Annotated in this window: 37 protein-coding genes; 6 read left to right on the top strand and 31 right to left on the bottom strand. The window is 38.0% G+C overall.

The annotated features are described in order from the left end of the window. A partial coding sequence (locus CJ191_RS07415; RefSeq protein WP_102199417.1) for a LysM peptidoglycan-binding domain-containing protein occupies positions 1 to 1,681 on the bottom strand: 1,681 nt, incomplete at its 3' end. Positions 1,682 to 1,877: 196 nt separating this feature from the next. Between CJ191_RS07415 and CJ191_RS07410 the strand changes: the two genes are divergently transcribed. Continuing rightward, positions 1,878 to 2,444, top strand: a complete 567-nt coding sequence (locus tag CJ191_RS07410; RefSeq protein ID WP_102199416.1) for a class I SAM-dependent methyltransferase — start codon at positions 1,878 to 1,880, stop codon at positions 2,442 to 2,444. Next, positions 2,444 to 3,172: a hypothetical protein gene (locus CJ191_RS07405; protein WP_102199415.1), complete on the top strand. Its 729-nt coding sequence runs from the start codon at positions 2,444 to 2,446 to the stop codon at positions 3,170 to 3,172. Before CJ191_RS07410 ends, CJ191_RS07405 begins: the two co-directional genes overlap by 1 nt. A 212-nt stretch (positions 3,173 to 3,384) precedes the next feature. Here CJ191_RS07405 and cspD read toward each other — a convergent pair whose 3' ends face one another. The 12 genes from cspD to CJ191_RS07345 all read right to left on the bottom strand — a co-directional run bounded on the left by cspD (position 3,385) and on the right by CJ191_RS07345 (position 17,402). Then, on the bottom strand, positions 3,385 to 3,585 hold the full coding sequence (gene cspD, locus CJ191_RS07400) for a cold-shock protein CspD (RefSeq protein ID WP_070467808.1): 201 nt from the start codon (positions 3,583 to 3,585) through the stop codon (positions 3,385 to 3,387). 187 nt (positions 3,586 to 3,772) lie between these two features. Beyond that, on the bottom strand, positions 3,773 to 4,477 hold the full coding sequence (radC, locus tag CJ191_RS07395; protein ID WP_070467809.1) for a RadC family protein: 705 nt from the start codon (positions 4,475 to 4,477) through the stop codon (positions 3,773 to 3,775). A gap of 59 nt (positions 4,478 to 4,536) precedes the next feature. Beyond that, entirely contained in the window at positions 4,537 to 6,213 is a 1,677-nt protein-coding gene (locus CJ191_RS07390) for a formate--tetrahydrofolate ligase (protein ID WP_102199413.1), read from the bottom strand. A gap of 189 nt (positions 6,214 to 6,402) precedes the next feature. Continuing rightward, positions 6,403 to 7,047, bottom strand: a complete 645-nt coding sequence (locus CJ191_RS07385) for an HAD family hydrolase (protein ID WP_070467811.1) — start codon at positions 7,045 to 7,047, stop codon at positions 6,403 to 6,405. Then, positions 7,025 to 8,263: a bifunctional folylpolyglutamate synthase/dihydrofolate synthase gene (locus tag CJ191_RS07380; protein ID WP_246819041.1), complete on the bottom strand. Its 1,239-nt coding sequence runs from the start codon at positions 8,261 to 8,263 to the stop codon at positions 7,025 to 7,027. The genes CJ191_RS07385 and CJ191_RS07380 overlap by 23 nt, the downstream gene beginning before the upstream one ends. A gap of 165 nt (positions 8,264 to 8,428) precedes the next feature. Beyond that, positions 8,429 to 11,065, bottom strand: coding sequence for a valine--tRNA ligase (locus tag CJ191_RS07375; protein WP_102199412.1), 2,637 nt, complete (start codon positions 11,063 to 11,065; stop codon positions 8,429 to 8,431). Positions 11,066 to 11,925: 860 nt separating this feature from the next. Beyond that, on the bottom strand, positions 11,926 to 12,324 hold the full coding sequence (locus CJ191_RS07370; RefSeq protein ID WP_102199411.1) for a rhodanese-like domain-containing protein: 399 nt from the start codon (positions 12,322 to 12,324) through the stop codon (positions 11,926 to 11,928). A gap of 31 nt (positions 12,325 to 12,355) precedes the next feature. Then, entirely contained in the window at positions 12,356 to 13,324 is a 969-nt protein-coding gene (locus CJ191_RS07365; RefSeq protein WP_102199410.1) for an ROK family glucokinase, read from the bottom strand. A 103-nt stretch (positions 13,325 to 13,427) separates the two neighbouring features. Continuing rightward, positions 13,428 to 14,003, bottom strand: coding sequence for a 5-formyltetrahydrofolate cyclo-ligase (locus CJ191_RS07360; RefSeq protein ID WP_246819023.1), 576 nt, complete (start codon positions 14,001 to 14,003; stop codon positions 13,428 to 13,430). A 7-nt stretch (positions 14,004 to 14,010) separates the two neighbouring features. Continuing rightward, a complete protein-coding gene (locus tag CJ191_RS07355) occupies positions 14,011 to 14,682 on the bottom strand; it encodes a rhomboid family intramembrane serine protease (protein ID WP_069286401.1) in 672 nt (223 codons plus the stop codon). Positions 14,683 to 14,910: 228 nt separating this feature from the next. Continuing rightward, positions 14,911 to 15,063 (bottom strand): 50S ribosomal protein L33, encoded by a 153-nt coding sequence (gene rpmG / locus CJ191_RS07350; protein WP_003141750.1) that lies wholly within the window; start codon positions 15,061 to 15,063, stop codon positions 14,911 to 14,913. Positions 15,064 to 15,239: 176 nt separating this feature from the next. Continuing rightward, positions 15,240 to 17,402 (bottom strand): peptidoglycan D,D-transpeptidase FtsI family protein, encoded by a 2,163-nt coding sequence (locus CJ191_RS07345; protein WP_257994153.1) that lies wholly within the window; start codon positions 17,400 to 17,402, stop codon positions 15,240 to 15,242. Between the two features lie 242 nt (positions 17,403 to 17,644). Between CJ191_RS07345 and CJ191_RS07340 the strand changes: the two genes are divergently transcribed. Further along, on the top strand, positions 17,645 to 20,404 hold the full coding sequence (locus CJ191_RS07340) for a YfhO family protein (RefSeq protein WP_102199408.1): 2,760 nt from the start codon (positions 17,645 to 17,647) through the stop codon (positions 20,402 to 20,404). A gap of 119 nt (positions 20,405 to 20,523) precedes the next feature. Here the strand turns inward: CJ191_RS07340 and CJ191_RS07335 are convergent, their stop codons facing one another. Continuing rightward, positions 20,524 to 21,129, bottom strand: a complete 606-nt coding sequence (locus CJ191_RS07335) for a superoxide dismutase (protein ID WP_070467505.1) — start codon at positions 21,127 to 21,129, stop codon at positions 20,524 to 20,526. Between the two features lie 249 nt (positions 21,130 to 21,378). On the opposite strand from CJ191_RS07335, the gene CJ191_RS07330 reads away from it, so the two are divergent. Next, a complete protein-coding gene (locus tag CJ191_RS07330) occupies positions 21,379 to 22,167 on the top strand; it encodes a DUF1189 family protein (RefSeq protein WP_070467508.1) in 789 nt (262 codons plus the stop codon). Between the two features lie 213 nt (positions 22,168 to 22,380). Here CJ191_RS07330 and CJ191_RS07325 read toward each other — a convergent pair whose 3' ends face one another. Beyond that, positions 22,381 to 23,733 (bottom strand): DEAD/DEAH box helicase, encoded by a 1,353-nt coding sequence (locus CJ191_RS07325; protein WP_070467509.1) that lies wholly within the window; start codon positions 23,731 to 23,733, stop codon positions 22,381 to 22,383. 197 nt (positions 23,734 to 23,930) lie between these two features. Between CJ191_RS07325 and zwf the strand changes: the two genes are divergently transcribed. Beyond that, positions 23,931 to 25,397, top strand: coding sequence for a glucose-6-phosphate dehydrogenase (zwf, locus tag CJ191_RS07320; protein ID WP_070467511.1), 1,467 nt, complete (start codon positions 23,931 to 23,933; stop codon positions 25,395 to 25,397). Positions 25,398 to 25,467: 70 nt separating this feature from the next. Here the strand turns inward: zwf and CJ191_RS07315 are convergent, their stop codons facing one another. From CJ191_RS07315 to CJ191_RS09290, 16 genes are all read right to left on the bottom strand, one after another. Next, the gene (locus CJ191_RS07315; RefSeq protein ID WP_070467513.1) at positions 25,468 to 26,541 is read right to left on the bottom strand and encodes a BMP family lipoprotein; all 1,074 of its coding nucleotides are present in this window, start codon (positions 26,539 to 26,541) and stop codon (positions 25,468 to 25,470) included. 263 nt (positions 26,542 to 26,804) lie between these two features. Beyond that, positions 26,805 to 27,767 (bottom strand): DHH family phosphoesterase, encoded by a 963-nt coding sequence (locus CJ191_RS07310; RefSeq protein ID WP_070467514.1) that lies wholly within the window; start codon positions 27,765 to 27,767, stop codon positions 26,805 to 26,807. A gap of 69 nt (positions 27,768 to 27,836) precedes the next feature. Beyond that, on the bottom strand, positions 27,837 to 29,156 hold the full coding sequence (locus CJ191_RS07305) for a DRTGG domain-containing protein (protein ID WP_102199407.1): 1,320 nt from the start codon (positions 29,154 to 29,156) through the stop codon (positions 27,837 to 27,839). 33 nt (positions 29,157 to 29,189) lie between these two features. Further along, the gene (gene dinB, locus CJ191_RS07300; protein WP_070467520.1) at positions 29,190 to 30,452 is read right to left on the bottom strand and encodes a DNA polymerase IV; all 1,263 of its coding nucleotides are present in this window, start codon (positions 30,450 to 30,452) and stop codon (positions 29,190 to 29,192) included. A gap of 40 nt (positions 30,453 to 30,492) precedes the next feature. Further along, on the bottom strand, positions 30,493 to 31,140 hold the full coding sequence (locus CJ191_RS07295) for a metal-dependent transcriptional regulator (protein ID WP_070467522.1): 648 nt from the start codon (positions 31,138 to 31,140) through the stop codon (positions 30,493 to 30,495). Between the two features lie 430 nt (positions 31,141 to 31,570). Continuing rightward, entirely contained in the window at positions 31,571 to 31,852 is a 282-nt protein-coding gene (locus tag CJ191_RS07290; protein WP_246819025.1) for a post-transcriptional regulator, read from the bottom strand. Between the two features lie 53 nt (positions 31,853 to 31,905). Next, positions 31,906 to 32,292, bottom strand: coding sequence for a preprotein translocase subunit YajC (yajC, locus tag CJ191_RS07285; RefSeq protein WP_070467528.1), 387 nt, complete (start codon positions 32,290 to 32,292; stop codon positions 31,906 to 31,908). 167 nt (positions 32,293 to 32,459) lie between these two features. Then, entirely contained in the window at positions 32,460 to 33,602 is a 1,143-nt protein-coding gene (gene tgt / locus CJ191_RS07280) for a tRNA guanosine(34) transglycosylase Tgt (RefSeq protein WP_070467531.1), read from the bottom strand. A gap of 159 nt (positions 33,603 to 33,761) precedes the next feature. After that, entirely contained in the window at positions 33,762 to 34,517 is a 756-nt protein-coding gene (locus CJ191_RS07275; RefSeq protein WP_102199406.1) for a sugar phosphate isomerase/epimerase family protein, read from the bottom strand. 50 nt (positions 34,518 to 34,567) lie between these two features. Next, a complete protein-coding gene (locus tag CJ191_RS07270; protein ID WP_102199405.1) occupies positions 34,568 to 35,446 on the bottom strand; it encodes a hypothetical protein in 879 nt (292 codons plus the stop codon). Next, the gene (floA, locus tag CJ191_RS07265) at positions 35,446 to 36,453 is read right to left on the bottom strand and encodes a flotillin-like protein FloA (protein ID WP_070467538.1); all 1,008 of its coding nucleotides are present in this window, start codon (positions 36,451 to 36,453) and stop codon (positions 35,446 to 35,448) included. The genes CJ191_RS07270 and floA overlap by 1 nt, the downstream gene beginning before the upstream one ends. Then, on the bottom strand, positions 36,446 to 37,057 hold the full coding sequence (locus tag CJ191_RS07260) for an NfeD family protein (RefSeq protein ID WP_070467542.1): 612 nt from the start codon (positions 37,055 to 37,057) through the stop codon (positions 36,446 to 36,448). The genes floA and CJ191_RS07260 overlap by 8 nt, the downstream gene beginning before the upstream one ends. Before the next feature lie 183 nt (positions 37,058 to 37,240). Then, positions 37,241 to 39,862: an ATP-dependent chaperone ClpB gene (gene clpB / locus CJ191_RS07255; RefSeq protein WP_102199404.1), complete on the bottom strand. Its 2,622-nt coding sequence runs from the start codon at positions 39,860 to 39,862 to the stop codon at positions 37,241 to 37,243. 148 nt (positions 39,863 to 40,010) lie between these two features. Next, entirely contained in the window at positions 40,011 to 40,490 is a 480-nt protein-coding gene (locus CJ191_RS07250) for a hypothetical protein (RefSeq protein WP_070467547.1), read from the bottom strand. Next, complete coding sequence (locus CJ191_RS07245; RefSeq protein WP_070467550.1) at positions 40,483 to 41,844, bottom strand: Y-family DNA polymerase; 1,362 nt, start codon at positions 41,842 to 41,844, stop codon at positions 40,483 to 40,485. Before CJ191_RS07245 ends, CJ191_RS07250 begins: the two co-directional genes overlap by 8 nt. 186 nt (positions 41,845 to 42,030) lie before the next feature. Continuing rightward, positions 42,031 to 42,273 carry a hypothetical protein gene (locus CJ191_RS09290; RefSeq protein WP_246819026.1) on the bottom strand — a complete coding sequence of 81 codons (243 nt, stop codon included), beginning with the start codon at positions 42,271 to 42,273 and terminating at the stop codon, positions 42,031 to 42,033. A gap of 215 nt (positions 42,274 to 42,488) precedes the next feature. Between CJ191_RS09290 and CJ191_RS07235 the strand changes: the two genes are divergently transcribed. Beyond that, the coding region (locus CJ191_RS07235; protein WP_102199403.1) for an RNA-guided endonuclease TnpB family protein at positions 42,489 to 43,685 on the top strand (1,197 nt) is incomplete at its 3' end.

Genomic DNA, 43,685 nt, shown 5'->3' with positions numbered 1-43,685 from the left:
CTGTAAACACTTTACCTGGGTGGATTAAGTCAGAACCACCATTTAGCGCACGAGCTTCTGATAATGAAATACCTAAAGCACGAGCTACAGTATATAAGCCATCACCTGCTTGTACTGTGTATGATTTACCTGTTGTAGAGCTTGAGCTAGTATTTGTATTCGTTGAAGTAGATGCACTTGATCCACTTGTCGCCTTACCAACTGTAAACACCTTACCTGGGTGGATTAAGTCAGAGCCGCCGTTTAGCGCACGAGCTTCTGATAATGAAATACCTAAAGCACGAGCTACAGTATATAAGCCATCGCCTGATTTTACAGTATATGATTTACCTGTTGCAGAAGATCCAGTATTAGTGCTAGTTGAAGTAGACGCACTTGATGAAGTTGTCGCCTTACCAGCTGTAAATACTTTGCCTGGATGGATTAAATCAGATCCGCCATTTAAGCTACGTGCTTCTGTTAGTGTAATCCCTAGTTCACGAGCCACAGTGTATAAACCATCGCCTGATTTTACAGTGTATGACTTACTTGATGCTGATGATGAAGAACCTGTATTTGCTGATTGATCAGTTTCACTTGTTTTGGCGTCTGATGAAGCTTTTGCTGTGAACACATCACCTGCAAAGATTAAATCAGAACCACCATTTTGTGCGCGAGCTTCCGCTAGCGTAATCCCTAATTCACGAGCTACCGTATATAATCCATCGCCTGCTTTTACAGTGTATGACTTACCTGTTGATGCAGAAGAGCCAGTATTAGTAGTTGCTCCAGCGCTTGTAGAATTAGATGATGAAGAGGAGCTAGTTTTTGCTACTGATAACACTTGTCCAGGGTGAATTAGGTTAGAAGTTAAACCATTTTGCGCTTTAACTTCTGCAACACTCACACCTAAAGCACGAGCTACAGTATATAGACCATCACCTGATTTCACAGTGTAAGATTTACCTGCAGTGCTAGTTGCAGTTTTACCTTGTGTTGACAAGTTAGTTGTTGAGCTAGCAACTGAAGCTGAAGACCCTACTGCTGAACCTGCAGCTGTATCATATTTTGTTAAACCATGCGTTGAAATTAAGTTATTTAATTTACCACCATAACGTGTATCGGTAGCATATGTACCTGTCAATGCAGCTGTTGCATCCTTATAAGATCTTGTATTAGATTTCCAAGTGCCCGCATAGAAATTAGCATCCCATGAAACACCATTTCTCATCTTATTTGCATAGTCAATTAAAGACTCACGGTAAGAAGGATAATCACGGAAAGAATCTCTAATTTGGTAATAATTACCCGAACCATCATCTTCAAGTGTATAGAACGTTACACCTTGGCCATTGTAGGTGCCTTTAATTCCAAATATGTTATAGTATGGCGCTGACGACAAGCCTGATGCGCCCCAGTTAGACTCTAAAATAGCTTGTGCAATCATCACTGATGCATATAAATCGTTATCATTAGCTAATTTATAAGCATCAGGAATAATGCTATCTAAGAAAGCATTATTCGTTGATGCAAATGTAACTGTTGTCCCTTCACTAGCATGTGCCGTTGGGATGTCCTTTTGAGCACCAAAACTTGATACAGCAAAGGCAGATCCTAGAACGATAGCCCCCAGTGTTGCTGATTTTTTGGAAATTGATGCGATGGTTTTACGCGATATTGCTTTATTTTCCTCAATTACCAATTTTACTCCCCCTTGTAATTTCTACATCGTCAAAAAAAAACAAACTTTCACAACCTAAATTCTATCTAAAATAATTTTATTAAGAAAGACTTAATTTATGTTGATGTAATTATTTAATATTTGTAATATAAACGTAATATAGTTTGCTTGATTCCCCATAGTGAATTAAGCTAGAAGGATAGAAAGAAGGGATGACATGTTCCAAAATACTGTTACGATAACCCATCAAATCATGAAAGAAAAGATTCAAAAAGGTGACCACGTACTAGATGCGACAGTCGGTAAAGGAAATGATACCCTATTGCTTTCCCAATTAGTAGAAGAAGACGGCATCGTTTACGGACTGGATATTCAACCACAAGCGATTGCATTAGCTGAAAAAAGGCTTTGTAATGAATCAAATTATAAAAATACAAAGTTGTTTGTTAAAGACCACAGTGAATTAAAACAAATATTACCAGAAGAGGAAAAATTACAATTAGCTATTTTTAATCTTGGCTATTTACCTAGTGGTGATAAGCAAATTATCACACAAGCAAATACCACTATTAAAGCTATTACCAGCGTTCTTGAACACCTAGATACTATGGGTTTATTGCTAGTTGCTTCTTACATAGGTCATCTAGGTGGAATGGCAGAATTTGAAGCAGTTCAATCTTACCTCGAAAAACTTGACCAAAAAAGTTATAATGTAGCTATGTTCAATTTTTTGAACCAAAAAAATCTACCTCCACGATTGTTTATCGTTGAAAGGAGAAAATAATGGCATCAACTAAATCCATTCCTAGCACTAGAAATCGTCAACCGATCATTCCAGCAATTTTTCATTTGCTCCTTGCATGTCTTATTTCATTGCCTACTTATATGAACTTGTATGCAGTAAGTACTATCAATTGGATGACTTTTCTACTATTAATTCTGTGGCAATTCTTACTTACCCAAGTGTATTTATTATTTTCTAAGCAAAAAGGACTAACTTTAATTAAAAATATGGTTGTATTAGCTATAGTAGAAGTCGCTTTAATTGCGATACTGTTCTTCAGTCCAGTTACAATTTTGGTAAAAGGATTACTATTCTTACAATGGTTACTTATTCACTTAGTCATTGGTACCCATAACCTTCTACCAATTTTGCCACCTCTATTTATTGCAATGGAAATGGTTATCATGCAAAATATTGTTGAAATGGCCAATGCACAGGTCTTATTAACAGGTCTAGGCTTTATCAACTTTCTCTTCTATTTGGCGGTATTTACTTGGTTATCAAGTCTATTTATCGAATACCGTTTAGAAGGTATAGAAATAGCTGGAAAAAAGTCAAATACATCGCGAATAATGAAATTGCTAGCCATTTTTGCAGTTATAAGCTTAATTATCGCAATCGCGCTAAGCTTTATGATTACAGATGGTATTACAGGATCAAACATCGCATTAATAGTGATTTCTGTCATGATCATGGTTTACAGTCTTTTCCTTAAGAAAAACCAATAAAAAAACGCTTTATCCTAAAAAGCCCCCACATCGAAAGGTTACATCAACCATTTCAATGTGGGTTTTATTTTTCATTATGATATTGTAAGACATTTCGAACTAACTACATAGCTTTAGGCTATCATTTGCTCCCGTTATGCTCCCTTTTTGGCATCGAATTTTAGACAAAAAAAGACGAGGTTTATAAACCCCGTCATATCAATCTTATTGGATTACGCTTTAACAACGTTAGCTGCTTGTGGTCCACGGTTTCCATCTTCGATTTCGAAAGAAACTTCTTGACCTTCTTCTAAAGTTTTGAAGCCTTCCCCTTGGATAGCTGTGAAATGAACGAATACGTCGTCCGCGCCATCACGTTCGATAAATCCAAAACCTTTTTCTGCGTTAAACCATTTAACTTTACCTTGTTCCATAATAATAGAATCCTCCTCGTGCACATGCACATATTTCTTCAGTAATTCTTGCACGGCTCGAGTAAAACTTTTAAGTGCTTAGCACTTTTAAAAATATATAACTTTTTACCTATCCAAAAATTCTTATTTCATTGTAGCACGAACCAATGCGATTAGCAATGATAAATTATAAGTAAAATAATTTTTATTATTCAAAAATACCATATTCTTGTAAACTAATGAAAGTATCGCCTCCAACAATAATATGATCCAACAGTTCTATCCCTATCAAATCTCCACCTTCTGCCAATCGTCTAGTAAAGTCAATATCTGCTTGAGACGGCGAGGGATTACCTGATGGATGATTATGTGCAACAATAATACGCGCTGCTGAAGACCGAACGCCCTCTTTAAATATCTCTCTTGGATGTGCGACAGAAGCATTCAATGAGCCGATAAATACAATCTTTTCTTTAACGATTTGATTTTTTGTATTTAAATATAGGGCCATCACATTTTCTTGTTGCAAGTCCTTTAACTTTTCAATACAGTATGCGCCTGCATCCTTAGTAGACATGATCACACCTAATTTTTCTTGATTTGATTGGTATAAACGACGACCAAATTCTATAGCTGCCTGAATTTCTACTGCTTTAGCTGGTCCCACGCCTGGTAATTGAATTAAGTCATGATACGAAGCTGTCCGTAAATCATATTTTGTACCAAAATGCTGGATAATTTTCATTGCTAATTGAATCGCATTCAAACTACGATTACCTGTCCTGAGCACAATTGCTAATAGTTCGTACATGGTTAAAGATTCAGCACCATGAGCCATTAAACGTTCTCGTGGTCTGATTTCTTCTGGTAATTCATGAATTGTTGTTTTGATTACTAATTGATTTTCATTCATCCTTTCACACCCTTCTACCATATTTATACGTAGAAAGGCATAAAAAGTGTCAATCTAATCTAGAACAATCCGGTAATCTCCCCATCTTTCTTAATATCCATGTCCATTGCTGCAGGATGTTTTGGTAAACCAGGCATGGTTAAGACATCTCCTGTTAAAGCGACGATAAAGCCTGCACCAATTTTTGGCACCAATTCACGTACTGTTACATCGAAGTCTTCAGGTCGTCCCAAGGCTTTTGGATCATCGGATAATGAGTATTGTGTTTTAGCCATACAGATAGGTAATTCGCCCCAACCATTCTTTTCAAATCGACGCATTTGATTTTGGGCTTTCTTAGTAAAGATTACGTCACGTCCACCATATACCTTTTGTACAATTGAACGAGCTTTTTCTTCCAACGTCGTGCCCTCATAAGCATACGTAGCTTGGAAGCTTTGATGATTGTCCTCTACTGCTTCTACTATAGCATCAGCTAAATCTAATCCACCTTGGCTACCATTTGCCCATACAGACGATTTTACGCACTTCACGCCAAGCGCTGCACATTTATCCATAACAACTTGTTCTTCAGCTTCTGTATCAGTGACAAATTCATTAATACACACAACTACTGGCACTTGGAAGTTTTGCATGGTTTCAATATGTTTTTGTAGATTCGAAAAACCAGTTGCTACTGCATCAACGTTTTCACCTTCATTTAGATCTTTCACGGCTACACCACCATGCATTTTCAATGAACGAATAGTAGCGACTACAACTACAGCATCCGGCGCTTTTCCAAGAACTGGTACCTTAATATCCATAAATTTCTCTGCACCTAAGTCAGCACCAAAACCAGCTTCAGTTACTACATAGTCAGCTAGTTTTAAAGCTGCGCGAGTTGCCACAACTGAATTACAACCATGGGCAATATTCGCAAAAGGGCCACCGTGTACAAAAGCTGGTGTATGTTCTAGGGTTTGCACCAGATTCGGTGCGATCGCATCTTTCATGATTAAGGTCAAAGCACCCTCAACGCCTAAATCAGCTACAGTAATAGGCTGACGACTACGATTCTCTCCAATCACAATCCGTGCGAAATGCGCTCGCATATCTTCTAAATCTGTCGCTAAACATAGGATAGCCATAATTTCTGAAGCTACAGTAATATCAAATCCATCTTGACGTGGGAAACCGTTACCTATACCGCCTAATGCTACAGTTACGTCACGCAAAGCTCTGTCATTTAAGTCAACAGCTCGTTTCCATGTTACCCGGCGAACATCGATATCTAATTCATTTCCTTGATGGATATGGTTATCAATTAAAGCAGATAACGCATTATTCGCAGTAGTGATTGCATGCATGTCTCCAGTAAAATGTAAGTTGATATCTTCCATTGGTTGAATTTGTGCATAACCACCACCAGCAGCACCGCCCTTAACGCCCATAGTAGGCCCCAAAGAAGGCTCACGTAAGGCAATCATTGTAGACTTACCACGTTTACTTAACGCGTCACCTAATCCAACTGTTGTCGTTGATTTCCCTTCACCCGCTGGTGTGGGATTAATAGCAGTCACCAAAATCAATTTGCCATCATTGTTCGTTTCAAGCTTTTCTAAGGTTTTTGCAGGTACTTTCGCCTTATATTTTCCATATAAATCGATATCGTCAGCATCAAAACCAATTATTTTAGCAATTTCAGTTATTGGGGCTAATACATTCTGTTGCGCAATTTGAATATCTGTTAACATGACAAAACCTCTTTCTATGACTTTCATTTTTCTTATATTCTAGCATATTTACTCAGTTTCCTTTTGTTTTATTGAAAAAAATGCTGGTTTTCTGAGTGAACTAAGCTAATATAGTATGCTAGCAATCCGTCAATCACCCTTTTTGCCAAAAGAAAAAGACCGGTCCTCTATTGAACCAGTCAAATTGGATTAATCCATAAATGGTAACGCATCACCAAGACGACCGACTACGGCTAGAACACGATCATAAGTTTCGTCATCTGGCGCTACCAAATCAGGCACCATAATCACATCTAGTCCAGCTTGATAAGCCGCATTTACACCGTGGATAGAGTCTTCTAATACAATCGTTTCAGATTTATCCAGGTTAAAGTCAGCAACCACTTTTAAATAGATTTCTGGATCTGGCTTGGCATTTTCAACTTGGTCACCACCAAATACACCTTTGAAATATTTGCGAATACCAGTAGCTTCTAATAAATATTCCACCGTTTCAATATTCGTTGAAGAAGCTACGTAGCAATCTACATTTTTTGCTGCTAAAGTATCTAAAACTTTAATTAAATCGTCTTTTAAGTCTGGTGCTTTATCCTTGATAATCTCTAAATAACGTTTATCTTCACGAGCAAGTAACGCCTTAGCTTCTTCCATATCACCAATAGCTTCAGCATACATCTGTAGCGTTTCTTTCTCACCGACACCAACATATTTTAGGTAGTCATCCATAGTGAATGCGATGCCTAATGATTCGAATCCTTCTTTGTTTACTTGGGCATAAACTTTTTCTGTATCTAGCATTAACCCGTCCATATCAAAAATTACTGATGTTTTCATAGATATCCTCACTTTGTAGTTTTTCTCGCACTTCAGAGATAAAGTAGAACGATCCACAGAATACAACTACGGCATCTACATTTGCTGGTGCGGATTTCTTATAGTCATCATACCAATTATTCACAAATTTCGCATCTGTAGTGGCTAAATAATCGTTTTCTTTTGCTGCTTCTTCATAATCAAAAGTGGTCACAAATAAATCAATCGCTGAATGGTCTTGAAGATAATGGAGTGACGCATCTATTTCCTTGCGGTCCAAGCTTGAATAATAGATTATGATCCTTCTATCTGTAAAAGTAGTTGTCAATGCTTTCACTAATGCTTTTATTGCGGATATATTATGGGCGCCATCAATAAAGGTAGCTGGTTGCTTAGCGATTAATTCTAACCTACCAGGTAACGCTGTCGCTTGAATGGATGCAATCGCTGTTTGCATATTAAAATGCAATTGATTTTCTTTTGTAAAAGTTAAAAAAGCCGCGTAAGCTGTTCGCGCATTCCATTCTTGGTAAAAGCCAAGTTGTGGAGTAGCCATACGTGGTTGCATTTTATAAGAAATCAATTGCCCATGATATTTATCTACCTTCTCTTGAATAATGGCTAGGTATTCCGATTGAATCTCGCCAACTATCATGCTATCGCCCTCGTGCATAATTCCCGCTTTTTGATCGGTAATCTCATATTCATCCTTACCTAGACTAGGAATATGGTCTCGACCAATGGATGTAATCACCCGAATGGCATGTGGCAAAATATTCGTATAATCTTTTTTTCCACCGATACCCACTTCAATAATGAGTAAATCAACTGTTACTTGACCTGCATAGATAAAGAAAGCTAAGGTCAAAACCTCAAAATAAGACATAACTGGAATATTTAATGCTTCTATATGTTCTCGGACTGTATTCATTAATTGAATAAAAGCCTGTTCATCGATATTTTCTTTATTATGACGAATACGTTCAGTTAAGGTCACTAGATGTGGTGAAGTAAATAAGAGCGTTGAATAGCCATGATCTGCTGCCATTTGCTCAATATAACGACAAGTTGACCCTTTACCGTTGGTACCTGTGACATGGATAGCAGGCGTTTTAAGTTCTGGATGACCTAAACGATCAAGAACACTTTTTATTCTTGAAAAATCTTTTGGCGCCGCCTTGGTATACAATGCTAGCCATTGTTCGATTTGCGCCATATTGTGCATTAAAATAGTCAATTTTATGCCTCCACTTCTTCATTATCCTATTGCAGACTTATTCTAGCATGGAAAGTCTTTTCATAACGTTTTATTTTAGTCAATTGAACATTTTCAATTCTCCTATTTAAAAGAAGCCGACCGGTTTTATTCAGTCGACTTCTAAAACAAGTATATTTACTTCACTTAGCCTCGTAATTCAGCAATTCTTTCTTTAGTAGAAGCTAATTTTTCTTGGTAATCTTGACCTTTTTGACGTTCTTCTTCAACGACAGCTTCAGGAGCATTCGCCACAAAGCGTTCGTTAGATAGTTTCTTTTCAACCCGATCTACTTCAGATTGCCATTTGGCTAATTCTTTCTCTAAACGAGCAATTTCTTCTTCGATGTTAATGAATCCAGCTAACGGTAAGTAAATGTCACCACCATCAAAGAATAAGGTTACCGCTTGGTCTGGTGCTACTGCTGCAGTATCAATTGTAAAGGTTTCTGGGTTAGTAAAGCGATTAATGAAGGCAATATTGTCTTCAAGTGCTTGACCAATTTCAGCATTACGTGGTTTCGCAATAATTTCAATCGGTTTAGATAAAGCAACGTTTTGTTTGTTACGAGCATTACGAATCGCTTTAACCAGTGAAATGACATAGTTCATATCAGAAGCTGCTTTTGGATTAGATAAGTTTTCATCTACCGTTGGATATGCAGCTGTTACAATTGATGCTTCTTTATGTGGAATATGCGCCCAAATTTCTTCGGTTACAAATGGCATAATTGGATGCATCAAACGTAAAATATTGTTCAATGTGTAAGCTAGGACTGAACGAGTAGTTAACTTAGCTGCTTCGTCTTCACCTTGTAATGTTTCTTTTGCCATTTCGATATACCAATTACAGAATTCATCCCAGATAAAGTGGTATAGTGAACGACCTGCTTCACCAAATTCAAATTTATCAAAGTTTGTGGTTACTGAAGCAATGGTTTCGTTAAGACGAGTTAAAATCCATTGGTCTTTAATCTCAGTCACATTCGATAAATCAATGTCATCATAAGTTAAATCATCCAGGTTCATGATGGCATAACGAGAAGCATTCCAGATTTTATTAATAAAGTTCCAAGCCGCCTCAAGTTTTTCTTCGTTATAACGGATATCTTGACCAGGTGTTGAACCAGTCGCAAGGAACCAACGTAAAGCGTCCGCCCCATATTCATTGACAACATCCATTGGGTCAACCCCATTACCTAACGATTTAGACATCTTACGACCTTGGCTATCACGGATTAAACCATGGATCAACACATTCTTGAATGGGCGACGACCAGTGAATTCCAAACCTTGGAAAATCATACGGGCAACCCAGAAGAAAATGATGTCATAACCTGTTACCAATGTTGACGTTGGGTAGTAGCGTTTAAAGTCTTCTTGGTCTGTATCTGGCCAACCCATTGTTGAAAATGGCCATAAGGCAGATGAGAACCAAGTATCTAATACGTCTGGATCTTGTTCCCAGTTTTCGCTATCAGCTGGCGCTTCCATACCCACATACATTTCGCCAGTTTCTTTATGATACCATGCAGGAATTTGATGTCCCCACCATAATTGACGTGAGATAACCCAATCGTGGGCATTTTCCATCCAAGTTTTGAAGGTATTTTCAAAACGTGGCGGATAGAAATCAACACGGTCAGCTGTATTTTGATTATCTAGAGATTTATCTGCCAATGGACGCATTTTAACAAACCATTGTGTAGATAAACGTGGTTCAACAACAACCCCAGTACGCTCAGAATGTCCAACTGAATGGACCATTTCTTCTACACGAATTAAGAAACCTTGTTCATCTAAAGCCGCAACAACAGCCTTACGTGCTTCTTCGCGGGTCATACCAGCAAATTCGCCAGCATTTTCATTCATTGTTGCATCGGCATTCATTACGTTGATCCGTGGTAAATTGTGACGGTTTCCTACTGCAAAGTCATTAGGATCATGAGCTGGTGTAATTTTTACGATACCTGTACCAAATTCACGATCTACGTAATCATCTGCAACAATTGGAATTTCACGGCCTACTAAAGGTAAGGTAATGGTTTTACCAACTAAGTGGGTGTAGCGGTCATCTTCCGGGTGAACGGCTACAGCAGTATCTCCAAGCATGGTCTCTGGACGTGTTGTTGCGATTTCTAATGATCCTGAACCATCTGTTAATGGATATGAAAGGTGGTAGAAAGCACCGTTATCATCAGAGTAAACGACTTCCATATCTGACAAAGCAGTTTGGGCTTTCGGATCCCAGTTGATGATATATTCACCGCGGTAAATCAAATCTTTATTGTACAAATCAACAAAGACTTTACGTACAGCCTTACTTAGACCATCATCTAAAGTAAAACGTTCACGTGAATAATCAACAGAGATACCCATTTTACCCCATTGTTGACGGATTGTTTCAGCATATTCTTCTTTCCATGCCCAAACTTGATCAATAAATTTTTCACGACCAAGGTCATAGCGAGAAATCCCTTCTTCAGCTAACTTCGCTTCAACCTTTGCTTGTGTAGCAATCCCCGCATGGTCCATACCTGGTAACCATAGTGTGTCATAACCTTGCATACGTTTTTGGCGGATGGACATATCCTGTAGCGTAACATCCCAAGCGTGCCCTAAATGTAATTTACCTGTTACGTTTGGAGGTGGGATAACGATAGAATATGGTTCAGCAGTTCTATCTTCATTAGGTTCAAATACACCAGACGCTACCCATTTATCATAGCGACCTTCTTCAACCGCATTCGGTTGATATTTAGTAGACATATTCGTCTCTTTCATGAAAGCTTCCTTCTTTCTTATTTACTATTTTTGGCAAAATAAAAGCCCTATACTATAAACATCTATCGTTAGATCATTATAGTATAGGGCGCAAATTTCATTGCTCGGTACCACCTACATTTTTACTCCATTGTAAGAACATGATAACGGTATGCACCGAAGTAACGTGACATTTTGCCTACCATGCAACCATTATTGACTGTCTTACCTGTTCACACCAACCACAAGCTCGCTTAAAGACAAAACAATAAACCTCACAGCAATTACTTAAACTATTTGCATAGCCAATAATAGCATGGAAAAAAACAGAAAGCAAGAAAAGGGTGCGAGCTTTGGCGCTCAGGCAGGTAACTTCTAACGCATTTGAGCGAGTATATGCTAAAGCATCAACTCGCTCATAAACTGGAAGGAATATGCCGTAGCAAGTTTACTTGCTACAAGTATTCCTGAAGTGGAGACCGGACTGCCAAAGCGAACCCGACTTCACAGGGTGTGAGCGAGACCGCTTAGCTCAACAACTTCTAACGCATTTAAGCGAGTATATGCTAAAGCATCAACTCGCTCATAAACTGGAAGAATAGTGCCGTATCACACAAGGAGATTATGACAAACAAACGCTATTTAAATGAATCCCCTACTATCCAATCAGCCTAAGGGCTGCTTGGATACAGAAGGTAAACATTCAGCACAATGGATAATGGAAATGAATGAAAATAAAAAGGAAGCTGGGACAAAAATATCTCAGCCGCTCTTTACTATATAAGAACGTTTATAATTGGGTTCCAAAAGTCAGCATTGTTCGCTTTAACAAGGAGCCACAAAAAAGCCAGGCTCTTTGGCACCTGACTTTTCAAACAGTATTAATCTTGACGTTTTGTTTTGCCTTCCCATTCGCTCAGGCCGCCTTTTAAAATATAGATTTTATCATAACCTGCACCTTTTAATTTTTTCGCCGCACGACCAGTTAAATTATGTACATCTGCATATAAATAAATTGGACTTGATTTACTAAAGCCCGGTACCCCTTGTTGTAAAGTAGAATAAGGTACATTACGTGCACCAAAAATATGTGCAGAATTAAATTCGTTTGCTTCTCGAATATCAATAATTTGTGCTGATTTCATGGTTTGTTGGAAATCTTCTTGAGAAATCATTGTAGCATTATTGCGACGCAGTAAGAAGCTATATAACCAGAAACCTCCCCAAACCAATAATATGACAATTAAAATAATCCAAAAAACAGTACCAAAGTTGATCATAAGTGTCGTTTTTCCCTTCTAACTACATGAATTAAACATTTTTCATTACAAGTGATGCTGCACCGTAAACACCAGCATCATTACCTAATGTGGCTAGACGAATACTAGTCGTGCGTCCAACACCAGGGTATACAGACTTGTGGAAGTGGTCTGTTACCTTATCTAATAGGTATTGTCCTGCGTTCGCAACCCCACCACCAATTAAGATATATTGTGGATTTGTTACAGCAGCAACTTGCCCTAATGCACGTCCTAAATGTCCCATAGTTTCATCAACCACAGCTTCTGCAAAACGGTCCCCAGCCTGAGCAGCTTTAAACAAGTCTTCAGACGTAACAGGTTCACCATTAAAGATTCTACCTTGAATGGCTGAGCCTGTATCATCCATTGTATAAGCTAACTCACCAGCAGTCCATACGATACCTGAAGCTGATGCTACAGTCTCTAGACAGCCATGTTGACCACAAGTACATTTACGACCATCCTCTTTAGCATACATATGCCCAATTTCTCCAGCGGCACCTTGCCCAACAACTAGCTGGTCGTTGACAATTACACCACCACCAACACCGGTACCTAAAGTGACTAAAACAACGTTATCTGCGTGGTCACCAGCACCCTTCCATTGCTCACCTAAGGCAGCAACATTGGCATCATTTTCAATCAAAATTGGCCAATCTGCATTGAAATGGTTGCGAATCTGCTCTGCAACTGGTTGTTCTTCAACCCAAGCCAAGTTATAGGCACCAGAAACCGTACCTTTTTCTCGATCTACAAAACCTGGAGACCCCATACCAATTCCTAAAATATCTTCGTTAGTCCAACTGTTCTCTGCCATTTTATCTTCAATTGCACGAATCAAATCTGGAATAATGTGTTGGCCATCTTCTTTAATATCTGTGGGCACTGACCATTTATCAATAATTTCGCCTTCTATTGAAACAACTGATAATTTAATGGACGTACCACCAAGGTCGATACCGAATATTTTCTTACTCATTATTATAGCTCCCTCTTATCTCTTAGTTATATAACTCTATTTTATCAGACTTTAACTCAAATGATTAGGCTTTTACATAAAAATGATACCGGTTGCATTATTTTTATATATAGCCAACAATAATTTCGTCAACTGGAATATCAAAATCATCAATTTCAAAGGTCACACGGTCAGATACCATACCTGGAAACGCTAAGCTGATCTTGTTTCCTGGATAATCCGCTAAGAAAATATCATAAAACCCACCACCATGGCCTACACGATAACCATCTGGTCTAAAAAATAAACCTGGCACTATCATTAAATCAATTGTCGCTTTATCGATAAATTCAGCATCTGCTGTGGGTTCATAGATACCAAATTTAGTCTTTTCCAAAACATCCATCCCCTGATATTTAGCAAATGCCATTTGGCGTTTAGGATAAGTTTTAGGTACATATATGTCTTTTCCAATAGTTAAGGCGTAATCAATAATAGGTTTGGTATCAATCTCACCAGTATGGGCAATGGTTGTCGCAATAGTTCTTGCTTGAATAAAGGTTTCATTAGTAAATAATTGGGCATATATATCCGCTTGTAAGCCAATTCGTTCAGCATCCGTTAACTCGCGCCAATATTTAAATATCCGGTCACGAATGATTGACTTATCTAATAGTTCTTTTGTATCTTCTATCCACATAGCTCTCCTACCCACCAAATAAAGTATTGAACGTGCCATGATTAACTAAAATAAAAATAGCAATAACAATATAACTCACAGCTGAACCAATTCGTTGCATCCAACGTTTATCTTGCCCGTCCCCTTGAACTAAAGCCATCGTCATTAAGAAACCACCAACTAAACCACCGATATGCCCCCATATATCAATACCAGATCCTAGAAAACCAAATACCAAGTTCATGACAACTAGCATTAAATACTGAGAGCCAATATTTTGAATATAATAGTTTCTTGGAAAGAGGTTTCTGAGCGCTAGAAAAACAGCAAATAAACCGAACAAGGCAGTCGATGCACCCGCTGAAATATTTTGTGAAAATTGGTAAGAAAATAAATTTCCCATCAACCCAGCACTTAAATAGATCACTAGATAGCGCCAATGTCCAAGGATATTCTCCGTCATACTGCCTAAATAATACAAGGTAACTGAATTGATTAATAAATGGACGACACCGATATGTAAGAAGATAGGTGTAATCAAGCGCCAATATTGACCTGCTGCGATTAATGGATTAAACTTCGCACCGAACAATAGTAAAGTGGTAGAACTTTCAGATCCACCCATAAATGTCATCAGCATAAATAAAACGATTTGAATTCCTAATAAAGTATATGTAACATACGGTTTTCTAGTAGACATAAATAACCTCTCTTTAATCAACTTGCGTATTTTTATATATTATACCCTAATTTTCTATATAATCACAAAATGCCCATCAGATAAAAGAAAAGCTTATACATGATTTATATTATTTGCTACAAAAAAGGGCCTGCACAAACACCTAGGCGTTCATACAGGTCCCCCAATAGTAAATACGTATTTATTATTTTGTGTTGTTACCGAGTCAGTTAGCTAAAATGCATCAGCTTATTTTACCTCTTTGAAGACACAAACTTTACGTAATTTTGGACTATATTTTTTTAATTCTAAACGGTCTGGATTGTTGCGACGGTTTTTTTCTGTTAAGTAAACACGTTCACCTTTTAATTCAGTGTTTTCTAAAATAATGTTCACACGCATGTGATACCCCTCCAATACAATAAAATTATTAACTGATATACAGTAACCATACTCGAGTATTATACCATAACCTAAACTTATATGCCAATTTTTTTTAGCCGTCATAAAATGATGCCAAGTATTCATAGGTCTAAGTACAAGTCGCTATTGCTAGCAACTTATACCAAGCACACTTTCTACTCTTCTAAAGCTTCGGCTTCTTCTGCTGATGCTTCCGCATTCTCAGCTAACTGGTCAGCGATTTTATTTTGATATTCTCCAATATTATAATATAAACCTAACACATTTGGTGCCGCTGCTTGCGCAGATACAGACACATTTGGTGTCGTTCCCGGGATCACAATAGACACTGCAATTTCCGGATCGTCATACGGTGCCCAACCTGCCCAAGTAGAGTTTTCTAGTGTATCAGAAACAGTGGCTGTACCAGACTTACCTGCTACCTCAATTGGGAAATTCGCAAAAATAGCATTTCCTATGCCAGTCGAAGTATGGACGACAGACCAAATACCTTCTTGCACTTCTTTAAGCATATCGTCTGAAATAGATAATTCATTTAATACTTTTGGTTCATATTCATAAACTGTTGCCCCATCAGCCGCAGTTTTTTCATCTTCCGTTGGTGCAATAATTTTATCTAGCACATGTAAGGCATAGCGAGTACCGCCATTAGCGATAGTTGAGATATACTGATTCAATTGAATTGGTGAATAAGTATCAAACTGACCAAAAGCTAAGTCAAGTGAGTTACCTGGGTCACCAGTATCTTCTCCGATTAAACCAGTTGCCTCATTTTCCAAGTCAATACCTGTCGATACGCCTAAACCAAATTCAGCATAGTAGCTACGTAATGTATTGTAGACAGCATCAGTATCTAGTCCAGATAGGTCCATATATGGTTCGTAATAGTTTACACCACCCATGGCCATTGCCAATTTAATCATGTAAGCGTTAGATGATTGCGCTAAGGCTTGTTTATCAGTTAATACCCTTGGTGCGGAATCATTTCCAGATGTAAACCACCATGAAGCTTTAACAGGTGTACCAGAGAAATACATCGGCTCATCAGTGATTTCATTGTCAGAACCAACTTCCAAGAGTCCTTCACCATAACCTGCCGCTATAGTTGCCGGTTTTACAACAGAACCAGATGGAAATACGTTCGAAATCGTTCCTAAAGCATCATCAACAATTTCACCATTATCGTCTTTCTTCTTACCAACTAAGGCTATAATAGCACCGGTATCGGGATCTGAAACAACAATATAGATAGAATTGTTGGCTTCTGTCGTGGCCGATTTTAAATATTGTGTTGCATAAGCTTCTAACTCAGCTTGATACTCAGAATCAATGGTCAACTGAACCGTATTCCCCATTTCGCCCGCATAAGTCTGTTCAGAATTTATAATTTCACCTTCTTGACTGACTTCAGTTTCATAGGTTGTTTTCGAACCGCGTAGGGCCTCTTCATATTCTTCTTCAATATATGATTCTCCAACCCTGTCATTTAAGGCATAGCCCTTAGCAAGGTAGTAGTCCCTTTGATCACTAGGAATTCCTTCTTCAGTTGAAGACACACTTCCAAGTAATGAGCGTAGCAATGAGTCTTGCGGATATGTACGTTTCCAGTCGGTAGTTACATTAACACCAGGTAGTTCTGTTGAATGTTCTGCTACAATGGCTGTTTCTTCAGTAGTTACCCCATCATTTTTAATCATGACAGTTGAAAGTGACGATGCTGCATTCATTTTAGCGAAAATAGCTGCCGCTTCTTTATCTTCATCACTCATATTATTCAAGTCATCATCAGAAACCTTACTCACTTGGATGTCATAGATTTCGTCATCTGCAGCAGATTCTTCCTCATCAGTTAAGCGTTCATTAATGACCTCTGTGTTGGCCGCTACAAAATAATCTTTTAAGTCGCGTTCTGAAACATCTTCAAAATCAACAGTGATATATTTCGCTAGGTTTTGTGCCGTCTTAGCAATGTCTTCTCCTGACGTATCTTGCCCCCGTGTATAAGAAATCGCTGGCAGTGCTTCATTAGACACCATCAACTCCCCTTTAGCATCAATAATGAGACCTCGAGGTACCGATTCCTTCACTATCCTCGTTTCTGTTGCGTTCACCAAATCAGAAAACATATCTCCTTTAACGAGTTGTAAGTAAGATAATCGTAAAATAAGTATACTGAAAAGAACAAAAATACCTATCATCATTACATTCAAACGGTTTAAAAAGGTACCCCATATGGGTGCACGTCTTTTTAGTTGATCTTGATCATCAGATCCCTCATGAGCTTGCTTTGATTGTTTATTTTGATCACCTTGATCCAACTTGTCACCTACTTTCAAATAAAACTCTTATATGCTATCAAAAACAAAATATACTTTGATGAGCATAATCATTCTTAATTATACACAAAAAATAGTCATAAGACTCGTGTAAATTATTAAGAATCCCTATATCCGCCCAAAAGTCAAAGAAGTTTCTATTTTTGTAAAATAATCTTTAAATAAGGTATGCAACTCGCCAAATATGATATGCTAAAAGCAATTCGCAAAAAGGAGTTCGTGTCATGGCACAATATATTCAATCAATTAAACACACCAGTCAGAAACACCCACTCAAAGCAGCAATGATCGGCTTGTTTCTAACAGTCTTTATCCTGATGGGACTCTTCTTTATTTTTGGTCTAAAAATTTTCCCATTCGGTAACGGTACAATCATGACCGTCGATCTAGGCCAGCAATATATCGATTTCTACCAGTATTACCGAAGTATTTTCCAAGGTAACTGGGATCAAATCTTTTATTCATTCCAAAAAGCCACTGGTGGCGAAATGGTTGGGACATGGTCTTATTATCTCATGTCTCCTTACCTTATTCTTCTGCTATTATTCCCGCAATCTTGGTTAACCTTTGCCGTCGCTTTAATTGTTTTACTGAAACTAGCAACTGCAGCATCTGCCTTTCAATTTATGCTGGGTCGATTTTATAATGAAGTAACTTGGCAATCACTAACATTTTCCTTTGCTTATGCTTTTATCGGCTACTTATCTGCCAACCAATTAAATGTCATGTGGCTAGATGGCGTCATCTTCCTCCCCTTCCTAATATGGGGATTGGAAAAGATCATGCGCGGTCAATCTGGCTGGACTTATGTAGCCTGGTTAGCACTTACGCTAATTTCAAATTACTATATTGGCTACATGATCTGTTTGTTCTTAGTGCTCTTTTTCTTCTACCGAGCAGTCGCAAACGGGCGACAAGAATTGCACGACCCAGATCAGATGACAATTTTAAATCAGCCCTTATCGCCTAGTGGTTATTATCAGACGAACTATTTTACCAATCTAAAGACATACTTAATGAAAACTTTCGGTAAGTTTGCCGGTTGGTCAATAGCTGGTGGGGGGTTAGCTGCTTTTATTCTAATGCCAACCATCTTTGCCTTATCCACAAGTAAAGGGCAACAGTCTTCACCTGAACTTGAACTCACAACTGATTATCCTTTATATGATATCGTATCAAAATTCATCCTTGGGCCTTTCAATTTTGAGCAAATGCCGGAAGGTTTACCAAATATTTTTATTGGTAGCTTAGCCTTAATCATGGCTATTCTGTATTTCTTTAATAAAAAAGTCCCCTGGCAAGAACGTCTAGCAGCTGGTAGTTTGGTAGCAGTATTATTGTTATCGATGAACATTTCAGGTCTCAACTTGATTTGGCATGGCCTACAATACCCCATTTGGTATCCTTATCGGTTTTCATTCGTCTTTTCATTCTTTTTATTATTTATAGGCTATCAGCTTTATCGACAAAAACCAATTTTATCTTTGAAAAGCGCCATTTGGATGTTGATACCATGTGCACTTGCTTGTGGCTACCTACTATATAACATTGAAGAATTTGATTATCTTTCTGTGACAACTGTTATTGTGTCATTTGTTTTATTTGTTGGTGTTACTGCCTTATTAATGATGGCTACCGACTTCGACCGCTTAATTTACATCTTATTACTCATGATTACTATAAGCGAGGTTTTCGCCAATTCTGTCATTACAGTTTCTTCTATTTCTTACCTAAAGCAAGATGATTTTGCTGATTATATTGCTGAAATCAAACCAGAAATTGCAGAATACGCACCTGGTGAAAATGAATTTTACCGGATGACTAAAACCTTCCAACGAACCAAAAACGATGCTATGCAGCTGGGTTACTATGATTTAAATCACTTTAACTCGACGATGGAACGAAATACGACGCAATTATTCAAACAATTAGGGCAACCAATGAGTGATGGTTTCACCAACTATACAACAGGTAGTCTACTCACCGATGCTTTATTTGGTGTTCAATATTATTTTGATGTTACGCCATTTGAAGACAGTCAGGGCAGTCTAAAAGACCGCGTAATGTCGACTCGGGCAGATTTGAGTACATACCCTGTAACTGAGGTAACTGACCAATTAATCATTCATAAAAACCCACATGCTTTATCACTTGCTTATATGGTCAACCAAGATATTCAATCTGTCGCTATAGAGGATGTCAATCCAGTTTACCTACAAGATGAACTATTAAATGTCTTAACTGGAAATGGTACAACTAACGGTGTTAACTTATCACAATTTGAAATTGCTAATTTTGCCAGTGTCGACCTATTCCATATAGACTCACAAGACACTTCTGTCGTCAATACGACCTATAAGAGAGATGATACTGGAGAAGATGCATTTATCGATATCCATATAAATTTCAAAACGGATCAAGCCTACTATATCACTGTCCCTTCATTCCTAAATGATGAAGAAGTCAAATATTATTTAAATGGCGAGCCTTTGGACTATGATGCATCCTATCAATCTATTCAGTTGTTTAATATCGCTAATAATGAGCAAGGTGCCGAAAAAGTCTTTACCATCCAATTGCTTGATAAGGAGACTACCCTAGCAGATGTAAACCTCTATACGTTAGACCAAGAAAAAGTGCAGACGATGGCTGACGATCTAAAAGAAAATCAATTAGTATTGACTGACTTTTCAAATGCCGCTTTCTCAGGTACTGTAACCGTAGATGACCCAAGTGAGTATTTATTGGTTACAATTCCCTATGCAAAAGGGTGGCATGCTAAAGTAAACGGTCAATCCGTTGAGACTACCCCATTGTTAAATGGCAGCTTTATGGGTATTCAATTCCCGGAAGCTGGAGAATATGAAGTATCCTTCTATTACATTCCACAAGGTTTGACATTAGGTCTTATGATCACTATTACAACTGGCCTAGTATTAGTAGGAATTTACGCCTTCGAGAAAAAGAAAAATAAAAATAGTTAGTATCAAAAGCGCCTGCTAGCAAATGTTAGCAGGCGCTTTTTTCACTATTCCAGATCTTGCAATCTAAAAAAAGGCTAGCCTAAGCTAACCTTTTCATTACCAATTGATTGGTTATTAGATTATTTTGCAGCGTCGAAACGTTTTGCAACTACATCCCAGTTTACAATATTCCAGAATGCTGCAATATAGTCTGGACGAACATTTTTATATTTCAAGTAGTAAGCATGTTCCCAAACATCAATACCTAATAATGGTGTTTGACCATCCATTAATGGAGAATCTTGGTTTGGTGTAGAAGTGATGGCTACTTCGCCGTTATCTATAACTAACCAAGCCCAACCAGATCCAAAACGACCTGTTGCTGCAGTCTTAAATGCTTCTTGGAAGTCTTTAAATGAACCAAATTTCGCATCAATTGCTTCTTTCAAAGCACCTGTAGGTTCACCCCCAGCATTTGCTGAAAATTGTTCCCAGAATAAAGTATGGTTAGCGTGTCCACCAACATTGTTACGAACAGCTGTTTTCTTGTCTTCTGGAACAGCATCAAAGTTAGATAAGATTTCTTCTGCAGATTTGTCAGCTAAATCTGTACCTTCTAATGCTGCGTTTGCGTTTGTGACATAAGTGTTATGGTGTTTGTCATGATGTAAGTGCATTGTTTCCTCATCGAAATATGGTTCTAATGCATCGTAAGCGTATGGTAATTCTGGTAATTCAAAAGCCATTTAAAATTCCTCCTATAAAACTTATCTTTATTTTCGTGATATTTTTACTATATCAAGTCGCACTATAAAATTCAAAGGAATTGACTTCAAACGCTCACTTATTTTTAAGAAAAGTTTTGTTATTTCCAATCATCTACTCATTATTTTTGCGCAAACTTTGTTATAATGAATGTTAACGCGAGAATGTTCACGCATTCTCCTAATCCACCAGCAAAGTGGGAGAATATGCGAATAGAAAAGAGCGAATATATGAAAGAAAGCAATATCCTTGTCATCTTATATGATGCCTTGTTAAATTATCCAAAAATTATCCGTGTCATTTCTTATAGTTTCAAGAAGATGTTGGTGTATGCCTTATTTATTGCGGGTATATCGGCCATCCCAAACTTTATGGATACTTTGAAAATATTTGATTTACTTGAAACAAATACCACATCTATTGTGAACCAAATGCCAGCATATCAAGTTAAAGATGGAAAAATTGTAGCAAGCGAAAACCAAAGTGCTTTTATTTTTGAAACAGACCTTATCACATATGCCTTTGATCCTAAAGATGAAATTGCAAACCAAGACTTAGCATCAAATCAAAATAATTTGGTTATAGTAGAGAATAATGCAGACAATTTAACGATATCCTTCATGGGGCAGCCGATTACGCTTACCTATGCACAATTGGGAGATAGCGCAAATAGTGACGGCGTGAAAGGGATTATTCAATCCATGACTACCCTCACTTGGGTTCACTACCCTATTATATTTATCATTGTTACTTTGACTAGTTTCTTAAATTTAGGCCTAGCAAGTTTAATGATTGCGTTAGTGATTGGGATGTTACGTGATTCAACTCGTTTAAGATTAACTTTTAAAATGCGGTTATTTTTAGCACTTGCTTCACTCACGATGCCGTTAATGGTCATCACTATTTTTAACTTGTTTGGCTTTTATGTGGTTTATCAATTAGAAATAATGTATGTTTTTGCAGTCATTCGCTTGTGGCGATTATTAAAAAAAGTTCAAGTGATCAAAATGCAAAAATAACAATGTGAAAAGAAAATGAGGCTGGGACAAAAATGTCCCAGCCTCTCTTTTCTATATAAGAACGTTTATAATTGGGTTCCAAAAGTCAGCATTGTCCGATACTTCCCAAATGTCTCCAATAATATTTCATTATTGTTCGCCTTTTTGTCCAGTACGTCAATGCTAAACGACTTTTGTCTCACCTTCATTTTTATGCTTTAAATTCGTGTAAATCTAAAAATCCACTTGGTTGTCTTCTTTATTTTTGCGACGTTGGTCACGACGTTTTTTGCGTTGGTCGGCCATGCGTTTTTCTTTATGATGTTTAGAAATTTGACGACTCAATTTTTTCTTATAACCTGGTTTTACTTTACGACGCTTATTACGTTCAATCATACCCACTACAGTATGATCAACTTCAGGTGCTTTTTGACGTGCAGCCCGGGCATCATGGTCCTTGCCATCAACCAATTGATGGTCTTTCATATCTTTATTTTCAAAGACAATGCCTTTATTTTCTAACCATTCGATATCTTTTAATTCATCTGGTACATAAAAAGTAATTGCAGTACCTGGTTTGCCTTGACGACCAGTACGCCCAACACGGTGAATAAAGAATTCTAATTCATTAGGCACTTCATAATTGATGACATGAGATACACCATCAATATCAATTCCACGAGCAGCTAAATCAGTTGCAACGACATATTGGAAGTCTAAATTTTGCACTTGTTTCATTATGCGACGACGTTCACGTGATGGTAAATCACCATGAATTTGGCCAACATTTAAACCTTGTGCCTTCAAATACTTATACAATTCTTGTACTGTTTCTTTTGTATTCGCAAAGATTAATGCTAAATACGGTTGACCAATTGTTAACGCATCAAATAGCAAAGCTTTACGGTCACGACCTTTAACAGGTACCAAGTAGTTGTCAATCGTATCCGAAATTTTATGGCGTGCTTCAATCGTCACCCATTCAGGATTGGTTAAGTATTTTCTCAAGAATGGTTTCAACTTGTCTGGAATAGTTGCTGAGAAGACATACATATTCAATGATTTCGGCATACGACCTGCGATTTGATCGACTTCATTTAAGAAACCTAAATCAAGCGTCATATCCGCTTCATCAACGACAAAATCCGTCACTTGGTGGACAGAAATCAATTGATGATTTACAAGGTCTAACAGACGTCCTGGCGTCGCCACAACGACTTGTGGTACCGTATTTTCTAAGCGATTAGCTTGTTTGATCGTATCAGTCCCACCAAAAGCACGCTCAATACGTAAATCTTCATCCGAAAAGGATAAAATTTGGCGGCCTGCTTGGTATAATTGCTCTGCTAATTCACGACTAGGCGCTGTAATAACCAATTGGGTATGATTTTCAGCAGTAATCTTATTGAGTAAAGGTAATAAGAATGCGTGTGTTTTTCCTGATCCTGTTTGACTTTGGGCAATAACATCTCGACCAGATTGGATCACTGGTATAACTGCTTTTTGAATTGGAGATGGATCGTGGAAATTTAAATCTGCAAGCGCGTCTTGGATAAATGGTTTGAAATTAAATTGTGTAAAAGACATGATCTCCCACCTTTCTCTGCTTGCCAACTTAGGCAAGTACGGTTCTTTTTGCTCATCCGTACTATTGTATCATTATACGAGTTAAATCTAAAATAATAGATGTATTAAAAAATACTAAGAATACTCAGTACTAAATCTTGTCTAATTGATGAAAGTTCGTATATAATTGATAATGAACTATGAAAGGATGTAGCATAATGACTAATAAACAAGTTGGTGGGCTTATCGTTATGTTTGGCGCTGCTGGAGATTTAGCACGCCGTAAACTATACCCATCTTTATTCCGCTTATATCAGCGCCAATTACTCTCTGAAAACTTCGCCTTACTAGGAAACTCTAGACGAGAATGGACTGATGATTATTTTCGTGATATCGTCCTAGAATCAATTGCTGACCAAGAAGCAGATGAAGAAACAGTCAATAACTTTATTAAACATTTCTTCTATACTTCTCATGATGCTACAAAAGCTGGCGATTATGAGAATTTAAAAGCTGAAATGTCTAAATTAAGAAATGAATTTAGTACCGGCGAGAAAAATTTATATTACCTATCAACTTCACCAGCCCTATTCCCTGATATTACACAAGGTTTGAAGGATGCTGGAATTGTCACTGACGGTGGTACACACCGCGTTATCTTAGAAAAACCGTTCGGGACAGATCTTTCTTCCGCAAAAGAATTAAACGATGCTTTAGCGATTTCTTTCGATGAAAAAGATATCTATCGAATTGACCACTATTTAGGTAAAGAAATGGTACAAAATATTTTAGCTACCCGTTTCTTTAATCCTGTAATTGAATCTTTATTGAACCAAGAGTTTGTGTCTAATATCCAAATTACGCTAGCAGAAGATATGCCTATTGGTAGCCGTGGTGGTTACTACGACAAGTCTGGTGCTATTCGTGATATGTTACAAAACCATATTCTTCAAGTCGCTACTTTATTAGGGATGGAACTGCCTGCATCACCAAGCCAAGATGATGTTCATACAAGTAAATTAGCCTTTTTGAAAGAAATTAACTCTTTCACAGAGGATCAAACTGCTAAGCAAATGGTGCGCGCCCAATATCTAGCTAGTGAAGATGGTGAATTTATCAACTATCTAGCAGAAAATGAAGTAGCTGAAGATTCTGTAACGGAAACTTATTTGGCTGGTTATTTCCAAGTAAATAACGATCGTTGGGGCCAGGTACCCTTCTACTTTAAAACTGGTAAAGCCTTAGATGATAAACGGACAACTGTTGAGATTGTATTAAAAGATGATGTTGATAAAACAGACATTGACAGAGGTTGCAATCCAAACCAAAGTCGTATCACTTTTAATATCCAACCAGAAACTGGGTTAGCCTTCAATTTAAATCAAAAGCTACCTGGTGAAGAATTACTGCCTACTATGGTGACGATTCACTCAAATGTAGATGAGTTAAACGCCGCTTACGTACCAGATGCCTATGAAAAATTAATTTATGATGCCTTAATCGGTGACCAAACAAACTTCTCAACTTGGGAAGAATTGGCCGAACAATGGCGTATCGTAGATTCAATCATTGAAAACTGGCAAAAAGATGGCAGTACAAGTTTACCTACTTATGTTGGTAAGACTCGTGGTCCTAAAGAAGCCGATGAATTATTACGACAAAACGGACATGTTTGGGTAAAATAAGGTCAATATGAATAAAACCAAGAACTAAGATATTCAATCGCAGTTCTTGGTTTTTTTGTTGAGAAAACTCTTAGCTTTCAGAGTAAGTGTATTCTGGTACAGCAATTTCACCCGCGATAATTGCTGACTTAACTTCCTCAATTTGTGCCCAATCTTCATCGGATAAGTTACCTTGCGTTAGTGACACACCGTTATTTTCCAAGCCGTAAGCTAAACTTTCGCCAGCAGGAAAACCATTGTCTCTTGTTTCTTCAGCCAAGGCAATAATCGCAGCCCCAGTATCTTTAAGGGTTGAAGCTAGCGTAAAGTTACCACCTGACCATTCCCCTTCTTCACTTTGGTCGCGGTCTACACCAATAAGCCATAATTGCTTATTGGGATCAGCTTCTAACCGGTTACGTGTTTCAGTAAATACCCCATTACCAGAACCACCAGAAGCTGTATAAATCACATCTACATTATTGGTAAACATGGCATTCGCAATTTGCTGCCCTTTAGAAGCATCGCTAAATGATTCTGTATATTGACTTTCAACTGCAATATTTTCATCAATATAAGCAACACCCGCTTTAAAACCTGTTTCAAAACGATCAATTACAGGTATTCTGGTACCGCCAATAAAACCTACCCGGTCGGTTTCAGTATTTAAAGCAGCTGCAACACCTGCTAAAAAGGCAGATTCCTGGTCCTTAAAGGCAATGGAAACAGCGTTATCTAAGTCTACTTCACCGTCAATCAAGGCATAGTTTTGATCAGGATTTTGTGGTGCGACTTCATTTAAAGCTTCGGCTGTTGTATAACCCAAACCTACGATAATATCATATTCATCCGCTACAGCTACATTCAGATTAGGAATCAATTCTGATTGGTCAGGAGACTCATAATACTGGACCTTAGCCCCTGTATCAGCCTGCCATTTCTGTAATCCTTCCCAAGCAGACTGGTTAAATGAACGGTCATCAATGCCCCCTTCATTGGTTACCATACCAATAGATAAGGCCGATTCATCTGATACTTGACTAGATTGGTCACTAGATGTAGCACTTGTTTCTGCATTTGCTTCTGTACCAGCGTTTTGACCTTGGCATGCTACTAGTAGTAATGAAGCACTAGAAATTAAAATAGATTTAAGTAATAAACGCATGAATTGATTTTCCTCCCAATGAAAAACTTTAATATTCGTTTTTTCACTATGATGTTTTCTTTACTTCATTACAATAGCACAGTTTTAGACCTAATTCCACACAATTATAATTAAAGTAACTAATAAAGTTCGTCATTAAATACTTGAATCTAGTAAAAGCATATAAAATCCTAGGTTTTATCTTCAAAATCACGAACAAAAAAAGACCACCTCCTGAATACCTTACAGGTGGTAGTCTGAAACTGAATATAATCATTTAGCTATTAGTCATAAAAGTGGTCGCGACGATATTGCATTGCAACTTCACCTAACTGAGCTAATAATGCATCTTTCTCTTCTGAAGAATACACATTAGCACCAGAAGCTTTCTCGTGTCCTCCCCCATCATATTGGCTAGCGATATGGTTAATTGCTGGGCCTTTAGAACGGATACGACACCGTACTTTACCGTCTGGTTGTTCGATAAAGGTTACCCAGGTAATAACACCTTCAATAGTCCCAGGGATTTGAACAATTTGATAAGTTTCATTAGCTGTTAAGTCTAGTGACTGTAATAAATCTTGGGAAATATAAACTGAATTCACAGTACCTTGCGCCGAAAGCTTCATATTTTGTAGAACATAAGCTTGTAGACGGGCTTGCGAAATCGTTTGTGTATTGGACTCTTGCATTAATTCAGATGCTGGGAAATCATAATCCAACAAAGCACCGGCAATTTGCATAGTGTCACGAGTAGTATTGTCATATAAAAAACGACCAGTATCCCCAACAATACCTAGAAAGAAGCATTTAGCAGCTTCATTATTCATTTGTAGTGCATTATCTTCACGCAACACGATAGATGCCCATAGCTCTGAGGTAGATGAAATACTTGGCTCAACAATCATAAAGTCTCCGTATGGGTCCTCATTTGGATGGTGGTCCACTTTAATCAGTGTAGCACCCCTTTTATACCGTTGGTCATCAATTCTTGGTCGATTAGCAGCATCATTCACGATCACAAGGGCATTTTTATATAAATCATCTGAAATATCATCCATGTCCCCAAATTCCGCTAATGAGTCATCATCTTGACCAACTGCATAGACCGCTTTATGAGGGTATGTCTCTTCCAAGACAGCTTTCAACCCCATTTGCGAACCTAATGCATCTGGATCTGGGCGAACGTGACGATGAATAATGATAATATCGTGTGCCTCAATTGCAGCTAATATTTTATCTAACATATTGACCTCTTTCTAAGACCTAAAAATTTTTCTGTCATTAAATTATACCCTTGTTTAGTAAATTCGTCATTAATTTGTCAGAGTTTTTACACTTGCCAAAGCTTTTGTCATCACTTGTTTACCATGATAAACGGTAATATCAATTTCCATTGATCGTCTAGAGACATCTAGGAATTCTAACACAATATCGATAGTAGATTGTAAGGGGACTAATTTTAAATAATAGACACTTACCTTATCCACAACGATTGATTTCCCCTGTAGCTTCTTAACAAACTGCTTTACCGATAGTTGGATAATACTATCCTGTAAGGCATTAGATAAGGCCCCAAAATCGTCTGTTAATGACACATCACTTAAGAATCGGTAACGCGCTTTTGTCATATCCTCGTTTTGCGCAACAAACTTTAATTTATCAGCTAATAGCATCTCAATACGATTTTCGCTTTGTTCTGTTTGCTGGGTATACTGTAATGTTCGCAAGACATCTTGTCTAGATAAGATCCCTTTTAAATAATCCTCTTCATCCACTACAGGTAGAATTTCTAAGCCATCCCAAATCATCATATGTGTAATTGAAGCCACACTCATTGGCTTCTTAGCAGATATAGGTGTTGGTGTCATTGCCTTAGCCAAATGAGTCTCTGGTGAAAAATCTAAGATATCTTTGGCAGTCAAAATCCCGGCTAACTTACCATCTCGCTCGCAGATTGGAAAACGCGTATGACCAGAATTTTCTGACAATTTCCGGTAGGCAGTAATCGTATCATCTATATATAAAAACTGTGTCTGTTCAAGCGGGATATAAATATCTTCAACCAATAAAATATCTTTCTGCATGGACCGCTCAATCATAGCTTTGTTAATCAAAGTTGCAGTTGCATAGGTATCAAAAGAAACACCTAGTAAAGGGACTTCTCGATCATTAGCCAAATCAACAATCGCCTCTGAAGGTTTAAAACCACCAGAAATAAGTACTGCAACATCATTTTCCAAAGCAATTCTTTGAATTTCTTCACGGTTTCCAACGATAATAAGAGAATCGGGTTCAATATAACGCCGCATACCATCTGCTTCCATTGCCCCTATAATGAATTTTCGCACCTGACGATTGAGTCCTGAAGCACCACCAAGTACCTGACAATCTGTAACATTGATCATTTCCTCGATCGTTAAATGATGCATACGCCGGTTTTCATTCTCTTCAATTCGGATAGTACCCACCCGCTCTCTCGTCGCGACTAAATGTAAATGTTCTGCTGATTTAATCGCACGATAAGCAGTTCCCTCTGACACCTTTAGATTGCGTGCGATAGTTCTAACCGAAATTTTGGTATCGATGGGGAGATTTTTAATATACTGGATAATTTGTTCATGTTTAGTTGCCATTGCTTATACTCCTCCATTTAACGTCTGATCCAATTATTTTGATATATCATCATTTACCTCTTCAGTTGATATTTGATCTGGGACAGGCGCTATGTTTTTATCATTTGTTTGATTAATGTTATTTGATAATTGTGAATAGGCTTTATAAGTGAGTGGGCCCACTTGTTTCTGGTTATTATCAAATAGATTTAAGCGAATATTTTCAAAAGCCACCTGCGATAAATCACTTACTGTAATACCTAGTAGACGAATACCTTGACTGACATCTCCATATGTCTGCCATAGGTCTAAAGCGTAAAAATAAATTTCCTGGCTATCTGAAATCGCATCAATCAAAGATGTCTGCCTTGTAACTGTATCGAAAGCAGCGTTCCTAAATTTTAAGGTCACAACTTTCCCGTGCATCCCCTTTTTACCCAATGCTTCACTAACAGCATGCGCTAATTTTCGTAAGTAATCTTCTACCTCGCTGTCATGATATAAGAAGGGATAAAATGTCCGTTCTTTACCGATAGATTTACGGATCCGCGTAACTTTTACTGGTCGATTATCCACCCCACGAACCCGCTCATATAAGGCTAATCCGGCCTTACCAAAATACTGTATACACTCATCTTGAGATAACTTTTTTAAATCAGCACCCGTATAAATATCTAGTTTATGCATCTTTTCAGCTGACCGTCTACCCACTCCATAAAAATCTTCGATAGGTAGCTGTTCTAGAAATGGGATCGCCCGTTTAGGCGTAATGACCGTCATCCCAAAAGGTTTACGGTAATCGGAAGCGAGCTTGGCGATAAATTTATTATAAGAAACCCCAATTGAACAAGTAAGTTTCAATTCATTATATATGGTTTCTTGAATTTCCTTCGCCACATCCATGGCATAAGGAATCCCTTTTTTATTGTCTGTAACATCTAAATAAGCTTCATCAATTGATACAGGTTCAATCTTGTCTGTATATCGTTTGAAAATGGCTCGTACTTGTTCAGAAACTTCTTGGTATAAAGCATAATTACCGGATACAAATATCCCTTGTGGGCACAGACGATAAGCTTCAGCTGCAGACATAGCTGAGTGAACCCCATATTTTCGTGCTTCATATGAAGCAGTCGATACAACACCTTTACCAGAATTCTCTTTAGGATGTCGCGCGATAATCACAGGCTTACCTCGGTAAGCAGGATTGTCTCGTTGCTCAACGGAAGCGAAGAAGGCGTCCATATCGACATGCAATATTTTTCTTGAACCATCAATTTTAGGATCATCAAATGATAATATGCCTATCGTACGCAAGATACTTGCCCCCTTTTTAAATTGGGTCATTTACGATGAGTTAATCTTCGTCTACAAAAATATTTACGGTCGCTTTAGGATTTAACACAATACTTTCTCCCTTACGAACAATCGTAAACGACTTATCAAAAGCTTCAATTTCATCAATAGTATATTTTTTGTCTAATTTGACATTTAGTTTATCTAAATAGTTCAATAAGTCCTTATCATCCGTTACACGTCGGATTTTGAACTTATCCCCTACAGCTAAATCAGATAGGGGAGTCATCGCTTCCTTAGCCATCACACCATCTTTATTAGGAATAGCCCCACCATGCGGACAATATACTGGATTCCCTAAAAAGGCATCTAATTGATCTATAAAGAATTCAGTTCCTGTATGTTCTAATTGTTCAGCTTCTTCATGGACTTGGTCCCAGTTATAACCCAATTTTTCATACAAGAACATTTCCCATAAGCGGTGGCGGCGAACTAATGATGCCCCCATTTTGGCGCCCTCTTCAGTTAATTGCACACCTTGGTAAGGAACGTAGGTGACCCAACCTTCTTCTTGTAATTTAGAAATCATTTCGGTTACGGAGGCTGCAGAGATATTCAAAGCTTCACTGATTGCTTTATTGCCCACTCGGTCCATGTTGCCACCAAACTCAAAAATGACTTTCATATAATCTTCTCTACTTTTAGACATGGCTAATCACCTTTCTTTATTGGTTACGCTAATCATTATTATTATACCTTAATTTTAGGTGATTTGGAAAAATCCATAGTCTTTTTTTATAGATATACCTAAAAAAATTGTTTCTATAGATTTTTTTAATCCAGATTTTTTATCTATTTTTTATAGCATTGATAACTGCAATAGTAGCTTATTTTAAAGGCTTTGACTGACCAGCTTTACATCTAAAATATATTCACTTTCCATCATTAAAAAGAAAGTATAACAAAAGACGTTTAGAATTGACGTACCGGACCAAAATCCAAATAATAACGCAATCTTATTGCGCATTTTAGGCAGTATCGGGCAATGCTGACTTTAGAAAGTCGATTACAAACGCTCTTATATAGCAAAGAAAGGCTGGGATGTTTTTTCCCAGCCTCTCTCATTTTGTGGACTTATACTATTTCAACAAGTCATCAATATTCATTTCATCTAAGGGATGAACATCATATACTGTGGCTTGTAGTTTTGCATAATCTAAATAGTCATTTGCATGTAATTGCTTAATTTCTTGCACGCGGGACCTAAATTTCCTTGGTGCCTGCCGTTTCCACGCAAAGTCTTTAAAATATTCTTCAATGTCTTGCCATTCTATCCCATTATACCCTTGTTTTTTAATACTTTGAGATTTTGAAAGAAACCATGGACGAAGACAGAGGAATTCAAAGTTCGAAACTTTCATAATGGCCTCCGTAACGAAAGGTTCAATCATCCTGAATCCAGCAAATGCTGTGACTAGTTTTGATCGTTCTCTTGTTGGTCGCCTACTTCTACATCTTGAGCATCTTCAACGATTACTTCGCTTTCATGTGCTTCTTCTTCAGCAGCATCGCTTACAATATCATTTGCTTCTTTAGTGTTCATTGGATCTGCCTTTTGTGTGCGCGCAATTGCACGACGGTCAAATACTAGGTAGATGCCTTCACAATCTAAAGTAATCGTATTGTTTACTTCATCGATTTCAGCAATAACACCATGTAACCCACCAATTGTTACTGCAGAATCACCAACTGCCATTGCAGCCATCATTTCTTGTGTTTCTTTTTGTCGTTTTTGTTGTGGTCTAATTAACATGAAGTACATTAAAGCCACTAAAACAATGATATATAATACTGTTCCCATTAAAAGGATTACCTCCTATTTGATTATTTATTTATAAATCAACCATTAATTTTTCATCATTAGTATAATCGTACCATAAAGCATCCACTAATTTCATTAGCTTAATCTTGTATCACGAAAGTTTTAACAAAAGCAAACTTGGTCCTTTTTCTAAAAAAGTGCTTGATCTAAAAGGCTGTCTTCTGTACCTTACCATAATACTGTAAGAAAAATTCATCTCTAAAGTCTAATAAACGATCTTCACGTATAGCATCTTTTATTTGCGCCATAAAGTTAATCAAGAAGTGCAAGTTATGAATAGATGTTAAACGTAAACCGAATGTTTCATTTGCTTTCAGTAAGTGGCGTATATATGCACGTGTGTAATTACGGCAAGTATAGCAATCGCAATTTGGATCTAATGGGCTAAAATCACGCGCATATTGTGCATTTTTGATTACCACACGACCTTGACTAGTCATTGTTGTACCATTACGAGCAATACGAGTTGGTAATACACAGTCAAACATGTCGACACCACGAATGACCCCTTCAATTAAGGCATCCGGACTGCCCACCCCCATCAAGTAACGGGGTTTATTTTCAGGCATAACAGGTGTTAGATAATCTAAAACTTGATACATATCTTCCTTAGATTCACCAACTGATAATCCTCCGATTGAGTAACCCGGGAAATCTAGCCCTATCATATCTTTTGCATGTTGTAGGCGTAAATCTTTATAGCCTGCACCTTGTAAAATACCAAATAAAGCTTGGTCATTTGGACGTTGGTGGGCATTTAAACCACGTTCAGCCCAACGTGTCGTACGATGAATAGATTTTTCAACATAAGCATGGTCATGGTTGAAGTCTGGACATTCATCAAATGACATAATAATATCCGCACCTAAGTTGTTTTCGATGTGAATCGCTTTTTCAGGTGATAAGAATAACGTTTTGCCGTCCAAATGTGATTTGAAGGTTACCCCTTCTTCTTCAATCTTACGAAAATCTGCAAGTGAAAAAACTTGGAAACCACCTGAATCTGTTAAAATTGGTTTATCCCAGTTCATGAATTGGTGTAAACCACCAGCTTCTTTAACTAAGTCGTCACCTGGACGTAACCACAAATGATAGGTATTTGATAGAATGATTTGGGCATTCATATCATTTAATTCTTCAGGAGACACAGCCTTCACAGAAGCTTGCGTACCAACAGGCATAAACACTGGCGTTTCAATAGTGCCATGAGGTGTTTCCACTTGACCCAATCGCGCTCCGGTATGCTTTTCTTTCTTATGTAATGTATATTTTAATGCACTACTCGTCATTAGAATTCCTTTCTTTCTACCACATATGCAGTGAAACTGATCATGTGTAAACGACTAGTTTTTTCGTCTAGTCCAACATATTGATAACTAAATAATGGTAACATGCATCCATCGTGCGAGCAAGAGCCACAGACCTTGCCTAGGCATTTTTAGCCTAATTTATTTTAAAGCTGACAAAATATTTTCAATATCATTTTGAATTTGCCCTTCAACTTCTAAGATATCAGTGGCCTTATATTGACACTCAACCGTAACTGGCACTTCTGAATCAAGCACTTCTAAAATACCTACAATATCCACATCCCCTACTGATAATCCAGCTAAGCTGGTATTGGTCGCTTTGGCCACTTGTTTTAAATGTACATAACGTATCAGTGGTAAGACATTTTTTACCGCTGCTAGCGGATCTTCATCAAAAAATAAGAAATTCCCCACATCAAAGCACATGCCTATTTCTTCATTGCCGTATTTTTGTAGAAAGGCTTTAAAGTAATTGCTAGCGCCAGTTTGTTGTGTGTTATCATTTTCCAATGCTAGTGATACACCATAGCGTTCAATGAAGTTATTTACTGCTGTCATATCTGCTGTTACTGATTCCGGATTAAAGGCACCTAAGTTTACTTTTAATTGTACAGCACCTACAGCAGTAGCCCATTCAAAATAGTTTTCTAATTCAGGGTTTAATATGCCATCTGTAAATAAAGGCGCTGGTACTGAAAGAAAAACAGTTAATCCGGCTTCTTTGGTCGCTAGTTTTAAATCAGCCAATTCTTGGTCTGTCCCATCAAAGTATTCACTTCTCAATTCAATATAGTCAAACCCTAGACCTTCTACAGAATCAATGATATCTAATTGACCAAAAGCATCTTGGTCCATCAAATCACCATAGGCAATTGTATTTAAAACCCAATTCATTATGTATACATCCTCTCTGATTTTAACCTTTGTAAAGTAAAATCACCAAGCTAGGCTTGGTGACGTTTTGATAACGGTTTGTCCAGTATTTCTTTTAATAATATACCACGTTTTAGATCGTCTTGACTGGTTAAAGCAAATATTTCTCGTGCTTTCTCTGTCTTTCTCTTGGTTTTATTGATGCTCTTTAAGTCTTTACTAGGATCTTCCATTTCCGCAAATAAATGATTTAACTCTTCATCTAAGCGGTTGGCTTCACGTGCATACATTTTCTCCATTTCCTGCAAGGCTTTACCGAGTTCAATGTCATTCGCTGCCAGTGCTTGGTCAAAATATTGCTCATTAGAGATACCTGTAAGATCAATTGGCCCTTCAGAAGATATTGCCCCTTCTCCAGAATAACTAGTGTCATTTACAAATTGATTTGACGCATCAAAGTCATTCCCCTCAGCTACAAATGCCCTCTCTTGATGTGCATCTGTTTGATTTAAAGTTGCCTGTTGGTGATGACGTTTCTGTGCCCGAAGCGCTTGGCTTTGCTGCGCAAATTTCTGCCCTCGCTTTTGCTGCCCCGCGTTTCTTCCCTTTCTTGCCTGTGTATTTGGCTTACGCGTGTCCATCTTCTCTACTGTCAACTCTTCAATAGATGTTTGACCAGCTGTATCGACTTCATCTAAATAATTTTGCGCTTGTTTAAGATAGTCGCCCAACGTTTTAGGTTTATGAGCCTGTTGCTGTCTATTAGGGATTCGTGTCTGGCGAGTATGTTTTTTAGGATTTACCCCATTTTCACTCATTCTTGAAGGCGCATTCGACGCATCAAAGCGTCGCGCCTCCTTCCTAGCTTCCGTCTTTCGCTTTTTTTGATATGCTTCATAGAAACTAGAAGCTAATCCAAAAACAAATATCAAAATACCTATCAGTTCCATTATTGATCACCTGAATGATGTTCAGTTTCTCCTTCAGAAAGACTTTCACGCATCTTCGTATCTGCTTGAATATTTTGCATATTGTAATAATCCATTACCCCAATTTTACCATTTCTAAAGGCCTCAGCTAAGGCTTCTGGTACTTGAGATTGTGCCTCTACAACTTTAGCGTGCATTTCTTGTGTTTTCGCAATATTTTCTTGCTCTTGAGCAACCGCCATCGCACGACGTTCTTCAGCCTTGGCTTGGGCAATTCGTTTATCCGCTTCTGCTTGCTCTGCTTGAAGTTTAGCCCCAATATTACGACCTACATCTACATCCGCAATATCAATAGATAAAATTTCAAATGCTGTCCCTGAGTCTAAACCTTTTCGCAAAATAGTTTGTGAAATCGCATCTGGATTTTCCAAAACTTCTGAATGTGTTGCTGATGAACCGACAGTGGTCACAATACCTTCACCAACACGGGCAATAATCGTAGATTCACCAGCACCCCCAACTAAACGTTCAATATTCGCACGAACAGTTACTTTCGCTTTCGCACGCACTTCAATACCATTCATCGCAACCGCTGATATAATCGGTGTTTCAATCACCTTAGGATTTACTGATACTTGAACGGCCTCAAACACGTCACGACCTGCTAAGTCAATAGCCGCAGCTTGTTCAAATTCTAGATCAATATTCGCACGTTGGGCTGCGATTAAGGCATCCACAACCATATTAATATCCCCACCTGCTAAATAGTGGGCTTCTAAATCATTTAAATCAAGCGTTAATCCAGCTTTTGTTGCTTTGATCATCGGTTTAATAATATGATTTGGATTCACACGACGTAGCCGCATGCCGACTAAATCGCCAATCCCTACCTTTACCCCTGAGAAATATGCAGTTACCCAAAGGCCAACTGGCACAAAGGTAAAGAACAGCGTTAAAATAACTAGAATAATGATAGCTAAAATCAAAATGCCCCAAATACTTGTCGTATTTCCATATGAATTATACATGGTTCACTCTCCTTACTAATAACTGATTGTTCCGAACACTCACAACAACCACACGCTCGTCACTACCTATCACTTCATTATCACTCATGACTTCTAAAATCTGTCCATCAGTAAACGTAGCCTTTCCGGTTGGTCGCAAAGGCGTCAGTGTTACAGCTTCTTTGGATACATAATCCGCAACTGACACACGCTGTGATTGATACCCACGTTCCTTGTTCAACGATGTCTTCAGTACAATTTGGTCATTAAAAGGAATACGATAACCTAACTTCACTAAAATGTAAAAAGCCACAATGCCCACAACTATACCAATCGTTAAATCGACAATTGTATCACCGATTTCAGCCGTTTGGCCTATTAACCCCCAGGAACCGACCAATAACCCAACAATGCCCAATATCCCATAAGTAGGTAAAAATACTTCAGAAATAATCAAAATTGTCCCTAAAGCAAACAACAGCAAAGACAACCATGACCCATTATCATACAAACCAAAATACAGTAAGAATGATCCCGCACCAACAATGCCACCCAGCATATAATGACGCGTCATCATACCAGCGATAATGGCTAGGATACCAATGGAAAATAACAACGTCTCCATTTCTCCACCTCCATGTATCTTCTATACTATATATTTTACCATATAGAAAGACCGCTTTCATAATGATAACTTATTTTAACTAGTATCATGCTTTATGTTCATTTATGAAAAAAGCCCCCACAGACCTATATTACTAGCGACTGTGGGGGGGGGAGTTTATTTATTTTTTTACTTTATGTAGCGTTAATCTTCAACTAATGGTGTTACATCAAAATCGATTTCATGATTTTCATCAATTGAGATATTCACTGCGTGTTGTTTACTGATAGTACCTGCAATAATTGCACGTGCTACTGGGGTTTCCACTTGGTTGGTGATGAAACGACGTAATGGTCGTGCACCAAATTGTGGATCATAAGCAGTATCACCAATCCAGCTAACTAATTCGTCACTAAATGTTACAGCAATTTCTTGACTCGCTAGGCGGTCACTTAATTGAGCTAACATCTTGCGTACGATACCGTCCATATCATTGTGTGATAATGGTCTGAATAAGATGGTATCATCAATACGATTTAAGAACTCTGGTCTAAAGTGCATTTTTAACGCATTTTGTACAGTTTCTCTTGCTTCATCTTCAATTTCACCATTTTCATCAGTTCCCTCTAACAAGGCATCTGATCCTAGGTTACTTGTCATAATAATGATCGTATTTTTAAAGTCTACAATGCGACCTTGTGAGTCAGTTAGTCGACCATCATCTAAAATTTGTAATAGAATATTGAATACATCCGGATGCGCTTTTTCAACCTCATCTAACAAGACAACAGTATATGGATTACGGCGTACAGCTTCTGTTAATTGGCCACCTTCTTCGTAACCAACATAACCTGGAGCTGCCCCGATTAAACGTGTGACGTTAATTTTATCCATGTACTCACTCATATCTAAACGCACCATATTATTCTCTGAATCAAACATCGCTTCTGCTAAAGCCTTAGCCAATTCAGTTTTACCAACACCAGTTGGTCCTAAGAATAAGAATGAACCTAAAGGTCGGTTTGGATCTTGAACACCTGCACGAGACCGTAATACGGCATTCGTTACACTATCTACTGCTTCATCTTGACCCACAACACGCATATGTAATGTGTCATCTAAATGCAGTAGTTTTTCTCGTTCACCTTCAACCAATTTGGTTACTGGAATACCAGTCACCCTTGAAACGACAGCAGCAATTGAATCTTCTGTAACCGATTCTTCTACTAAGCGATCCGCGCTCTTATCCGCATGCTCATGATAGGCTTTTTCCATATCTATCAATTCTTGTTCCAATTTTGGAATAGTTGCATGTTGTAATTTGGCTGCTTCTTCAAGGTTGTAGTCATTTTCTGCTTGTTCTAAAGCATGTTTAGCGTTGTCAATTTCTTGACGTTTAGCATTAATATCTGACATACCACCTTTTTCCACTTGCCATTGCATGGTTAATTGGTTGGTTTTTTCACGTACTTCAGCTAACTCTTCTTGAAGATCAGCTAGACGACGTTTACTTGCTTCATCTTTCTCCTCTTGAAGCGCCTTTTCTTCAATTTCTAATTGAATTAAACGACGTCGTTCTTGGTCTAATTCTGTCGGTAATGAGTTCATTTGTACACGAATTTCAGCACTCGCTTCATCTACTAAATCAAGTGCCTTATCTGGTAAATAGCGGTCAGTAATGTAACGGTCTGATAATTCAGCTGCCGCTACAAGAGCTTGGTCATGGATTGTTACCTCGTGGTGTAATTCATAACGTTCTTTTAAACCACGCAAGATTGAAATAGTATCTTCAACACTTGGTTCTTTCACTAAAACACGTTGGAAACGACGTTCCAATGCCTTGTCTTGTTCCATATATTTACGGTATTCATCCAAGGTTGTCGCACCAATACAGTGTAATTCCCCACGGGCTAACATTGGTTTTAGTAGGTTACCTGCATCCATTGACCCTTCTGTTTTACCTGCACCCACAATATTATGGATTTCATCAATAAATAGGATAATACGGCCATCCGCTTTTTTCACTTCATTTAAAACAGCTTTCAACCGTTCTTCAAATTCCCCACGATATTTCGCACCGGAAATTAAAGCACCCATATCTAATGAAAAAACTGTCTTATCTTTAAGGTTATCAGGAACATCTCTTTTTACAATACGTTGGGCTAAACCTTCAATAATAGCTGTTTTCCCTACACCTGGTTCACCGATTAAGACAGGGTTATTTTTAGATTTACGAGATAAAATCCGAATAACATCACGAATCTCTTCATCTCGTCCGATAATGGGATCCATTTTACCCGCTTTTACTTGTTCGACTAAGTCGACACCGTATTTTTCTAAAGCTTCATAATTTTCTTCTGCTTGTTTACTTGTCACACGATCACCCTGTCTCAAATCATCAATTTTTTCTTCTAGCGCTTTTGCAGTAATTTGGTGTTGCTTGAACCATTTTGCTAGGTCAGTATAAGCTACATCATTGATAGCCGCTAGCACCATTTCGGTAGCTAAAAATTCGTCACCATGTTTTTCCGCGCGTACTTGAGCCTTTTGAATTAATTCACCCAATCCACGTGATATACCTTGACCATATTGTACGTTTGTACCTTGGACCACTGGAATTGCATCCAATTCACGGTCTAATTCTTCAGTTAATGCTGTCATTGGCACATTTAAATCTTCATAAAAGTCATAAGCAAAGTTTCCAGGTTGCACCAACGATGTAAACATATGGGGTATCCCAATTTCTTGATGTTTACGAGTCATAGCAATTTGTTGGGCATTTGCGATGGCCTCTTGTAAGGTTGTAGTCATTTCCATGTTTGCCATTTCACATCACTCCTTTTGCTTTATGCTTATAGTATATCACTTTAGTCAGAATAGGTCAAACATTTATTGTGGATATTTTTGACCTTTTTTACTAATAAAAAAGCTTGTTATATCAATCTTACAGCAAATTCGCTTGATAAAAATCAAACTAAAGGTCAATATGCGACCACTTACTTTCTTTGACCAAGGCAATATGGCGGACATCGTCCCATAAAATCTTGCGATTACCGATAATAAAATAGAAATAATTACATTCACCGTTAAACCAACCAACAATATTATCAAAGTACCGTCCTAAATCATCTTTCAATGATAATTGAATGGATACGGGATAATGGGTTAACCAAGCTTCCTGCAACACTTGATCAATGGCTTCCCTCGTCATTTCTGGCAAAGCGACTGGTACTTTGGTCGCATCTTCATGGTTAGACTGGATACCCTTAACCAACTCATCCATAGCATAGGCTGTTGCCCACTTCATACCAAAGGGGCGGTCTTCATACTCATTATAAGGGATAAAGTGTTTACGCGTTCTTGGGTGTTGTTGTCTTTTTAACCAGGATCGTTTGGCCTCTATTATTGCCTCAGGAAGTGTCCACGGTAAAAATGGTTTATCTTGCTTATCCATGACCCTCACCTTCAATACCAGCCATACCACCAGCATGACCACCAACTAAGCTTGATCGTTCAATAGCCCGACCACCTGGTTTAAGTGATGACGCATAAACAAGACTTTTGAAGCCATATTTCTTACGGATTGTATCGATAATCCTATCTGTTGTCATATCTGCTACTTGTTTATTTTCTGATTCAAATAAATCTAATTGCACGGCTTGCTGATAAACAAGCTGTCCGCTATACAAAGAAATATTTCGTACTACTTGGTGGTCATAGATTAAAGACAATAAATATAAAGCTGCCTCAGCAATGACTTTACTTTGGTTGGTTGGACTTACCTTTATTTGTTTATGGATACCCCTTTTACCATACGCATCAAAATAGCCTATAGAATAGCCTATCCCAAGGCCAACTATTTGTGTTTGAGCACCAGCTCTTCTTAGCCGCGTCCCAACTTGATCGGCCATTTCCTTCACCACTATCGCAATTTCATCCTTATCCGTGTAGTCTCTTGGTAGGACTTGGCTGTTGCCGATAGACTTGTCTTTACTAGTATAAGGGGTTCCAAGAAAAGATCGGTCAATTCCCCAAGCATGTGCGTAAAGCTGAGCACCCATCACCCCTAATTTGTCTTTTAATACATAGTAAGAAGAGTGCGCTAGATCATAAACATTATTAATGCCCATCCCTTGTAAGCGGCGGGCCATCCGGTGACCAATACCACAAATTTGTGTTAAATCAGCAACTTGCCATAAGGTCTTGGACACATCTTCATATCGCCACTCAGCAATCATGCTTTTTTCTTTTTTTGAACCAATATCTAAGGCTGCTTTCGCTAGAAAAGGGTTATCACCGATGCCGATAGTCGTATAAATGCCAGTTTGATCAAAGACATCTTTTTGGATTTTCTGCGCCATTTCGTAGGCACTACTGACCTTAAACAGTCGCAATGAATCCGTAACATCTAAGAAACTCTCGTCTATTGAAAATACGTGGTGATTGGCTTCATCTACGTAAGTCTTATAAATCCGGTTAATTTCTTGATTCTTCTCCATATAAAGGCGCATCTGGGGTTGCACGATCACCAAATCATCTGGATAGGGATAAGGTAAATCGCGTGCTCGAGTGACATTAGAGATATTAAACGCTTTTTTAGCTGCTGGTGAGCTAGCTAAAATCAGTCCTGACCCTCTACTTTGACCTCCAGTTGCATCATGGTAGGACATAACCACTAATTTTGTGGTTAGTGGATCCAAATCACGCGCCGCTGCCTCCACTGAGGCATAAAATGATTTACAATCGATACATAAAATATCGCGACTAGGTTCCTTTGAATAATCAAATGTTACATTATTTGCAAACATCTTTAGCCCTCCTTAGCTTAGATATTTAAATTTACGTTCTTAAAAAAATCGAACGTATGTTCTAAATAATAATAGAACGTATGTTCGCAAAATACAAGTGATTTCAAAGAAATTTTTCCCTTTAAATAAAAAAGGCCACGATCCATACGGTCGTAGCCTTCTTCAGTCAACTATTTAAATACAATACTAGTCTTCATCTTTGTCGTCGTCATCGTCTTTACGTTCAACCACTAGGTCAATAGCCATGACGACACCTAAAATAATTGGCACCACATCAGCTGGTACATGATCTTCTATATCAATAACAAAGGTATCACGAATAGCAATTAATTTACGGTCGATACGAGCAATACGGTCCCCATTTTCATCCGTAATACGGTAGTCAAAATCAAGAATATTCCCTTTAACATCCCAATTTAAAGAAGTCACTTTATAGTTATCCCTAAATAAGGAAATCTTTTTACGTATTTCTGCGACCTTATCATTATTTTCATTTACAAGCTGTCAGCTAAGGAAACCTAGGTATTAATACCTAGGAGGAATTAGCGAAATAGACAGCTCTTTTTTGTTGATTTTACTAGGTTATCGTTTATGTTTCCTCTAAATAGATATTATGATGTATTTAAGGGAAAAGAGGTGACAAGATGCAGTTGACGAAAACGATTAAAGTGCAATTATACCCAAGTGTTAGTGATATTGAAAAATTCGAAGAAACCCAACAACAGTTCTTAAACGCTTGTAATTTTGTTTCGACATACATCTTTGACCATGAATTTGAATTAGGTCAAACGACTTTGCACAACGCCTTGTATCATCAGATACGTCAGGATTTTGGGCTGCAATCGCAAATGGCCCAGTCCGTAATGCGTACGGTAATCGCAAGATATAAGACCGTGAAAACACAGTTTAAACAAAAACCTAAGCGTTATAAAGATATCCATACAGGTAAATATCATACGCTATATAAAGACCTTTACCATTTAACGAAACCCCTAGGGTTTAAGCAACCAGTCGCTGTGTTCGTACGTAATCGTAACTACGCTTATCATCAAGACGATACCTATTCACTGACGACCAATCAAGGACGAATTAAAGTGTCTTGTGATAAGCAACATATCGCTTATCTTCAACAATTTAGCCAGAATGGTTACAAGTTCGGTCAAGCTGAATTACTCTGTCGTAAGGGTAAGTGGTTCTTACACGTATCCGCAAACAAAGAGATAGACGACCCAGATGAAGCTAATATCCAACGGATTGTAGGCATTGACCGTGGTTTAAGACAGGTACTAACTATTGCGGATGATACAGCCCATACTATCTTCTATTCGGGTAAAAGCATGATGAAGAAAAGACGACATTTTAAGAAATTGCGCCAGTCCTTACAAGCGAAGAACACCAAATCAAGTCGCAGACGCCTTAAAGCAATTGAAAGACGAGAGAACCGCTGGATGAATGATGTGAACCATCAATTATCAAAGACACTCGTTGACCGATATGAGGCCAATACCTTGTTTGTGGTGGAAGATCTTACGAACGTTACTTTTAACACGACTCACCATCGTAAGCAAGATGCACGGTATGAACACCATTCTTGGCGTTTCTTCGATTTTGAAGAAAAGTTAATGTACAAAGCTTTAGAAAGTGGTTCGCAAGTTTTAAAAGTATCTGCACAATTTACGTCCCAACGTTGTCCGAAGTGTGAATCAATTGATAAAGCTAATAGACAACAAGATAAGCACTTGTTTACTTGTCAGAATTGTGGGTATCAATCTAATGATGATCGTGTGGCAGCTATCAATATTCAAGAATTGGGTCACCGATATCTGTCGAGTGAGAAAAAA

It is taken from the genome of Aerococcus viridans (assembly GCF_002871935.1).
Classification (GTDB): domain Bacteria; phylum Bacillota; class Bacilli; order Lactobacillales; family Aerococcaceae; genus Aerococcus; species Aerococcus viridans_B.
This window is presented reverse-complemented; position numbering and strand designations above follow the sequence as displayed.

What these genes read in the sequence shown, in the direction of transcription:
- CJ191_RS07330 (WP_070467508.1), top strand. Translation starts at nt 21,379, where the DNA reads ATGAAAGAAAGCAATATCCTTGTCATCTTATATGATGCCTTGTTAAAT.
- CJ191_RS07355 (WP_069286401.1), bottom strand. Translation starts at nt 14,682, where the DNA reads ATGTCTACTAGAAAACCGTATGTTACATATACTTTATTAGGAATTCAA.
- CJ191_RS07305 (WP_102199407.1), bottom strand. Translation starts at nt 29,156, where the DNA reads ATGGCAACTAAACATGAACAAATTATCCAGTATATTAAAAATCTCCCC.
- CJ191_RS07340 (WP_102199408.1), top strand. Translation starts at nt 17,645, where the DNA reads ATGGCACAATATATTCAATCAATTAAACACACCAGTCAGAAACACCCA.
- floA (WP_070467538.1), bottom strand. Translation starts at nt 36,453, where the DNA reads ATGTATAATTCATATGGAAATACGACAAGTATTTGGGGCATTTTGATT.
- CJ191_RS07295 (WP_070467522.1), bottom strand. Translation starts at nt 31,140, where the DNA reads ATGTCTAAAAGTAGAGAAGATTATATGAAAGTCATTTTTGAGTTTGGT.
- CJ191_RS07250 (WP_070467547.1), bottom strand. Translation starts at nt 40,490, where the DNA reads ATGGATAAGCAAGATAAACCATTTTTACCGTGGACACTTCCTGAGGCA.
- cspD (WP_070467808.1), bottom strand. Translation starts at nt 3,585, where the DNA reads ATGGAACAAGGTAAAGTTAAATGGTTTAACGCAGAAAAAGGTTTTGGA.
- CJ191_RS07360 (WP_246819023.1), bottom strand. Translation starts at nt 14,003, where the DNA reads ATGTGGATAGAAGATACAAAAGAACTATTAGATAAGTCAATCATTCGT.
- CJ191_RS07310 (WP_070467514.1), bottom strand. Translation starts at nt 27,767, where the DNA reads ATGTTAGATAAAATATTAGCTGCAATTGAGGCACACGATATTATCATT.
- yajC (WP_070467528.1), bottom strand. Translation starts at nt 32,292, where the DNA reads ATGGGAACAGTATTATATATCATTGTTTTAGTGGCTTTAATGTACTTC.
- CJ191_RS07315 (WP_070467513.1), bottom strand. Translation starts at nt 26,541, where the DNA reads ATGCGTTTATTACTTAAATCTATTTTAATTTCTAGTGCTTCATTACTA.
- rpmG (WP_003141750.1), bottom strand. Translation starts at nt 15,063, where the DNA reads ATGCGTGTGAACATTATTTTAGAAAACACTGAATTAAAAGGTGAACGT.
- CJ191_RS07375 (WP_102199412.1), bottom strand. Translation starts at nt 11,065, where the DNA reads ATGAAAGAGACGAATATGTCTACTAAATATCAACCGAATGCGGTTGAA.
- CJ191_RS07410 (WP_102199416.1), top strand. Translation starts at nt 1,878, where the DNA reads ATGTTCCAAAATACTGTTACGATAACCCATCAAATCATGAAAGAAAAG.
- CJ191_RS07365 (WP_102199410.1), bottom strand. Translation starts at nt 13,324, where the DNA reads ATGAGTAAGAAAATATTCGGTATCGACCTTGGTGGTACGTCCATTAAA.
- CJ191_RS07245 (WP_070467550.1), bottom strand. Translation starts at nt 41,844, where the DNA reads ATGTTTGCAAATAATGTAACATTTGATTATTCAAAGGAACCTAGTCGC.
- clpB (WP_102199404.1), bottom strand. Translation starts at nt 39,862, where the DNA reads ATGGCAAACATGGAAATGACTACAACCTTACAAGAGGCCATCGCAAAT.
- CJ191_RS07260 (WP_070467542.1), bottom strand. Translation starts at nt 37,057, where the DNA reads ATGGAGACGTTGTTATTTTCCATTGGTATCCTAGCCATTATCGCTGGT.
- radC (WP_070467809.1), bottom strand. Translation starts at nt 4,477, where the DNA reads ATGAATGAAAATCAATTAGTAATCAAAACAACAATTCATGAATTACCA.
- CJ191_RS07325 (WP_070467509.1), bottom strand. Translation starts at nt 23,733, where the DNA reads ATGTCTTTTACACAATTTAATTTCAAACCATTTATCCAAGACGCGCTT.
- tgt (WP_070467531.1), bottom strand. Translation starts at nt 33,602, where the DNA reads ATGACGAGTAGTGCATTAAAATATACATTACATAAGAAAGAAAAGCAT.
- CJ191_RS07385 (WP_070467811.1), bottom strand. Translation starts at nt 7,047, where the DNA reads ATGAAAACATCAGTAATTTTTGATATGGACGGGTTAATGCTAGATACA.
- CJ191_RS07270 (WP_102199405.1), bottom strand. Translation starts at nt 35,446, where the DNA reads ATGGAACTGATAGGTATTTTGATATTTGTTTTTGGATTAGCTTCTAGT.
- CJ191_RS07335 (WP_070467505.1), bottom strand. Translation starts at nt 21,129, where the DNA reads ATGGCTTTTGAATTACCAGAATTACCATACGCTTACGATGCATTAGAA.
- CJ191_RS07275 (WP_102199406.1), bottom strand. Translation starts at nt 34,517, where the DNA reads ATGAATTGGGTTTTAAATACAATTGCCTATGGTGATTTGATGGACCAA.
- CJ191_RS07405 (WP_102199415.1), top strand. Translation starts at nt 2,444, where the DNA reads ATGGCATCAACTAAATCCATTCCTAGCACTAGAAATCGTCAACCGATC.
- CJ191_RS07290 (WP_246819025.1), bottom strand. Translation starts at nt 31,852, where the DNA reads ATGAAAGTTTCGAACTTTGAATTCCTCTGTCTTCGTCCATGGTTTCTT.
- CJ191_RS07390 (WP_102199413.1), bottom strand. Translation starts at nt 6,213, where the DNA reads ATGTTAACAGATATTCAAATTGCGCAACAGAATGTATTAGCCCCAATA.
- CJ191_RS07370 (WP_102199411.1), bottom strand. Translation starts at nt 12,324, where the DNA reads ATGATCAACTTTGGTACTGTTTTTTGGATTATTTTAATTGTCATATTA.
- zwf (WP_070467511.1), top strand. Translation starts at nt 23,931, where the DNA reads ATGACTAATAAACAAGTTGGTGGGCTTATCGTTATGTTTGGCGCTGCT.